Source organism: Catenulispora pinistramenti (assembly GCF_018274385.1).
GTDB classification, from domain to species: domain Bacteria; phylum Actinomycetota; class Actinomycetes; order Streptomycetales; family Catenulisporaceae; genus Catenulispora; species Catenulispora pinistramenti.
In genome coordinates this window covers 1-55,193 of the sequence record NZ_JAAFYZ010000050.1, presented here as the reverse complement: position 1 = coordinate 55,193, position 55,193 = coordinate 1, and the positions used below count along the sequence as shown (strand labels likewise).

General features: G+C 69.4%; 45 protein-coding genes and 1 pseudogene. 22 read left to right on the top strand and 24 right to left on the bottom strand.

The features are described from left to right. The 13 genes from KGQ19_RS16830 to KGQ19_RS16770 form a co-directional block, all read right to left on the bottom strand. Window positions 1–1,661 (bottom strand): beta-ketoacyl synthase N-terminal-like domain-containing protein (locus tag KGQ19_RS16830; protein ID WP_212010111.1); only part of this gene is annotated, 1,661 nt, incomplete at its 3' end. Window positions 1,662–1,730: 69 nt separating this feature from the next. Then, the gene (locus KGQ19_RS16825) at window positions 1,731–2,324 is read right to left on the bottom strand and encodes a TetR/AcrR family transcriptional regulator (protein WP_212010110.1); all 594 of its coding nucleotides are present in this window, start codon (window positions 2,322–2,324) and stop codon (window positions 1,731–1,733) included. A 179-nt stretch (window positions 2,325–2,503) separates the two neighbouring features. Further along, entirely contained in the window at window positions 2,504–3,607 is a 1,104-nt protein-coding gene (locus tag KGQ19_RS16820; RefSeq protein ID WP_212010109.1) for a Rieske 2Fe-2S domain-containing protein, read from the bottom strand. A gap of 106 nt (window positions 3,608–3,713) precedes the next feature. After that, the gene (gene redH, locus KGQ19_RS16815) at window positions 3,714–6,383 is read right to left on the bottom strand and encodes an undecylprodigiosin ligase RedH (protein ID WP_212010108.1); all 2,670 of its coding nucleotides are present in this window, start codon (window positions 6,381–6,383) and stop codon (window positions 3,714–3,716) included. A 32-nt stretch (window positions 6,384–6,415) separates the two neighbouring features. Then, complete coding sequence (locus KGQ19_RS16810) at window positions 6,416–7,447, bottom strand: SAM-dependent methyltransferase (protein ID WP_212010107.1); 1,032 nt, start codon at window positions 7,445–7,447, stop codon at window positions 6,416–6,418. Continuing rightward, window positions 7,435–8,253 (bottom strand): thioesterase II family protein, encoded by an 819-nt coding sequence (locus KGQ19_RS16805; protein ID WP_212010106.1) that lies wholly within the window; start codon window positions 8,251–8,253, stop codon window positions 7,435–7,437. The genes KGQ19_RS16810 and KGQ19_RS16805 overlap by 13 nt, the downstream gene beginning before the upstream one ends. Beyond that, window positions 8,253–15,980 carry a type I polyketide synthase gene (locus tag KGQ19_RS16800; protein ID WP_212010105.1) on the bottom strand — a complete coding sequence of 2,576 codons (7,728 nt, stop codon included), beginning with the start codon at window positions 15,978–15,980 and terminating at the stop codon, window positions 8,253–8,255. The genes KGQ19_RS16805 and KGQ19_RS16800 overlap by 1 nt, the downstream gene beginning before the upstream one ends. Further along, a complete protein-coding gene (locus KGQ19_RS16795; RefSeq protein ID WP_212010104.1) occupies window positions 15,977–17,641 on the bottom strand; it encodes an amino acid adenylation domain-containing protein in 1,665 nt (554 codons plus the stop codon). The genes KGQ19_RS16800 and KGQ19_RS16795 overlap by 4 nt, the downstream gene beginning before the upstream one ends. Before the next feature lie 3 nt (window positions 17,642–17,644). Then, window positions 17,645–19,702 (bottom strand): aminotransferase class I/II-fold pyridoxal phosphate-dependent enzyme, encoded by a 2,058-nt coding sequence (locus tag KGQ19_RS16790; protein WP_212010103.1) that lies wholly within the window; start codon window positions 19,700–19,702, stop codon window positions 17,645–17,647. Then, window positions 19,702–19,968, bottom strand: a complete 267-nt coding sequence (locus tag KGQ19_RS16785) for an acyl carrier protein (RefSeq protein ID WP_212010102.1) — start codon at window positions 19,966–19,968, stop codon at window positions 19,702–19,704. The genes KGQ19_RS16790 and KGQ19_RS16785 overlap by 1 nt, the downstream gene beginning before the upstream one ends. Before the next feature lie 60 nt (window positions 19,969–20,028). Beyond that, window positions 20,029–21,237, bottom strand: coding sequence for a beta-ketoacyl-[acyl-carrier-protein] synthase family protein (locus KGQ19_RS16780; protein WP_368862111.1), 1,209 nt, complete (start codon window positions 21,235–21,237; stop codon window positions 20,029–20,031). 23 nt (window positions 21,238–21,260) lie between these two features. Beyond that, a complete protein-coding gene (locus KGQ19_RS16775) occupies window positions 21,261–21,512 on the bottom strand; it encodes a phosphopantetheine-binding protein (RefSeq protein ID WP_212010100.1) in 252 nt (83 codons plus the stop codon). A 59-nt stretch (window positions 21,513–21,571) separates the two neighbouring features. Further along, window positions 21,572–22,573, bottom strand: coding sequence for a beta-ketoacyl-ACP synthase III (locus KGQ19_RS16770; RefSeq protein WP_212010099.1), 1,002 nt, complete (start codon window positions 22,571–22,573; stop codon window positions 21,572–21,574). Window positions 22,574–22,874: 301 nt separating this feature from the next. Here KGQ19_RS16770 and KGQ19_RS16765 point away from each other — a divergent pair, with 301 nt between their 5' ends. Genes KGQ19_RS16765 through KGQ19_RS16750 form a run of 4 tightly spaced genes read left to right on the top strand, consistent with a single transcriptional unit; the run spans window position 22,875 to window position 26,125 of the window. Next, window positions 22,875–23,165, top strand: a complete 291-nt coding sequence (locus tag KGQ19_RS16765; protein ID WP_212010098.1) for a hypothetical protein — start codon at window positions 22,875–22,877, stop codon at window positions 23,163–23,165. A gap of 12 nt (window positions 23,166–23,177) precedes the next feature. Next, window positions 23,178–24,068 carry a DUF6206 family protein gene (locus KGQ19_RS16760; protein WP_212010097.1) on the top strand — a complete coding sequence of 297 codons (891 nt, stop codon included), beginning with the start codon at window positions 23,178–23,180 and terminating at the stop codon, window positions 24,066–24,068. Next, window positions 24,065–24,850 carry a 4'-phosphopantetheinyl transferase family protein gene (locus KGQ19_RS16755; RefSeq protein WP_212010096.1) on the top strand — a complete coding sequence of 262 codons (786 nt, stop codon included), beginning with the start codon at window positions 24,065–24,067 and terminating at the stop codon, window positions 24,848–24,850. The genes KGQ19_RS16760 and KGQ19_RS16755 overlap by 4 nt, the downstream gene beginning before the upstream one ends. 12 nt (window positions 24,851–24,862) lie before the next feature. Then, a complete protein-coding gene (locus KGQ19_RS16750) occupies window positions 24,863–26,125 on the top strand; it encodes a nitroreductase family protein (protein ID WP_212010095.1) in 1,263 nt (420 codons plus the stop codon). A gap of 98 nt (window positions 26,126–26,223) precedes the next feature. Here the strand turns inward: KGQ19_RS16750 and KGQ19_RS16745 are convergent, their stop codons facing one another. After that, window positions 26,224–26,868, bottom strand: coding sequence for an MBL fold metallo-hydrolase (locus tag KGQ19_RS16745; protein ID WP_212010094.1), 645 nt, complete (start codon window positions 26,866–26,868; stop codon window positions 26,224–26,226). A 115-nt stretch (window positions 26,869–26,983) separates the two neighbouring features. On the opposite strand from KGQ19_RS16745, the gene KGQ19_RS16740 reads away from it, so the two are divergent. Continuing rightward, window positions 26,984–27,409 carry a MarR family winged helix-turn-helix transcriptional regulator gene (locus KGQ19_RS16740; protein ID WP_212010093.1) on the top strand — a complete coding sequence of 142 codons (426 nt, stop codon included), beginning with the start codon at window positions 26,984–26,986 and terminating at the stop codon, window positions 27,407–27,409. A gap of 46 nt (window positions 27,410–27,455) precedes the next feature. Here KGQ19_RS16740 and KGQ19_RS16735 read toward each other — a convergent pair whose 3' ends face one another. Then, a complete protein-coding gene (locus KGQ19_RS16735; protein ID WP_212010092.1) occupies window positions 27,456–28,070 on the bottom strand; it encodes a TetR/AcrR family transcriptional regulator in 615 nt (204 codons plus the stop codon). A 1,914-nt stretch (window positions 28,071–29,984) separates the two neighbouring features. Continuing rightward, complete coding sequence (locus KGQ19_RS16730) at window positions 29,985–30,146, bottom strand: hypothetical protein (RefSeq protein WP_212010091.1); 162 nt, start codon at window positions 30,144–30,146, stop codon at window positions 29,985–29,987. A 143-nt stretch (window positions 30,147–30,289) separates the two neighbouring features. On the opposite strand from KGQ19_RS16730, the gene KGQ19_RS16725 reads away from it, so the two are divergent. The 3 genes from KGQ19_RS16725 (at window position 30,290) to KGQ19_RS16715 (ending at window position 34,682) form a co-directional block, all read left to right on the top strand. Then, window positions 30,290–32,932 (top strand): cell wall-binding repeat-containing protein, encoded by a 2,643-nt coding sequence (locus KGQ19_RS16725; RefSeq protein ID WP_212010090.1) that lies wholly within the window; start codon window positions 30,290–30,292, stop codon window positions 32,930–32,932. A 274-nt stretch (window positions 32,933–33,206) separates the two neighbouring features. Beyond that, complete coding sequence (locus KGQ19_RS16720) at window positions 33,207–34,445, top strand: cytochrome P450 (RefSeq protein ID WP_230418753.1); 1,239 nt, start codon at window positions 33,207–33,209, stop codon at window positions 34,443–34,445. A 42-nt stretch (window positions 34,446–34,487) separates the two neighbouring features. Further along, window positions 34,488–34,682: a ferredoxin gene (locus KGQ19_RS16715; RefSeq protein ID WP_212010089.1), complete on the top strand. Its 195-nt coding sequence runs from the start codon at window positions 34,488–34,490 to the stop codon at window positions 34,680–34,682. A gap of 126 nt (window positions 34,683–34,808) precedes the next feature. Here the strand turns inward: KGQ19_RS16715 and KGQ19_RS16710 are convergent, their stop codons facing one another. Next, entirely contained in the window at window positions 34,809–35,291 is a 483-nt protein-coding gene (locus KGQ19_RS16710; RefSeq protein WP_307856434.1) for a MarR family winged helix-turn-helix transcriptional regulator, read from the bottom strand. Between the two features lie 233 nt (window positions 35,292–35,524). Between KGQ19_RS16710 and KGQ19_RS16705 the strand changes: the two genes are divergently transcribed. Continuing rightward, window positions 35,525–36,709: an NAD(P)/FAD-dependent oxidoreductase gene (locus KGQ19_RS16705; protein ID WP_212010088.1), complete on the top strand. Its 1,185-nt coding sequence runs from the start codon at window positions 35,525–35,527 to the stop codon at window positions 36,707–36,709. Between the two features lie 3 nt (window positions 36,710–36,712). On the opposite strand, the gene KGQ19_RS16700 is transcribed toward KGQ19_RS16705, so the two are convergent. Beyond that, window positions 36,713–36,955, bottom strand: a complete 243-nt coding sequence (locus KGQ19_RS16700) for a hypothetical protein (protein WP_212010087.1) — start codon at window positions 36,953–36,955, stop codon at window positions 36,713–36,715. 297 nt (window positions 36,956–37,252) lie between these two features. Here KGQ19_RS16700 and KGQ19_RS16695 point away from each other — a divergent pair, with 297 nt between their 5' ends. The 3 genes from KGQ19_RS16695 to KGQ19_RS51075 all read left to right on the top strand — a co-directional run bounded on the left by KGQ19_RS16695 (window position 37,253) and on the right by KGQ19_RS51075 (window position 38,749). Next, on the top strand, window positions 37,253–37,858 hold the full coding sequence (locus KGQ19_RS16695) for an RNA polymerase sigma factor (RefSeq protein WP_212010086.1): 606 nt from the start codon (window positions 37,253–37,255) through the stop codon (window positions 37,856–37,858). A 19-nt stretch (window positions 37,859–37,877) separates the two neighbouring features. Then, window positions 37,878–38,453, top strand: a complete 576-nt coding sequence (locus KGQ19_RS16690; protein ID WP_212010085.1) for a hypothetical protein — start codon at window positions 37,878–37,880, stop codon at window positions 38,451–38,453. 167 nt (window positions 38,454–38,620) lie between these two features. Then, window positions 38,621–38,749, top strand: a complete 129-nt coding sequence (locus KGQ19_RS51075) for a hypothetical protein (RefSeq protein WP_268907850.1) — start codon at window positions 38,621–38,623, stop codon at window positions 38,747–38,749. Here the strand turns inward: KGQ19_RS51075 and KGQ19_RS16685 are convergent. Continuing rightward, window positions 38,726–38,881 carry a hypothetical protein gene (locus KGQ19_RS16685; protein ID WP_212010084.1) on the bottom strand — a complete coding sequence of 52 codons (156 nt, stop codon included), beginning with the start codon at window positions 38,879–38,881 and terminating at the stop codon, window positions 38,726–38,728. The genes KGQ19_RS51075 and KGQ19_RS16685 overlap by 24 nt on opposite strands. A gap of 360 nt (window positions 38,882–39,241) precedes the next feature. Here KGQ19_RS16685 and KGQ19_RS16680 point away from each other — a divergent pair, with 360 nt between their 5' ends. After that, window positions 39,242–39,424, top strand: a complete 183-nt coding sequence (locus KGQ19_RS16680) for a hypothetical protein (protein WP_212010083.1) — start codon at window positions 39,242–39,244, stop codon at window positions 39,422–39,424. Window positions 39,425–39,437: 13 nt separating this feature from the next. Continuing rightward, window positions 39,438–40,190: an alpha/beta fold hydrolase gene (locus KGQ19_RS16675; protein ID WP_212010082.1), complete on the top strand. Its 753-nt coding sequence runs from the start codon at window positions 39,438–39,440 to the stop codon at window positions 40,188–40,190. A gap of 218 nt (window positions 40,191–40,408) precedes the next feature. Here KGQ19_RS16675 and KGQ19_RS16670 read toward each other — a convergent pair whose 3' ends face one another. Continuing rightward, window positions 40,409–42,076: a serine/threonine-protein kinase gene (locus KGQ19_RS16670; RefSeq protein WP_212010081.1), complete on the bottom strand. Its 1,668-nt coding sequence runs from the start codon at window positions 42,074–42,076 to the stop codon at window positions 40,409–40,411. Window positions 42,077–42,944: 868 nt separating this feature from the next. Here KGQ19_RS16670 and KGQ19_RS16665 point away from each other — a divergent pair. From KGQ19_RS16665 to KGQ19_RS53430, 4 genes and pseudogenes are all read left to right on the top strand, one after another. Beyond that, window positions 42,945–43,838: an AraC family transcriptional regulator gene (locus KGQ19_RS16665; protein ID WP_212010080.1), complete on the top strand. Its 894-nt coding sequence runs from the start codon at window positions 42,945–42,947 to the stop codon at window positions 43,836–43,838. Between the two features lie 134 nt (window positions 43,839–43,972). Then, the gene (locus KGQ19_RS16660) at window positions 43,973–44,428 is read left to right on the top strand and encodes a nitroreductase family deazaflavin-dependent oxidoreductase (protein WP_212010079.1); all 456 of its coding nucleotides are present in this window, start codon (window positions 43,973–43,975) and stop codon (window positions 44,426–44,428) included. Window positions 44,429–44,457: 29 nt separating this feature from the next. Then, window positions 44,458–45,477 (top strand): aldo/keto reductase, encoded by a 1,020-nt coding sequence (locus tag KGQ19_RS16655; RefSeq protein WP_212010078.1) that lies wholly within the window; start codon window positions 44,458–44,460, stop codon window positions 45,475–45,477. 189 nt (window positions 45,478–45,666) lie between these two features. After that, window positions 45,667–45,798: pseudogene (locus KGQ19_RS53430) on the top strand (DUF4240 domain-containing protein); the annotation flags it as partial. A gap of 62 nt (window positions 45,799–45,860) precedes the next feature. Here KGQ19_RS53430 and KGQ19_RS16650 read toward each other — a convergent pair. Further along, window positions 45,861–46,829, bottom strand: coding sequence for an NADP-dependent oxidoreductase (locus KGQ19_RS16650; protein WP_230418752.1), 969 nt, complete (start codon window positions 46,827–46,829; stop codon window positions 45,861–45,863). A 209-nt stretch (window positions 46,830–47,038) separates the two neighbouring features. On the opposite strand from KGQ19_RS16650, the gene KGQ19_RS16645 reads away from it, so the two are divergent. Beyond that, window positions 47,039–47,356, top strand: coding sequence for a winged helix-turn-helix transcriptional regulator (locus KGQ19_RS16645; RefSeq protein WP_368862110.1), 318 nt, complete (start codon window positions 47,039–47,041; stop codon window positions 47,354–47,356). 79 nt (window positions 47,357–47,435) lie between these two features. Here KGQ19_RS16645 and KGQ19_RS16640 read toward each other — a convergent pair whose 3' ends face one another. After that, entirely contained in the window at window positions 47,436–47,822 is a 387-nt protein-coding gene (locus KGQ19_RS16640) for a winged helix-turn-helix transcriptional regulator (RefSeq protein ID WP_212010076.1), read from the bottom strand. Between the two features lie 107 nt (window positions 47,823–47,929). Between KGQ19_RS16640 and KGQ19_RS16635 the strand changes: the two genes are divergently transcribed. Further along, the gene (locus tag KGQ19_RS16635; RefSeq protein WP_212010075.1) at window positions 47,930–48,811 is read left to right on the top strand and encodes an alpha/beta fold hydrolase; all 882 of its coding nucleotides are present in this window, start codon (window positions 47,930–47,932) and stop codon (window positions 48,809–48,811) included. A gap of 357 nt (window positions 48,812–49,168) precedes the next feature. Here KGQ19_RS16635 and KGQ19_RS16630 read toward each other — a convergent pair whose 3' ends face one another. Beyond that, window positions 49,169–52,426 carry a glycosyl hydrolase family 18 protein gene (locus tag KGQ19_RS16630; RefSeq protein ID WP_212010074.1) on the bottom strand — a complete coding sequence of 1,086 codons (3,258 nt, stop codon included), beginning with the start codon at window positions 52,424–52,426 and terminating at the stop codon, window positions 49,169–49,171. A gap of 398 nt (window positions 52,427–52,824) precedes the next feature. Between KGQ19_RS16630 and KGQ19_RS16625 the strand changes: the two genes are divergently transcribed. Next, window positions 52,825–54,183, top strand: a complete 1,359-nt coding sequence (locus KGQ19_RS16625) for a condensation domain-containing protein (protein ID WP_212010073.1) — start codon at window positions 52,825–52,827, stop codon at window positions 54,181–54,183. Next, window positions 54,180–54,989: a DUF8832 domain-containing protein gene (locus KGQ19_RS16620; RefSeq protein ID WP_212010072.1), complete on the top strand. Its 810-nt coding sequence runs from the start codon at window positions 54,180–54,182 to the stop codon at window positions 54,987–54,989. Before KGQ19_RS16625 ends, KGQ19_RS16620 begins: the two co-directional genes overlap by 4 nt. Here KGQ19_RS16620 and KGQ19_RS16615 read toward each other — a convergent pair. Further along, a partial coding sequence (locus tag KGQ19_RS16615; RefSeq protein ID WP_368862109.1) for an oligopeptide/dipeptide ABC transporter ATP-binding protein occupies window positions 54,950–55,193 on the bottom strand: 244 nt, incomplete at its 5' end. The two genes, KGQ19_RS16620 and KGQ19_RS16615, sit on opposite strands and share 40 nt — an antisense overlap.

Here is a 55,193-nt window from a genome sequence, read left to right as displayed (position 1 = left end):
GGGGCGGCCGGGACCGGGGCGGGCGAGCCCTGGTCGGTGTAGGTATGGGTGAGGCTGAGCGCAGAGGGGTCGAAGTAGATCTCCCGGTCCAGGATCCGGGTCGGCAGGGGGCCGATGCGGTCCCGTCCCGAGCGGAACACGTCCCACACGGCCGCGGGCCCGGTGGCACCGGCGAAGTGCGCGCCCCAGCTGATGACCGCCACCGGTTCGCCCTCCCGGACGCGCACCGGCCGACGTACCGGCCGACCCCCGGGTGGGACCGGGACGGCCTGGTGTTCCTCCAGGACGAAATGGGCCAGCATCCCGGTCAGCGACGCGCCGCTGACAGCGGCCCGGCGCGGCGACGCCGACTGTTCCCAGCGTTGTGCGCTGGCCAGGAACCGGAACCCGGAGCCGGGAGGCGGCGGGGCGCCGGCGGGCGACCACACAGGCGGCAGAGTGCCGTGGCTGAGCGCGAGAGCCACCTTGATCACACTGGCCAGGCCCGCGTTGGCGAACGTGTGGCCGAGGCGGTCGCGGATGCTCCCGAGGACCGCCTCGGTCGGCGAGCCCGTGTAGAGGCCTGACAGTGCCGTGAGTTCGGCCTGTGTCTCACTGCGGAAGCCGGATCCGAAGCACTCCACCAAGCCGATGGAGTCGGTGGGCACGTCCGCGTCCCGGTAGGCCAGTTCGGCGACCTCCCGGCGGTGTTCGGCCGAGACCGAGTATCGGAAGGTGCCCGGACGCGGGTCCTGTCCCAGAGCGCAGCCGCGGATCACCGCGTGGACCCGGTCTTCTTCGGCCACGTCGGACAGTCGTTTGAGGAGCACCGCGCTCACGCCCTCGGCCAAGGTGAACCCCTCGCCCGGCCCGGCGAAGGGGTGGCCGCAGGCCGAAGTCAGGCCTTTGGCGTCCAGGGCACCGGCCAGCAGGCCGCTCTCCCGCTGCTGGCCCGCGACCACCAGCACCGTGTCCGAGTCGCCGCGGCGCAGAGCGCCGACCGCGTGGGCGAGCGCGACGAGCGAGGTGCCGTCCGCGGCCTCCAGCGCCACGGTCCTGCCTCGGAGTTTGAAGACGCTCGCGATCCGCGCGGGGATGGTGCTGGCCATCTCGCCGACCCGGTCATGGGGCGACCCGGCCAGGCGGGGCCCGAGCAGTTCCAGCAGCTCCGATGCCGCGGCTTCGGCGGCCGGCCCGAGGTCCGAGCCGGGGTCCGGCCCGAGTTCCCAGCCGACGTCCGGGTCCGAACCGTCCTGTCCGGCGGAGCGCAGATCGTGGGCCAGGCGCTGCGCCTCGATCCTCAGTGCATTGAGATATTGCCGGTCCAGTCCGGCGCAGACGCCGACGATCACGTCGAAGCGGTCACCGCGGATCGGCCGGTCGGTCAGACCCGCGTCGCTCAGAGCCTGCCGGGAAGCCTCAAGCATGAGCTTCTGCATCCGGGTCATCGAAGCCGACTGCGCCGGCGGGATCTTGAAGGCGGCCACATCGACCTCGATGTCGAGCAGGCCGTGCGGCGGGGTCGGGCGGCCCGCGCTGTCCTGGCCGGCCGGAGGATCGGTGCAGGCGCAGCGCAACCGCGTGGTGGTCACCAGATCCCAGAACGCCTCGACACCGCGGGCGCGAGGGTACAGCGCCGAGATTCCGACGATCGCGACAGGCTCGCTAGGGGGAAGGTCCATGGCGGAGCAGCTCCTTCGCGGTCGGTTGAGTGGCTCAGACGGCCGGGGACGGGGAACCCCGGCCGTCGGTCAGGGGGTGGCCGGTCGGTTCGTCGCCTCGGGCAGGCCGACCAGCCGGCGCAGCGGGCCGTCGATCGGCACCGCGAGCTCCGGGTCGACCAGGCGGTGCAGGACCAGGCCGTCCAACAGGGCGCCGAGGACCAGCGCCGTCGGCTCCGGGTCCGCGGTCAGGCCGTGCTCGCCGAGCCACTGCGCCACCGCCTGGAGCCACGTGCCCTGCAAGGTGGCAAGCCCCGTGCGCAGGCGCTCGTTCCGGGTGGCGGCGAGCAGCATCTCGCTGGTCAGGACGGTCGAGGCGGGGTCGGCCGAGTACTGCGCCATCCCCGTCACCGCCATTTCGACGCCCTGCGGGCCGGCAGGGGCCTGGGCGAGCATGCCCATCACTATCCCGACCTCGCGCTCGACGGTCGCCAAGGAGGCCTCGACCAGGAGGTCGGTGACCGTGCCGAAGTGGTAGTGGACCAGGCCGGGACGCACGTCCGCCCGGGCTGCCAGTTTGCGCGTGGTCACCGCACCCCATCCCTCCTCGACGATGAGTTGGCCGGCGGCGGCGATCAGCCGTGCCCTGGTCTCCTGGCCCCGCTCCACTGAAGTCGGTGTCATCTGCTTCTGCTGCTCCGTAATCACCGGCCGGTGTGGGCCGCCGCTCGTCGGCGGCCCGCCGTCCGTTTCACGATCGAGTTGGGCGATCGCCTTAGGCGTTTGCCTTGGCCGATCGCCTTGGGCGTTTGCCCAATGACTCACAGCTTAGCGCCGGCGACGGTCTGTGTCACGCGGACGCCTCACTCCGAAGGGGCGAATAGGTCCGCTCCCAGATCGGCGTCATCGACGCGGTACGCCCCGTCGGTCTCGTCCGGCGTGACCCCGGCCTGCTTCTTCAGCTGGTCGCGCATCACCACGTACTTGGCGTTCAGCTCATCGACCGCCACGAAGCGGTTCACCTGCCGACCGGTGACGCGCGGCTGGATCTGCCGGACCACCCGCATGTCCTGCACCTCCTGGACCCGCTTCTGCGCGAACAGCGCCATCCGCGGGATCAGCCGCCGCAAAGCCGGCAACCGCAGCGCCTTCTTCAGATGCGCGTCCTCGTACCAGCGGAACAGAACCTGGGTGTGCTCCTCGTCGATCGGGGTCATCCAGATCGTGACGTCGAAGGGCTCGGTGTGGATGTGCACCATGCCCGGGAACGTGAAGGTGACGTTCATCGGCGCCCGGTTGGTCGGGTCGCCCTCCTGGCACAGGTCGAAGTCGTGGCGCAGCGTGGTGCCGTCGACCGACAGGCGGCTGTTCTCGACCTTGGTCATGGCGAAGTAGCGTCGCCTGCCGTCCAGCCCGAGGTGCTTGGCGGTGCCGCTCCATCCCACGTAGTCGAACCAGTTGAACCAGTGGTCCCGGTGCACGACCGGCACATGGTAGAAGTCGAGAAGGCTCTCGATGTACCGGGTGTAGTTGACCGGCTGGGACCAGCTGGACGTCGCGTACAGCTCGGGCTTGTCCCGCACCTCCGGCGGGATCTGCACCTCGGGCAGGGGCTCGGTCCGCCGTCCCCACCACAGCCAGATCAGCCCGGCCTCCTCCCGCACCACGTGGGTGTCCAGGCGCATCGACTTGGGGATCCTGGCCTCCGAGCCCAGGCAGGGCGCGAGGACGCACTGACCGTCCGCGTCGAAACGGAAGTCGTGGTAGGGGCAGCCGAGCGTGTCGCCGCGCAACCGGCCGTCGGCCATGTTCGCGCCTTTGTGGGGGCAGCGTGCGGACTGGCACACCAGCGTGCCGTCGGTCGAGCGCCACAGGACGAGGTCCATGCCGAGCCGTCGGACACCGACGGGCCGGTCATTGCGGATGTCCTGGGAGCGCGTGATCGCGTACCACTGATCGGGAATCATTGTGCTGTCTCCTTCTCGGACCCGGGCACCGACAGGCGGTGCCCGGGTCGGGATGCGGGAAGTAGGTGGGAAAGGACGGCGGGCGCCGACGAGAGGCGGGCCGGGCTCAGCCCTCGACGACCTCCACCACGCCGGCGTCGCCGTCGACCACGACCATGTCGCCGGTGGCGATGCGGCGGGTGGCCTGCTTGGTGTTGACCACCGAGGGCACGTTGAACTCACGGGCCACGATGGAGCTGTGCGAGAGCATCGACCCGATGTCGGTCACCACTGCGCCGGCGATGGCGAACAACGGCGTCCAGGACGCGTCGGTGAAGCGGGTCACCAGGATCTCGCCGGCCTGGAACTCGTCGGCCTGCCAGACCAGATCCTCGATGACCCGCGCCCGGCCCACCACGCGTCCCGGGCTCGCGGCCAGCCCCTCCAGGCGCGCGCCGTCCGGAGCCGGCACCACGGCCCGCGTGGGATCGTGCTCGCCGATCAGTGTGAGCGGGGGTTCGGGCAGCCGGCGCACGTACTGGAACTCGCGGCGTGCCTCCTCCAGGCGGACACGGGAGAAGACCTCCTGCGGCTCGTCGGAGCCTGACAGGTAGGTGAGCACGTCCGCGAAGTCGAGGTAGGCCACTTCGTCCGGCGAGCGCAGCACGCCGGCGGCGATCAGCCGGCGGCCCACCTCGTAGACCACGTTGCGGACCAGCCAGATCGAGGTGATCATCGACATCCGCGCGGTCTCCCGCAGTTCGCTGCACTGCACGTACATCGCGATGACCTTCTCGATCACCGTGCGCTTCGTGCGCGGCAGCCGGGTCAGCACCGCGGCGGCGTCGCCGTCCTGGTAGGCGCGGCTGCGGCCGAGGATCTCGTCGATGGAGAAGCCGTCCTCCGCGTAGCGGCGGATCATCTGGAACACGTATGAGGGGTCGTCGATCCACCGCGGGTGGGTCAGTTCCATCTCCTGGTGGCTACGGGTGCCGTTGGCGCGTAGGAACGGTTCGACCCGGTGCTTCCAGAACTCCCGTCCCGCATCGTCGGCGAGCAGGGCGGCGGGCAGTGTCTCGAAAGGGGTCTCGCGGATCAGGCGCATGACTGCCGGCCGGTCCTTGGCGGCCTGCGCCACGACCCAGATGTCCCGGGCCGACTCGACGGTACGCAGGCTCGACATGTCGGTCTTGACGCGGTTCTGCAGGTTGTGGCCGTCCTTGCCGAGCCACTTCGCGCACAGTTCGGCCAGAACCCCGTAGAAGCCGAACGCGTTGATGTAGTAGGGCATGTAGCCGACATGCATGTCGTGGAAGTAGCCGAGGTAGCGGCTCATCTCGGCGTCGAGCTCGCGGCGGCTCAGCCGGGTCAGATCCAGGGCGCGGGCCCGGTCGAACTCGTACTCGCGCGAGCGGACCATCCGCTTCGCGCGGCGCTTCATCTGCGCCATCTCCACCGCGGTGCACCGGAGCCAGTGCGTCAGCGCGGCTCGGCCCTCACTGCCGCCGGGGAAGGACCCGAAGGGGTTGTGATAGCTGCTCAGGTCCGCCTCCTCACTGGCGAACCGGGCGGTGAAGTGCCGCTGGTCGCGGGTCGGCGGACACTGCCCGAGCATGTAGGAGGTGAACGAGATGTTGAGGTAGATGTGACCCTGCAGGTAGCCCATGTGCAGGTCCGGGTCGCCGGGATCGAGCACCCCGACCGCCCGCGCACAGTCGGTGTGGACATTCGCCTGGTAGTAGCGGGCGAACGACTGGCCCAGCGGGGACATGATCCCCGTGAAGATCTCGCCGATGTCCATCCGGGACCACAGCGTGCCCTCGGCGATCGGCCGCGGCTGCTCGGTGACGTACAGCCGGTTGCGGTCGGTGCGCTGCGGGCGGGTGGTGATCGGACGGGCCTGCAGGAGGTGGAAGCGGCCGTCCTTCAGCACCCACTCCAGGTCCTGCTCAGCCTGGTAGTAGGTGCGGACCGAGACCGCCAGCCTGGCGAGTTCCTCCAGCTGATCGCGTGTCAGGCACGGGAGGTTGCGGTCGGCTTCATCGACCTTGGTGATGCCGATCCGGCCGGGCTCCAGCGGTGCGCACTTGGTGACCTTGTAACGGATCTCCTGCTCCACCGGCGACATGGTGCGCTCGTCAAGCAGGAACCAGTCCGACGGGACCTTGCCCGACACCAGGCCCTCGCCCAGGCCCCAGCACGCCTCGACCACCATCTGGTGCGGCCGCGGGCTGACCGGATCGGTCGTGAACAGCACTCCGCTGACATCAGCGTGGATCATCTCCTGGACGATCACGGCGATCGCACCGGCCTGCTCCGGACCGTCGCGGTAGACCTGCGCCCGGTCGGACCACAGGGAGGCCCAGCATTCCTTGACCGCCTCGATCAGCTCCTCGTCTCCGGCGACATCGAGGATCGTGTCGTGCTGGCCGGCGAACGACTGCCCCGCCGAGTCCTCACGGACCGCGGAGGATCGCACCGCGACACGGGGACTGCCCAGCTCGGCGTAGGCGGCCAGGATCGGCTCGGTGACCGCCGCGGGCAGGGTGCCGTCCAAGACGCGGCGGCGCAGTACGGGCCCGGGTTCGCTGCCGCCTGCCTCATCGATGCCGAGGTGCTCCAGTGCTTGCTGGAACACCGCGGTGCTGACGCAGAACGCCGGCGGGATCGGCAGTCCGGCCGCGGTGAGTTCGGCCAGGCGGGCGGCCTTGCCGCCCAGGACCTGGTCGTCGGGCTTGTCCACCCGGTCCAGGTGGATGACGGCGCTGCCACGCTCGTTCACTGTCGTCGTGTCCAACGGGGGAACCTCCTTGTCGGTACCAGGACCGGTCACGGCCGGCCGGCCGGGGCGTTGACGCCCACGACGGCGTGGAACTGGTCGCCGGGGATGAGACGACGGGTCGTCACCTGCGCGAACCCGGCGTCATCGAGTTGCCGGACCAGGTCCTCGACCGTGGGCAGCGGCCCGCCGAAGTCGGCGTGGGTGAACCACAGGTTGAGGACCTCCAGGCCCAGGTTGCCGCCGCGGCACGCGGTGGTGAGCAGCAGCCGGCCGCCGGGGGCCAGCAGCGAGCGCGCCTTGCGCAGAACGTCGACACGGTCCCCGGGCGGGAAGTAGTAGATGTTGTTGTGCAGCGTGACCAGGTCGAACTGCGGCTCGACGGTGAGGGTCCGGAGATCTCCCTGGCGGGTCTCGACACGGCCCGCCAGCCCCCACACGGCCATGTTCTCGGCCGCCTCGGCGGCCACCTCGTCCTGCAGGTCGATCGCCAGCGCGGTCAGCCGTGGATTGAGCTGGGCCGCGAGCCGCACGTAGGTGCCGGCGCCGCAGCCGACCTCCAGCAGCCGCAGCGGCCGGTCGCGATCCAGGGTGCGGCGCACGGCCTCCTCCACGAATGGCTCCACCACCCGCGTCGAGCGCGCGATGACCTGGCCGTCTTGGTCGCTCAGCGACAGCCTCCTGCCCTCACGCAGCATCTGCGGGGCCTCCATGAGCACCGGAAGATGGAAGCGGAGCACCTCCTCCAGCGCCGCGGCGACCGGTTCGCGTCCGGGCCGTGCCAACGCCTTGGCGGTCCGGCTCCGCAGCCGGTAGGTGTCGTCGAACCAGGCCAGGTCCCCCAGCCGCACGCCGATGTCGAGCCAGGTGCGCAGTTCCTCGGCGTGCTGGTCCACGTCCAGACTGTGGGCCAGCGTCTGCAGGTCGCAGGGCCGCACCGCGAGCCGGCCGAGCACCCCGGAACGAGCGGCCGCGGCCAGGAACGCGGCCCGGTACATCGGCGTGACCAGACGTCTGGTGGCCGACAAGAGCAGTGGCAGCTGGCGCTCCTTGACGATTCTGGTCAGGGTCAGCCGGTCCATCGCGAGTCCTCCGGTAGCTGGTGGGTGTGTCCTGCGCCGACCGTATGGAACAGCCGGTCCAAGTCCGCGCGCACGAAGCGCAACAGCGCGGCGCGGCCCGCGTCGTGGTTCAGGTAGAAGTGGCCGTCCGGCAGATGGCGGCGCAGCAGCGAGTTCGCGGTGTACTCCCGCCACGCCTCCATCTGCGCCGGGGTGGCGACCGGGTCGCCGTCGGCGGAGAAGGCGGTCATGGGGCAGTTCAGCGGCGTTCGCGGCGTCCACACATACTCGGCGCACAACCGCAGGTCGGCTCGTAGTACCGGAAGCCGGCGTTCGAGATAGGCCAGTCCCATCTCCTCGTCCGGGCCGAGCCCGCCGAGCTCACCGACCATCCGGCGCAGGTCCGTATCGTTGGTCGGCCAACCGGCCGCGGCCCCGTACAAATGCGGGGCCTTACTCGCGGACACGAACAGGTGCTCCGGCTCCGGCAGGCCGCGGTCGCGCAAGGCGCACGCGACCTCGTAGGCGAGCAGGGCGCCCATGCTGTGGCCGAACATCGCGAACCGATCCGTGTGGCCGGCCCGGACCAGGGCTTGGACCACCTCCTGCACCAAGGGCTGGAGGACGGAGACCGGCTGCTGGTGGGAGCGCAGTCCGCGCCCGGCCAACAGCACCGGCACCACCTGGATCGCCGGGTCCAGCAGGCGCGGCCAGTCGTGATACAGCGACGGCGTACCGCCGGCGTGAGGAAAGCAGATCAACCGCAGCGTGCGGTCCGGATCCGCGGCCGGAAGCCACGCGCCGGAGCGTTCCAAGACGCTGGTCATCAGTGCTTCACCAACCGGCGGCCGTCGTCGGAGTCGAGCCAGGCGATGGTGCGGCGCATGCCCTCGGCGAAGTCGACTTCGCTCTTGAAGCCGAAGTCGTCGCGGGCCCGGTCGATCGGGTAGGACTGGTCCCGCGCGAACAGGTTGACAGCGTGCCGGGTCAGCACCGGCCGGGACTTGATCCGCAACGTGCCCCAGATCCGCTCCGACACGGTGGCGACTCCGGTGGCCACACCGGCCGGCAGGCTCAACTTCGGCGCCGGTACACCCAGCCCCTGTGCCAGCGCCTCCATGTAGTCGTGCCAGGTCGTCAGTTCCGCGTCGCGCAGGTTGTAGGCGCGCCCCGCGGCCACGGGGGCGTCGCAGGCGGCGATCATCGCGTCGGCGAGGTTCTCCACGTACAGCAGGCCGGCCGGAACGTCGCCGTGTCGGATGTAGACCATCTGCTTCTGCAGCAGCAGGTTGGCGAGTTCGACGACGAAGTCTTTGCTGCGGGGCCCGTAGACGGACACCGGCCGGATGACGGTCAGCGGGACGCCGGTGTGCTGGGCGGACTCCCGGACCACGGTCTCGCCGAGCACCTTGCTGCGGTTGTACGGCAGCCCGATGTCGTTCAGCACGGTGCCCTCGTCGCACGGGCGCTTCGGGTACCCGTACACGTCGGTGGTGCTCAGGTGGACGAACCGCTCGACGGTGCCGGCGTGGTCCGCCGCCTCCATCAGGTTTCGGACACCTTCCACGTTGGTCTGCTGGAACTGCTGCCAGGGACCCCAGTCCGCGGACATTCCAGTGCAGTTGAAGACCTGCCGCACCCCGGCGGTGGCGCGTCGCAGGCTCTCGACGTTGGCCAGCGAGCCCACCTCGGCCTGAACGGGCAGGCCGTCGAACACGGACCGATCGCTGTCGGCACGGACCAGCACGCGGACCTGGCGGCCCTGTTCGACCAGACGCCGGGTCAGGTGGCCGCCGATGAAGCCGCTGGCCCCGGCGACCAGGACCTCCGCCGCACCGGGTGCCGACGGACGGGTCCGCGCCGGGCGCGCGGCGCTCCCGGGCCGGTATCGCTCGCCATCGGCCCGGCTCTGATCGCGCGGCTGCGGCTGCGTCTCCTCTTGCAGCAGGTCCAGGGCGTGCTCCAGGTCCTGCTCACGGTGATCGACGTTGACGAAGAACCGCAGCCGGGCCTGATCCTTCGCGACTGCCGGGTAGCCGATGGGCATCACGTTGACGCCCCGCTCCAGCAGCCGGTGGGAGACCGCCATCGCGCGGTCCCAGCTTCCGGTGATCACCGGGATCACCGCGGACGCCCGCGAGACCCCGATGTCGAAGCCTCTGTCCCGGGCCTGCTGCCGGAAGTACTCGGACAGTTCCCGCAGCCGGGCGACCCTTTCGGGCTCGTCCCGGATGACGCGGAACGCCTCCAGTGCGGCCGCGGCGTTCGCCGGAGAGATACCGGTGCTGAAGATGAACAACGGGGTGGTGAACTTCATCAGCTCGATAAGCGGTCCGCGGGCGGCGATGTACCCGCCCAGACTGCCCAGTGCCTTGCTGAGCGTACCCATCCACAGGTCCACGTCCCGCCGGTCGACATCGAAGTGCTCTCCGATACCACGACCGGTGGGGCCCAGGACTCCGATCGAGTGCGCCTCGTCGACCATGAGCATCGCCTCGTGCCGCTTCTTGACCTCGATGAACCGGGGCAGGTCGGGGATGTCGCCGTCCTGGCTGTAGGCGCCCTCGATGACCACCACCGCGCGCCGGAACTCACCGCGCATCGCCGCCAGCATCCGGTCCAGCGCGGCCCAATCGTTGTGCGGGAACGGACGCCGGCGGGCACCGGAGAGCATGGCTCCGCGCACAGTGCTGTCGTGAATCCACTCGTCGTGCAGGATCAGGTCCTCCGGGCCGAACAGGTGGCCCACCGTCGCCACGTTCGTGGCGTGGCCGCCGGCGAACACGATCGCCGCCTCGGTGCCGAGGAAGGACGCGATCTCGGCGTCGAGTTCGTGGTGCAGCGGCGTCTCACCGCACAGCAGCGGAGTGGCCGAGCTGGAGGTGCCGTACTTGTCCACGGCTGCCTTGGCGGCGGCCAACAGCCGCGGGTGGCTGGACAGAGCCAGGTAGTTGAAGGCGGAGAAGTTGATGACCGAGCGGCCGCCGAGTTCGATCCGCCCGGTGTTGAACCCCTCGTGGACGCGGCCGTAGGCGTTCGCACCGGCCGCCTCGATCCGCCGCAGCCGCTGCTGGATCTCGTGGTACTCAGCCCACTCCTCCACCACCCGCTCGCGTTTGACGGGTGTGTCGGGCGCGAGGCGGGCTGCCGGGGCCGGGACCGGGACCGCGGGGACGAAAGTCGGGACCGCGGGTTCGGGTCGCGGCACCGGGGAGCCGGAGACCCCCAGCAGCCGCACCAGATCCCGAACGGTCGGGTCTTCGGGCAGCGAACGGCGCAGTTCCGGCAGGCGGTGCGCGTACTTCTGCGCGATGCGCTGCTCCAGTTCCTGCTTCATCAGCGAGTCGAATCCGAGATCCGGCCCGAGGCGCGCGTCCAGGGGCACCTGGTGATCGGGGAACCCACTCACCCGGCCCACATAACGGATCACGTCGCTTGTCACGACCGCGTCGAGCGGCACGACGTCCTCAGTCCACGCCTGCGTGTGCACGGCGCTCTCCCTTCGCGGGGCATCGACGGCGGAGCCTTCCGGGGGTGTCGCCGGGACGGGATTCGGCCCCGGCCTGTTCGAAGGCGCGATCTGGCGCCAGTAGGACTGTCGGTGGAACACGGTGCGTGGAACCGGGACCCGGACCCGCCCGTGCGGCCGGTCCAGACCCGCCCAGTCGACCTCGCCGCCGGCGCAATGCAGCCGGGCCAAGGACTGCAGGAACGTGTCCCAGTCCGCACCGCCGCGGCGGATAGTCGGCAGACGCAGAGCCCTGTCCGCTTCGCCGTCCGTCTGGACCAGAGACAGCAGCGCGGGGTGCGGGCCGATCTCCACGAAGCCGGTGCAGCCCAGCTCATTCAGCGCGCCGAGGCCGTCACCGAAGCGGACCGTGCTCAGCATGTGGTCCACCCAGTACCGGTCACTGAGCTGGTCGACTCGTTGTCCGGTCAGGTCGGAGATCCAGGGCAGCCGCGGAGCGTGGTGGCGCACCGAGCCGGCGGCACGCCGCACAGCGTCCGCGGCGCCGTTCATCATCGAGGAATGAAAGGCGTGCGAGACCTGGAGCGGCCTGGCGGCGACGCCCGCACGCCCCAGGGAGACGGTCAGCGCCTCGATGTCGTCCGCCGGGCCTGACAACACCAACCGTGTTGGGGAGTTGACGGCCGCGACCGCGACCCGGGGATGAGACGCCGCCAGCGACCGGATCACCTCGGCGTCGCCCGAACAGGCGACCATCGCGCCCCGGCCGGGTTGCGCGTCCATCGCCGCGGCGCGCGCCGCGATCAGCGTCAGTGCGTCGGCTTGCGACAACACGCCGCCGGCGCAGGCCGCCGCGTAGGCGCCGACGCTGTGTCCGAGGACGGCGGCCGGTCGGACTCCGACCGAACTCCACAGATCGAACAGGGCCAATTCCACTGCCACCAGGGCCGGCTGACAGTAGCGGGTCTGCCGCAACCTGTCCGCGGCCGGGTCGGACAGCAGGTCGTGCAGGGACGTCCCGAGCAACGGCCGCAGAACCGCGTCGCTGCGCTCCAGGCTCTCGGCCACTGCCGGATGGCTTTCGGCCAGCGCCCGGGCCATCCCGGGGTACTGGGTTCCCTGACCGCTGAACAGGAAGGCCAGCTTCGGCGTCTCGGGCGGGACTTCACCGCGTAGGACGGCACGGGACGGTTCACCGGCGGCGAGGGCCGCCAGCTCACGGTCCAACGCCTCGGTGGTGGCGGCGGTGATGACGGCGCGGTGGACCAGGTGCGTGCGGCCGGTGTTGGCCGCGTGGCAGAGGTCTGCCAGCTGAACCCGCGGGTGGGTGACCAGGTGGGTCCGGTAGTTCCGGGCCACATCGGCCAGCGCCTGCTCGGTGCGGGCCGACAGGCACAAGGCGTCCAGCGGCCTCGGTATCGGATCGGTGCGCTGGAGCGGCTCGGGGGCGGCTTCGAGCACGATGTGGCTGTTCGTTCCTCCGAACCCGAAGGAGCTGACCGCCGCGCGCAAGGGCCGTCCGACCGGGAGCGCCTGGCGTCGGGAGGCGATCAGCAGGCCTGTTCCCGCCGCGGCCAAGTGCCGGTTGGGAACGGTGAAGTTCACCTGGGCGGGCACCTGTCCCTCGCGCACGACCAGGGCGGCCTTGATCAGTCCGGCCAGGCCGGCCGCGGCTTCCAGATGGCCGATGCTGCTCTTGACCGACCCGACCAGGCACGGCTCACCGGCCTTGGAGTCCCGTCCGTAGACGGCGGCCAGCGCGGCCCACTCGATCGGGTCGCCGAGCGGCGTGCCGGTGCCGTGGGATTCCACATAGTCCACGTCGTGCCCGCGCAGCCCGGCCTCGGCCAGGGCCCGATCGATCACGTCGCGCTGCGCCGAACCGCGCGGGGCGGTCAGACCGTTGGCACGACCGCCGTGTCCGACCGCGGAGCCCTTGATGACGGCGTGGATACGGTCCCCGTCGGCGAGAGCGGCCGACAGCGGCTTCAGGCACACCACGGCGACGCCCTCGCCGCGGACGTATCCGTCGGCGGCGTCGTCGAACGTGCGGCAGACGCCTTCCCCGGAGAGCATTCCGGCCTGGGTGAAGGCCGCCGTGAGCTGCGGGGTGAGCATCAGGTTGACCCCTCCCACCAGCGCCAATGAGCACTCTGTTTCGCGCAGGCTGCGGCAGGCCGCGTGCACCGCGACCAGGGAGGAGGAGCAGGCGGTGTCCACCGCGATGCTGGGTCCGTGCAGGTCGAGCACGTAGGAGATCCGGTTCGCGGCAACCGATTGGGCGTTGCCGATCGCGGCGTGCATGTCGGCCGCGCTGGTGTCCCCCATCTGCAGTTGGTAGTAGTCGTGGCTGCTGATGCCGACGAACACGCCGGTCCGGGTTCCGGCCAGGCTGCCGGGCGCCATACCCGCATCCTCGACGGCGGTCCAAGCGGTCTCCAGCAGAAGGCGCTGTTGCGGGTCCATGCGTGAGGCTTCGCGGGCTGAGATGCCGAAGAAGCGGGCGTCGAACTCGTCGATCCGGTCCAGGAATCCGCCGACCCCCGACGTCCCGGGCACGGTTTCCGGGTCCCACCGTTCCCGCGGTACCTCGCCGATCGCGCAGCGTCCGTCCAGCAGCAGCTTCCAGTAGCTCTCCACATCCGGGGCGCCCGGCAGACGGCAGGCGATGCCGACGACGGCGACGGGCTCGGCCTGCGGGCCCGCCCACGCGGCGGCCTGGGTCTCCGAGTTCGGGCGGCGGTGGTCGCCGGTCTGTCGAGGTTCGGGATCCGTGCCGAGCGCGTCGGCGACGGCGCGGATCGTGGGGTGGTCGAACACCAGGCTCGCGGTGATCTCCCGGCCCAGGTGGGTTCCCAGCTCCTGGCTCACCGCGACGCTCTGCTTGGAGTCCAGTCCGAGCGCGGTGAACGGCGCGTGCGCGTCCACCGTGTCGGGAGCCAGGCCGAGCCGGGCGGCGATCCGCTCGATGAGCCAACGCTCGATGTCGAGTGCGGCCAGAGGCCTGGGTGCTTGCGCACTGTCTGCGTCTGTGGACGCTGTCGAACGAAGCGTGAGCCGCTTCGTCGGCGGCTCCCCGCCGAGCAGAAGCGCCACGAGGGTGTCGACGTCCGGGCAGGTCAGCAGCTCTCCGATCGGCACCGGGACGCCTAGCCGCTCCTGCAGAAGCGCCACCGCTCGCAGCAGGCCTGGATAGTCCAGGCCGAGGTCCGCCAGGCGGCGCCCGGCGATCTGGGCCGTCCCCGTCAGGGAGCCCAGGACGGACCCGACTGCGACCTCGACCTCGCGGCGGTCCATCGGCCGGCGGCGGTCTCCAGAGCCGGTCGGGGCTGTGCGCGCGGAGCTGAGCACGCTCGCCGCGAGAGCTTGCAGCCGCAGCTGCACGTAATCGTCCCGGCAAGCACCACGCTGGATCTTCCCGCTGGTGGTGCGGTGCACCGTCGAGCGCTTCAACAGCACCACCGCGTGCGGGCTCACCTCGTGCTCGGCGGCGAGCGCGGCGCGGACCGCGGCCAGCAAAGCCGCGCCGCCGTCATCGGGGCGGTGCTCCACCTCGCAGACCACCACCAGTTCTTCGGCGCCGTCGAGCTCCACGCCGAACGCGGCGCTGGCGTTGGTCCGGATACCCTCCCCGACGCGTTCGACGGTCTGCTCCAGATCCGGCGGGTAGTAGTTGCGGCCCTGAAGAACCACCACGTCCTTGCTGCGTCCGGAAACGTAGAGGCCGTGCGGTCCGAGGAATCCGAGGTCGCCGGTGCGCAGGTAGGTCCGACCCGGCTCGCCGTCGATGACCGCCCGGAACGTCTCCACGGTGGCCTCGGGGCGACGCCAGTAGCCGCGCGCGACGCCCGGGCCGCCGACCCAGATCTCACCGATCCCGCCCTCGGGCCGGCGCCGGCCGGTAGCGGGGTCGACGACGGCGACGGACACCTCTTCCGCGCTGCCGCCGCAGCCCACGAGTTCGGTGGTGCGGGCGGTGCCGGGGAACGCCGGTCGGGCCGAGCCCTGTTCCAGAGCGGCGGAGTCGAAGGCGGAGGCGTCAGCACCCTGACCGGGGAGTGTGGCACTGACCAGCAAGGTGGCCTCGGCCAGACCGTAGCAGGGCATGAACGCGCGCCGGTCGAAGCCGCACGGTGCGAAGAACTCTGCGAAACGCTCCAACGTGCGCGCCCGAACGGGTTCGGCACCGTTCAGGGCCAGCCGCCAACGGCTCAGATCCAGCCTGTCCCGCTGCTCCGGCCGGATCATCCGCAAGCAGTGTTCGAACCCGAAGTTGGGCGAGATCCCGGTGTCCGCGCCGGTCGCGGCGATCGTCTCCAGCCACAGCAGCGGCCGCCGCACGAACGTCATCGGCGCCATGGAGTGCAACGGGATACCGCCGTACAAGGCGGTGAGGATCCCGCCGATCAGGCCCATGTCGTGGTACGGCGGCAGCCACAAGGCCAGCGCCGAGTCCCGGTCGTGCCCGAGCCGGCGGTTGATCGCGCGCAGGTTGTGCAGCAGGTTGGCGTGGCTGACCATCACGCCCTTGGGCTGGGAGGTCGAACCGGAGGTGTACTGCAGCAGCGCCAGTGAGTCCGTTGTGGTCCGGGGTTCCTTCCAGTCGGTCCCGGTCAGGCCGGCGGTGTCGTCCGTGGACATCCATCGCAGGTCGCCGAGCCCCAGTTCGGCCAGTTCGGCGTGCCGGTCGTGGGCCAGGCTGCTCAGCGGGCCGGACGTGAGGGCGTGGGTGGCCTTCGCGTCCCGGCCGATCGCGGCGAGCCGGGGCAGGGTCTGCCCGAACCTCGCGGCGTCCGGCGGATATGCGGGCACTGCGATAGCACCCGCGTACATGCAGGCCAGAAAGCCCGTGATGTAGTCCAGGCCAGGCGGGTGGAGCAGCAGCACCGGCTTGCCCCGCAGCTGCTCGGCCTGCAGACGGGCCGCTGTGGCCCGTACCCGCGCTTGGAGCTGACGGTAGGTCACTTCCTCGCTGGTGCCGTCCACCCCGGTGATGAAGCGGTAGGCCAGCGCGTCAGGACGCTGATGGGCATGGTGCTGCAACAGCGCGGCGACGGTGGCGGCCTCGCGGCGCGGGTCGGTCACGGCAACCTCCGTGGATCGAGGGGCGGGGTCGCGGGCGGATCGTCGCCCCCGGCAGCCAGCCGCTGGTAGTCGACCTTTCCGTTCGCGTTGTAGGGCAGTGCCGCCACGCATTGGGCCGCGCGCGGCACCATGTAGGCGGGCAGGTAGCGCGCGCAGTGGCGCTTGAGGTCGAGCAGGCCGAGCGGCGCCGCCCCGGAATGGACCGTGTAGCGCAGCACGATGTGCGCGCCGCCTCCGGGTCCGGTGGCCACCACCGCGGCGGCGGTGGCGATGCCCGGGTGGCGAAGGGCGGCGGCCTCCACCTCGCCGAGTTCGACGCGGTAGCCGGAGAGCTTGACCATCCGGTCCTTGCGTCCCCGGTAGACCAGCCGGCCGTGGTCGTCGAGGCAGACCAGGTCCCCGGTCGCGTGGCTCGCCGGGTGGCCGGCCGCGGCCGATTCCCGGGGCCGGCGCCAGTATCCGGGCGTCACGCAGGGGCCGGAGACGATCAGTTCGCCCAGCTCACCGGACGAGGTGACCTCGCCGCCGTCCTGCGCCCGGACCGACACGCGGGCACCGGGAAGCGGGACCCCGATCGGGATCGGCTCGTCATCGCGCAGGTCCTCGGGGCCGACCCGATGGTAGGTGCACACGTTGGTCTCGGTCGGCCCGTACAGGTTGTAGAGCGTTGCGCCCGAGGGCAGTACCGCCGCCAGCGCGCGCAGTTGCGGGGTGGCGAAGGCCTCGCCGGCGAACAGGACGTGGCGCAGCGAGGCGGCGACGTCCGGGGTCAGCGCACCGGATCGGATGAGCAGGTGCAGGACCGAGGGCACCGAATACCAGACGGTGACCCGGTGCCGGACGATGCCCGCCGCGAGCGCGGCCATGTCCTTGGTCTGCGCGTCCGGGACGATCCACAGCGAGGCCCCGACGGACAGCGCGGTGAACAGGTCGAAAGTGCTCAGATCGAAGGTGAACGAGGCGTGGCCCGCGAACACGTCGTCCGGCCCGACGTCGAGTTCCTGACGGGCCCATCCGATGAACACGCCCAGGTTGCGGTGCGTGATCTGGACGCCCTTGGGCACCCCGGTGGAGCCGGAGGTGTACAGGACGGCCGCGACCGAGCCCGGATCAGGCTCCGCGACGCTGCTGTGGTGGCCCACAGCGGGCGCGAAGTCCTCCCAACCCAGCACCTCGGCCCGACCGAGCGCCGGTCCCGAGACGCCGTCCGCGACCGCGACCACCCGCACGGAGGCCGGTAGCCGCGACGTCATCACGAAGGGCAGGTGGCCGCGGTCGACACACAGCACCGTGGGTTCGGCGTCGGCGAGTACCGCCTGCACCCGCTCGGCGGGCTGCGCCGCGTCGAGCGGAAGATAAGCGCAGCCCGCCCGCAGTGCTCCCAGGATGGCCACCGCGTACCGCGGCTGCTTGTCCATCCAGATGGCGATCCGGTCGCCCGGGCCGGCTCCGTTCCGCAGCAGTCCGGCCGCTACCCGATCTACCTCGGCGTCCAGCTCCGCGTAGCTGAGCGGGTGGTCGCCGAGCAGGGCGGCGCGCGCCGCCTGCTCGGGAGTGAACCGGGAGGGCAGCGTGATGCGGCAGAAGAAGTCGACGCTGTCGACGTTGTCGGCGGACGTCGGTCCGGCCTCGGTCGCGAGGGTGGTGGCGATCTCGTCCACGGGTCACCACCTGGCCTGATCGGCGCCGGTCGCCCAGCGGTCCGACGGATCGGTGGCGACCGAACGATCGGTGACGGCGGGTCGATGGGCTTGGCCGCGCGAGGGCAGTACACCGGTCTCACGGCCGGCCTCGACGAAGATGTTCGCGGCCTCGTCGAGGTCCTCGGGGGTGTGCTCGGACGTGACACTGATCCGCAGCCGGGCATCGCCCACGGGGACACCCGGGTAGACCACCGTCTGGCAGAAGAGGCCTCGCGCCCGGACCGCACGCCCCATCTCCATCGTCTTGCGCTCGTCGCCGATGACGACCGGCAGGATGGCGCTGTCGGAGTTCTCCAGGTCGAACCCCGCCTCGACAAGGTTGCGGCGCAGGGTGCGGATGTTGGACCAAAGGCGGGCCAGGCGCTCCGGCTCGTTCTCGATCACGTCGATCGCGGCGATCAGGCCCGCCGCGACGCCCGCGGGGATGGTCGCGGCGAACACGTAGGAGTTGGCGTAGAAGCGCAGGTACTCGATGACGTCCTCGTCGCCCACGACGAAGCCGCCCATGCCGGCCAGCGTCTTGCTCATCGTGCCCAGTTCCAGGTCGACGCGGCCCTTGAGGCCGAAGTGCTCCGCCGTGCCGGAGCCGGTCGCGCCGAGCACGCCGGTCGCGTGCGCGTCGTCCACCAGGACGCGGGCACCGTACTGCTCCGCGAGTCGGACGATCCCGGGCAGGTCGCACACGTCGCCGTGCATGCTGAACACGCCGTCGGTGACGATGAGCCGGCCCTGCGCCTGATCACCGCAGCGCTTGAGCACCCGTTCGAGGTCGTCCATGTCGTTGTGCCGGTATATGCGGCGCTGACCGCCGGACAGCCGGCACCCGTCGACGATGCTCATGTGGTTCAACTTGTCGACCACCGCGGCGTCGTAGCTCTTGACCAGCGCGGAGATGACCCCCAGGTTCGCCGAATAGCCGCCGGGGAACACGATCGCGGCCGGGCGCTGTTTGAACGCCGCCAGGCGCCGCTCGAGCTCCTTGTGCAGCACGTTGGTGCCGCCGATGAGGCGACAGCCGGTGTTGGTGGCCCCGTACACCCTGGTGGCGTCGCTGATCGCGTCGATGACCTTGGGGTGGTTGGCCAGCCCCAGATAGTTGTTGGACGCGAACATCAGGAACTCGCGGGTCCGGCCGGTGAGTTCGTCGTGGATCACGGCGCGGTTCTCGCAGCGCGACTGGAGCGGCATGCCGTACCAGTGGAGCTGCTCGGCCTGCCGGCCCCGGTGGTAGGAGGCGAAGCTACGCGCCTTGGCGAACAGGTCCGGGTCACGCTCCTCGGCGAAGTCCTTCATCGATCTCGTGTCCCAGGGTGCTGTTTCGTCCGAGACGAGGCGCCGGATCTGGGAAGTCCGTGCGGGGGCGGGTGCCGGCCGCCGCTCCGGCACCGTCGGCGTCGATGTCGGCGTCGCCGAGTCCGGGTCCGGGTCCAACCGGTCGCACAACTCACGCAAGGTCGTGGCATCCAGCGCGGACGGAGCCTCGCCCACGAAGGGCAGCCTCTGGCGGACCTCCGCGGTGATCGAAGCCAGCACCACCGAGTCGACACCGAGATCGCTCTCGAGGTCCGCGTCCGGATCCAGATCTTCGCGCTGGTAGTGGGTGTGCGACATGGTGACGGCGATGACCGCCTCGCGGATCTGCGAGCGTGGATCCGACGGCCGGTGCGCCACGGATGCGGGTGCCGCGGCGGTGTGTGCCACGGAGTCGACCGGCCGGGCCGGTGCCGGTACAAGTGCGGGCGCCGTGTCCGAGAAACCGACGACCGCGTCGACCAGGTCCTGCACGGTGACCATGTCCGAGCGCAGCGTCTGCTCGTCCAGTCCGAAGCGCGTGCGCAACGCCACCGCGATCGACTCCAGCACTACGGAATCGATGCCCAGCTCGCCTTCGAGGTGTGCTTCCAGGGGCAGCTGTTCCCGCTGGTACAGCGTGCGCGCGGCGACGACGTCAAGGACCTGATCCTGCACCGTCCCGGTGGTGTGGGAGGGCCTGAGGGCGGAGTTCAGCTGCTGGGTCATCACGCGAGTTCCCGTTCGAGCTGGATTCCGCGCAGCTGGTCCACCAAAGCGGCGATCGCCGTGACGGTGCGGAAATTGTCGGGGGTGACCTCGTGGAGCGGGACCTTGATCTGGTAGGCGACCTGCAGGTGGTGGACGAGGTCGAAGATCGCCGCCGAGTCGATGACGTTGAGCTCGACCAGGTTGGAATCCGCCTCCAGGCCGGTCGAGTCCCCGTCCATCCAGGTGTCCGCGATGTAACGCATCAGTGACTGCTGGGTGGTCATGACATCCTCAATGGTTGTTGCCCAGCCGGGACGTGGTGCCCGGCACTGTCTAGGCGCGGTCTAGGCGCGGGTGAGAACCAGCACCGCGTTCTGGCCGCCGAACCCGAACGAGTTGCTCACGGCCACCTCGATGGGCCGGCGGCGGGGCTCCTTGGCGACGACGTCCAGGTCGATCCCCGGGTCGAGGGCTTCCAAGTTGGCCGTCGGCGGGATGGTCCCGGTCTGCAGCGCCAGCGCCGTGAAGGCCGCCTCGATCGCGCCGGCGGCGCCGAGGGCGTGGCCGACCACACCCTTGGTGGACGTCACCGCGGCCCGGTCGCCGAGCACCGCGCGCAGCATGCGGCCCTCGGCCGCGTCGTTCAACGGGGTCGACGTGCCGTGCGCGTTGACGTGCTCGACCTCGTCCGGTGCCACGCCGGCCCGGGCCAGCGCGGTCAGCAGCGCCTGCCGGGCGCCCTTGCCGTCCGGATCCGGCGTGGTCATGTGGTGGGCGTCGGCCGAAGCGCCGAAGCCGGCGATGGTGGCACGGATCCCGGCCCGGCGCGCGCGGGCATCGGATGCCCGCTCCAGGACCAGGATGCCGCTGCCTTCGGCGATCACGAAGCCGTCACGGGCGGCGTCGAAGGGACGGGACGCGGCCGCCGGGTCGTCCGTTTTCGTGGACAGCGCGCCCATCTGCGCGAACCCGGTGGTGATCAGCGGAGTGACCGCCGCCTCGGAACCGCCCGCGACCACGACATCGCAACTCCGGTCGCCGAGCAGCTGCATCGCGGTCCCGATCGCCGTCGCGCCCGAGGCGCAGGCCGTGGCGGTGACCAGGTTGGGGCCGGTGGCACGCAGCTCGATACCGAGGTGGCCGGCCACCATGTTCGGCACCATCATCGGGATGAGCAACGCCGACACCGCCCGCGGGCCGCTCTCCAGGCTGGTGCGCAGTTGGGCCTCACCGGTCGCGACGCCACCGACCCCGCAGCCGATGACGATGCCGACCCGTGCCCCGTCCCAGGTGTGTGGGTCGAGCCCGGCGTCGGCCACCGCTTCCCGGGCCGCGGTGACGGCCAGCTGGACGAACCGGTCGTGGATCAGGCTGCTGCGGCGACCGACGTGCCTGCCCGGGTCGAATCCCGGGACGGTGCACGAGATGTCGACGGGAAGGCCGGCCAGATTCGGATCGCGCCGCGCGGTGGAGATGCCCGCACACACCCCCTGCCAGCTCGCCTGCACACCGATCCCGGCCGAGGTGACCAGTCCGATCCCGGTCACGGCGATCTCCGGCTGCGAACCCGGGGCTGTCACCTCGTACCCGCTGTGGCCACGTGCTCGCGGACGATGTCCACGGCGCGCTCCAACGTGTCCTGCGCGTTGATCGCGTCATCGGGGATGGCGGCCTGCACTTCGCGCTCGACCACGAGCAGCAGTTCCACCAGGAACAGCGAGTCGACCTCGAGGTCCGCGAAGGTGACACCGGGTCGGATCAGCTCGGGAAGGACCTCGAACTTCTCCACGAGGAGTGCGACGAGGGTTTCGTACGTCAAGTCAGACATAGCCTGCTCCTAGTCGTGCGGTCGGATGCCCGGTCGTGGACGAAGCCGGGCGGACATGGTCACGGATGGGTGAGGTCGGGCCAGGTGAGCACGGTGGAGCCCCAGGTGAGTCCGCCGCCGAAGGCGGACAGCAGGAGTCGGTCGCCGGCCTTGAACCGCCCGGCCTGGTAGGCCTGGTCGATGGCCAGCGGGATGGAGGCCGCCGAGGTGTTGCCGACCTCTGCGATGTTGGCGAGTACTCGGGCCTCGGGGATGCCCAGGACGTCGGCGAGCCTGACCAGGATCCGCAGGTTCGCCTGGTGACAGGCCAGCCAATCGACGTCCCCGGCCTGCCAGCCCACGTGGCCGAGTACCGCCCGGGCGGACTGGGCCATGTGCTCGACCGCCTGCCGGAACACCTCGCGGCCGGCCATGGAGAAGTACTCGTCGCCGGGAGCGGGTGCCAGGCCGCTGCGACGTTGCTCGGCGCCACCGGCGCGCACGGTGATCAGGTCCCGGCCGGTGCCGTCGCTGCCCAAGTCGAACGGGCCGACCGCACCGTTGCCGGCGGTATGGCCGGAACGCAGCACCATCGCCCCGGCGCCGTCGCCGAAGATGACGGAGGTCGCGCGGTCCGCGGGGTTGAGGATCGTCGAGAACGTCTCGGCGCCGATCACCAGGACCGTGTCGACGCAGCCCATGGCGAGCAGCCCACAGGCGGTGGCGAGCGCGTACACGAAACCGGTGCACACCGCCTGCACGTCGAACGCCGGACAGCCGGCCAGGCCCAGCTTGGCCGCGACCACCGGTGCCGTGGCGGGGCACGGCCGGTCCGGGGTGGTGGTCGCCAGCACCACGGCGCCCACCTCGGCCAGACCCGCCGACTTCATCGCCCGCGCTCCGGCCTCGGCGGCCAGGTCCGACGTGGTCGTGCCCGGTTCGGCGAAGTACCGCTGCCGGATCCCGGTACGGGTCCTGATCCACTCGTCCGAGGTGTCCATCCGAGCTGCCAGTTGTGCGTTGGGCACCCGGCACGACGGCAGGAAGCTACCGATACCGGCGAGATGTGCCGACCTTGTCATCGGTTACCTCCGAGTGGACATCAGCGGAGCCCTACCGTCGTGGTCTGGTGCCACGAGGGGGATGCGTTCCTTACGAGCCGCGTCGGCCCGACAGCCATGGCAATCACTGTCGCAGCCGAGGCTGACCGAACGCTTTCAAGTTCTTGACCGCCCGCGAACAGCGCCGACCAACGTCCGGCGGTGAAAGGAAGCGGTAAGCGCTCTGTCAAAGCCGCGTGCGACGGTGGACCCGTCTCGGTGGCACGCGATCGGCAACGACGTGCGCGTCCACCACACGACCGCCCACGAACGGAGCCAGGCCATGACATCCCAGACCAGCCTGCGGCGCCTGCTCGCCGCCTCCTGCGCCGGAGCCGCCACCGCAGTCGTACTGCCCCGGGCCATCCCCATGCTGGCCGATACCGGCCTGCTCCGCCCGGCCACGCACGACGACGACCCGGAGAACGCATCCGCCGCGCAGGCGGCTGACTCGCCCGCCCGCCGATCGGGCCGGAAGACCGCCGTCCTCGCCGTCGGCCTGGCCTACCCCTCGTACCGGGCCTGGCGATTCACGCGCGCGCTGCGGGCACGGTTCAGTACCGAAGAGAACTGACGGCAGGCACGAATGAGCCTCGTGGTACCCGCCCGCGAACTAGCCGCCCTCGAAGCGGATGTGCAGGCCGCCCTGGCCGCCGGCGATCAGGGATCTCTCGACGTCCTCGGCTACGGCGAGGTCACCCTCGTGCTCCGCCGGGAGACCGAACACGGCTCGTTCGCCTGCAAACGTCTGCCCGTCTTCCCGGACGGCAAGCGGCTTGAGCGCTTCCGCTCCTCACTGGACACCTACCTGCGACTCCTGCACGAGCGCGGTCTGCACGTCGCCGAGACGGCCATGTGGCACATGACGCTGCCCGACGGTCGAGTCGTCGCCTACTGCCTCCAACAAGCACTGCCTTCCAAGCGCCTGTGCTCCACCCTCCTGCACAGCGAAGGTGAGCAATGGGCCGATGACTTCTTCTCGCGCTTCCTCGACCACATCGAGCAGACGGTCACCCCCAGCCTGGGGCTCGACGCACAGGCCTCGAACTGGATCGACCTCGACGGCCGGCTGCACTACCTGGATGTGACTACGCCACTTCTGCGAGACGCGCGAGGAGGCGAGCTTCTGGACGTGCGGCTCTTCTTCACCTCGCTGCCCTGGCTGCTCCGCAACCCGGTCCGCATGGCAGTCGGTAGCTCCATCTTCGACAAGTTCTACACACTCCGCGGCGTGGTCCTGGACTTCCTCGGCAACCTGATCAAAGAACGACTCGACGAACTGATCCCCCGCTTCGTCGAGCAGGCCAACGCCCGACTCGAACAGCCCCTTACCGCTGACGAAGTCGCCGCCTACTATCGCGGCGACGCCCGGATGTGGGAGCTGATCCAGCGGCTCCGCAAAGCGGACCGGTTCTGGCAACGCCGAGTACGCCGCCGGGTCTATCCCTTCCTGCTGCCACCAGTGGACAAACGGTGACCGCCGCCGTCGCGCAGGGTGCGACGCGCCTGAACGACGGACCGGACCTGCGACACCAGCTAGTCCTGGACCCGGCCCACCCGCTGCACCTGGCCTGCGTCCCGGACCTGCCCACGCTCGCCGTGGTGTCCATCGCATCGCTGCGCGCCCGCGGGGAATCGGTCCGAGCCGAACTGAGCCACCGTCACCTCACGCCTCGGGAACGGGAGCGAGCTGGCGCCTTCACCCGGGAGGGCCGCAGAATCGAATGGCTGGCCGGGCGACTCGCGGTCAAGCACGCCGTCACCACCCATCTGAACCGCGAGTACGGCCAGGCCGCCGAGACCTCGGCGATCGAGGTCCGCGCGGTGGAATCCGGGCCGCGCGCGGGCAAGCCGTTCGTCAATGCGCCTGTGGAGATCAGCCTGTCCCACTCGGGTGACTTCGCAATCGCCGCGTGTGGTTCCGGCACCCTCGGCATCGACCTGGAGTGCGGCCGAGACGTCAGCCCGCTGCTGACGCAGGTGCTGGACGAGTCCCGACCTACAGGCGACCCCGGCGGGCGACTCAGCTCGATCCCGGCCACCTTGCACTGGGCCTGCAAGGAGGCAGTACTCAAACATTTCGGATTCGGCCTGCGCATCGACAGCCGCGAGGTGGTGCTCACCGAGTGGCTCCCCAACGATCACTTCTCCTGGCGGCCCGGGCCGACACTGCGCAGCCGCACTGCTTCAAGCGCCTACCCGTCGCATGGCATCGCGCACCAGATCTCCGGCTATTCCCTGGCACTCGTCTGGCGATAAGGGAGACCCACAGTGAACCGCACCGGGCCACAACCACCACGCGTCCCTGTCCCCCTCCGCCCCGACGGCTTCCTCCTGTCGGCAGAACCCTCCTTCCAGCAAGCCCTTGACGAGGCCGCGGCCATCGCGAACCTCAGCCCCTCGTCGCACAACTGTCAGCCCTGGGGCCACGCCTGGCTGAAGAGCGACAGGGCGAAGGCCTTGGCGTACGAACTACTCCGCGGCCGCGACGACACCAGCGCGGGCAAGGACAGCGCCGGGGGCACAGACAGGAGCACCGGCACAGACAGCATCTACCTCGCCCTCGCCCAGGACACCGACCGCAGCCTCAGCGCGCTCCCCGCACACTCCGCCGAAATGCACCTCAGCTGCGGTAGCTACTGGCATCTCCTGCTGCGTGCACTGGCCGCCCAGGGCTGGCTGCCGACAGCGGTCCACCACCTCGGTCCTGAAGCCGCGCACCGAGCCGCGGCCGACGCCGGCTGGCCGCGCAACTGGCACCTGCTCAGCCTGGCCGTCCTGAACCGGACCGGTGTCCCGCCGTCCACCGATCTCGCCGAGCTCCGCGCCACGGCAGCCGCCAGGCGCACCAACCGCGCCCCCTACCGTGACCTGGCCGTCGCACCGGAGGCCCTGCACGAACTGGCCAACCTGTCCCCCACAGCCCGGGACACGAGCGCCCGACCGGGGGTGACGGTCCGGCACCTGCGATCGCCGGTGGAGCTGCGGCGCTTCGCGACCCTCATCGCCGACCACGCGGGCAGGGACTTCAGTGACGACGCAGCCTGGCGCGAGACCCACTCGTACTTCCGCTGGACCGCCAAGGACGCCGCAGCACGCCCAGACGGCTTCACCCCCAGCCAGATCTTCGGCGCCGTGTCTCCGCCCCGCCGACTGCTGGCGCGCGTCGCGCTGAATCCCGCCGTGCTCCCGCGCCTGTGCCGACTGGGCTTCGACCGCTACCTGGGCAGTCAGCTCGCGCGGACCGTACGGACCACCCCCGTGATCACGGCCGCCGGCCTGCCGATGGACGTTCCGACCGCCTCCGACCTCCTCAGCGCCGGGATGTGGCTCGCCGACTACTGGCTCACCGCCACCCGAGCAGGCCTGGCCCTCCATCCGCTCAGCATCCTGACGCAACATGAAGACCTCTGTATCGAGCTCCAACAGCGCTTCGGCCTACCTGGCAGGACATTCTTCGTGGCCCGCCTCGGCTATCCGGCCGCCACCGCGGCTGCGACGCTGCGACGTCGCGCTTCAGCCTTCACTCTCTGACCCGCGCTCGGCGCGCCAGCGTGGCCGATGTGAACACCGCCGTCGCCGCTGCCGCCATCGCCGCTGTCGCCATCGATGTGATCGCCGATGTCGGGCGGTTACAGCTGGACGTCGATACCGGGCTCGACGAGCTCGATCGGGATCCCGGTCAAGCCCTTCTCGCCGAGGAGGTTGGCGGTGGAGTGCCGGCCGAGGTCGCTGAGCATGAGCTCGTGGATCTGGATGACGCGTTCGGGCTTGACCGCGCGGACGTAGTCGGCGGCTTCGCCGAGCTTGGTCCATGGGCCGCTGGTCGGCAGCAGGAGAGTGCGCACGGGGGCGTCGGGCACGAAGTAGGCGTCGCCAGGGTGGTACAACGCTCCGCCTTCGAGGAGGTAGCCGACGTTGTCGGGGCACGGGATGTCGGGGTGGATCAGCGCGTGGCGGTCGCCGTGGACGGCCGCGGTGATGGCGCCGACGGTGAAGGTGTCCCCCGCGGCGACGGCTTGGACGCGACCGCCGTGGCTGCCGAGGGTGGCCGCGACCGAGGCGGTGCCGAAGACCCGCAAGTCGGGCTGAGCTTGGAGAGCGGCCGCGACGGCCCTTTCATCGAAGTGGTCGAAGTGCTCATGGGTGATCAGGACAGCGTGGGCCTGGGCGAGGGCGTCCGCCGCGTCCGGGGTGAACGTGCCGGGGTCGATGACCAGGCGGGTGCCGTTCTTCTCAACGGTCACGCAGGCATGAGTGTGCTTGGTCAGCTTCACAGTGTGGGTCCTCTCCGTACTGACGCATTTTCTACAACCAAACTGTACAGTCTAATTGTATAAATGTGCACCCAAGTTGTACAGCCTGGCTGGCAACTACCCGTAGGCTGGCCCGATGGACGACTATCAGCTGGCCGAAGACCTCCGCCTGGCGATCGGAGAGCTTGTACGAACTGTCCGCACCGCCGACACGATGCCCCCCGGCGAGGCCGCCGTCCTGGGCTACCTGGACCGCGACGGCCCGCTGACCACCGCCGACGTCGCGCAACAGCGAGGAGTCAGCCACCAGTCAACCGCCAAGGCGGTCAAAGAACTCCTGGCTCAGGACCTGGTGCACGCCGAAGCCCACCCCAGCGACGGACGCAAGCTGCTACTCCACCTCACCCCGGCGGGAAGAGACCGCTTGGCCGAGGAGCGCCTACGGCGAGCAGCCTCGCTAGGCGCCGCGATCAGCGACGCCCTCAGCTCCGATGAGCGCCAGACCCTAGAGGCGGCACTGCCGCTTCTGTCACGCCTGACCACGCACTTGAAGGCAAAGTAAGCCGGAACGATCGGGAGTCAGGCAAGACCAGTTCGACACACCCTCATCACCGGTCGCGCCGCCCCGGTGGCATCGGGCGGACCAGGCGCGGGATGCTGAGGCGCAACGTCTCGATCGCCTCCGTCGAGGTCATGCGGCCGGCACGCACTTCCTCTCCGGCGGCATGCCCGAGGGCCAGCACCGCGGTCAGGACCCAGCCGATCGGCAGGTCCGGGGCGACGTCCCCCTCGCGCCTCCCCCGTTCGATCACCGCTCGCAGGCGTTCCAGGATCGGGGCATGCCGCTCGCGGTCCTGCTCGGGGCTCACCGGCGGCGTGGCCAGGTGCAGCAGGAACGGATCGGCGTCCATGCCCGCCCAGCCGGCCTCCATCAGCCGCACCAACGCCGCGTCCGCGGGGCCGCTTTCCAAATCCGCCGCGTCCAAAGCCGCCACCACGCGTGCCGCGGCCCGCTCGATCAGGGCATTGATGAGCAGTTCGCGAGAGGGGAAGTGCGCGTACAACGTCTTGCGGCTGATCCCCGCGACCTCGGCGACCACGGCCAGGCTCGCGTCCGGCCGCTCACTGAGCACGGCACTGGCCGCGTCGAGGATCGCCTGGGTGTTGTGGACAGCGTCGGCGCGGCGTCGCCGGGGTCCAGGCCCGGGGGCTAAAGGTGACACGGTTGCTTAGTTTACTCCACGGGTTTAACGTGACAGCGCTGTCACCTTTACAGCTCGGCCGCGGGCCGCCGCCGCACCTCGCGAGGGGATCGTCGTTCATGAATCCACCATCCGACCCGGCCGTTCACACCGCCGGACTGACCAAACGCTTCGGGGACGCCCGCGCCGTGGACAACTGCCGTGTCGGGCATGCTTTGCCCGGTTGTTCGTGACGAAGTTCGTGACGGAGTTCGTGACGCGCTGGTCGCCGGGCGGGATCTGTTGGTGGCTGGTGTTGTGAGCCTGGTTGCGGTTGGGGTGTAGGTTAGAAGCTTTTTACGGCCTTCGGTCATAGTTGTACCGGTTCGGGGTTCGTGGCGGCGGGTATGCAACTCGGCTGACAGTTTCCGCGTTCACAACCCCGCCCCACCTCAGGCCTCTTCAACTCCAGCAAGTCGGAGCAAGGGCAAAGGGCCAGAGCAAGATCAAAGTCAAAGGCGATGGTGAAGGGCCGGGCCTCCGGCGGGCCTCGGCAACCTCAGGGAAACTAGCGCGGTTCCCTCGGGTGGCTGGGTCAGTCTCAGCGGCGGCGGTTCCTGAGGTGGTGCGGTCCGTTCCCCTCGGTCGCGTCGTCAGCCCGGGGGGTACAGCACCGGTGTCCGGGGGTAAAGTCCGCGCGCTTGCGGTCATGCGTGTGAGCTGCGGTTTTGTTCAGCGCGAACTTGACCCCCGGCCACCGGCACTGTAGGCGAAGCCCTGCCGACGCGACCGAGGGGAACGAACCGAAAACCAGCCGGAAGAATAGCAATCGCAAGGAACGAAGACGCATGTTAGCGATGCGGCTGCCGGTGAGGCCTTGGTGGCGGGTCGGTGGTCAGTTGGTCGAGAACACGCCCGGGTGCAGTGCAGCGCGATATGGGGCATGTGCCACAACAGCCAACCACCAGCTGCTGATATCCCTGGTAGACCTCAATGTCCGCAGCATCGGCCTTGGCTGCGAGGTCAATCCGCTGTCGGCCGGTGTCCATCTCGACAGTCGGGCCGGTCCGCACCCGCCAGCCCAGAATGAGCACCCTGCGACTGTCGCGCTGCCAGCACCCCGACCGGCGGCCGAATCCGCCGAGTCGCCGGTACCGAACCACCGGGCTTTGCCATTCTTCCGGTCGGTTTTCGGTTCGTTCCCCTCGGTCGCGTCGGCAGGGCTTCGCCTACAGTGCCGGTGGCCGGGGGTCAAGTTCGCGCTGAACAAAACCGCAGCTCGGGCACCCAACCGCCGCGCGCGGACTTTACCCCCGGACACCGGTGCTGTACCCCCCGGGCTGACGACGCGACCGAGGGGAACGGACCGCACCACCCCACAAACCGCCGCCGCTGAGACTCACCCAGCCACCCTAGGGAACCGCGCAAGTTTCCCTGAGGTTGCCGAGGCCCGCCGGAGGCCCGGCCCTTCACCACAGCCCTTGACCTTGACCTTGCTTGCGGCTGTTGATCTTGCCCTTGCTCTCACTTGCCGGAGTTGAAGAGGCCTGAGGTGCGGCGGGGTTGTGAACGCGCGAACTGGCAGCCGATATACGTACTTGCCACCCCGAACCCCGAACCGGCACAACCATGACCGAAGGCCGTAAAAAGCTTCTAAAACCTACACCCAAACCGCAACCCGGCCTACAAACCCTAACCCCCGCAAAAAGATCCGAACCCCGAACCACCCCAGTCAAGACTTCCCGCGCCCCACGCCCCCGAGGCCGCACCGGCCATCGCAGCCACAAGCAGCAGGGCAAACGCTGCCTGCCACGGCACTAGGGAGCAGCCAGTCCACAGGGACCTTCATCGTTCCGTACGTGGCTCTACCGGATCGGCACCGACAGGCGAGCCGACCAAAGAGCTGTGGATCACCCACGCAGTCGCCGCGCGCACCATGCGCCAGCGGCGACGGGGTCAACAGATACGCGGTAGCGGATCTCCGATCAGCAGGTCGACGATGCGGGTGCCGCCGAACTCGGTCTTGGGCAGCACCAAGGCCGGCGGGTCGGCCTCGTTTTCAGGCAGGCCACCGGTGGCTTGTCGGCTCTGGCGGGTTTTCGCAGTATCCGTACTCACCGCTGGTCCGTCGAGGCGGGAGACAGAGGTTGAGTGCCCTGTCCCGAATCGGGGCGCGCGCGTTGACTTCCACCACCGGCGTGGAAAGAATCTTGCTGCTTCGAGTGAAGCCGCTTTCGGCTGCCGCGATACGGGAGATCCACATGGTGCACGCACGACGTGTCGTAGCCGCTGCCATCTGCGGTGGCGTGGGCCTGGCGATGGCCCAACCTGTGGTCGCGCGAGCCGGGGAAGCCAACGACGTCTTCGTGAACAGCGACAAGGCGGTCTGCTCGGACGCCACCGGAGCGGGGAGCCAGGCCGCCCCCTTCTGCACGGTCTCGGCCGCATTGGCATCGCCCTCCGTCGTCGCCGGGACGTCGCTGTGGCTGACCGGGTCGTTCGCCGGTGGCATCGACATCACCAAGTCGGGCGTCGCGCTCCAGGCCTCGAGCGCCGGTGCGTTCATCGCCGGTGGCGCCTACGGCATCTCGGTCGCGGGCCAACACGACGTCACAGTTCGAGGCCTTCGGTTCCTCAACACGTCCGGGGAAGCGCTCAAGGTGTCGTCCTCGTCCTCGATCGCGGTTTCCGGTATCGACGTGCAAGGGGCCCAGAAGCAGGCGCCCGCCGCCGGGACCGCGGGAGCCGCCGTGCGGTTCGACGACGTCGCCGGGGCGACGATCACGGACAGCACCATCCATGCGAGCCTCGGCACCGGCGTGCTGATCGACGCCGGGTCCACCGGCGTCGTCGTGTCGAACGACATCATCGACTCGATCTCAGGGAACTCCGCCGCGGGTGGCGGAGTGTCCGTCGCCGACTCCTCAGACGTCGACGTGGTGGCCGACACCGTCGACGGGGTGTGCGGCACGGCGATCGCGGTCGCCGGGACCGCGGACGACGTCCGGATCGAGAACGACATCGCCGACGCGAACCAGGGCATATGCGGCTACGACGAGGCCGGTGTGGCGGTCGCGGCATCGGCGGTCTCCGGCACCGTCGTCAGCCACACCATTGCGAACACCGGCAAGAACGGCTGGTGGAACAACGGCGGCCCGGCGTTCCGCTGGGGAACCACCGACTACACCGACGCCGCCGCGTTCGACGCCGCCGGGCACGGCACGGCCGACCTCGTCGGCGACCCGAAGTTCGCCGGCCAGTTCGAGTACGGCGGCGATCGTGGGGACTACAGCCTCACCACCGACTCCCCGGCCATCGACTCGGCCGACGGATCGGCGCGCAACGAACCCGCGACCGACATGGCCGGCGGCGTCCGCAAACCCGACCCGATCGCGGCCGAGGCCGGCCTGGGCACCGGGACGCCCGCGTATGCCGATCGCGGCGCCCTGGAGTTCCAACCGACCCCGCCGCCGACGCACCTGAGCCTGGGCGTCGATCAGCATGCCGCCACCTACCGCCACGTGATCGCGGAGATGCCGTACGACACGCGCTGGCCGGTCACAGGATGCGTGTTCGTATTCGATGACGGATACAAGTCCAGCGGGCCGACGTGCAAGGCCGATCACACCTACCCGACGGATGGTCCGCACACGGTGGCGATGACAGCGACCGACGCCTACGGGAACACCTGGACCGATACATCCTCGATCTCGCTCGCCCCGGACACCGTGAAGCCCGAGTTCGCGGCCAGCCAGTTCAACGGACTGGTCACCGTGACCATTGTGACGAAGGGCCTCGCGACGGCGACCGTCGATTACGGAGACGGCCGGCCTCCGGTGACAGTCAACTGCGACGGCGCTGAACCTTGCGCCGCACCGGCCTATCAATACTCCTCATCCGGCTCGTACACGATCACCGTGAACGGCACGGACACTCTTGGCTTCACCGGCTCAGCCACCCACACCCTCGATGTCCTGACCTACGGCCACCCGACGGTCCACCGGGTCGCCGGACCGGACCGCTACGCGACGGCCGTCGCCGCCTCTGAGGCACAGTGGGCCGCCGGGTCGGCCGGAGCCGTCGTCCTCGCCTCCGGCGCCGACTTCCCGGACGCACTCACCGGCGTCCCGCTCGCTGCCCACGTCCACGGCCCGCTGCTGCTCAGCGATCGGGCCTCGATCGCGTCAGTCACGGTCGCCGAGATCACTCGCGTCCTGGGGACCGGATCGGGCAAGACCGTATACCTGCTCGGCGGCACGAATGCTTTGTCGGACGCGGTCGCCTCGGCCCTACCCGCCGACTACAAGATCGTGCGACTCGCCGGCTCGGACCGCTTCGACACGGCGCGCCGAGTCGCCCAGACCATCGGCCCGTCGGCACACGTCGTGGTCGCCAGCGGCCGTACCTTCGCCGACGCGCTGACCGCCGGGCCACTGGCAGCCCGGCAAGGTGCCCCGATCCTGCTGGCCGACGGACCTACGCTCGACCCCGCGACCGCGGCGGCGGTCGCGGCGCACGCGTCGATCACGGCCGTCGGCGGCCCGGCAGTCGCCGCGGTACGCACAGCGCTCCCCGGCCGGGCCTTCACCGCCCTCTACGGCCAAGACCGCTACCAGACAGCGACCGCCGTCATCAACGCGATGACGGCAGGGGCGATCCCGCACTCGGTGTCGGTGGCCTCGGGTGTGAACTTCCCGGACGCGCTGGCCGGCGGTGCCTTCGCCGCCAACGCCGGCCAGCCGCTGGCGCTCACCGATCCGCACCATGTGTCCAGCGACCTGCCGCTGGAACAGTGGCACCTGTACGAGTGGGACGGAACCGTCTCGGTCTTCGGCGGATCCGCGGCCATCGGCGACGAGGTGGTCGCGGAGATCGTCCGGGACACCGGCGGCCACCCGATGTGAGGCCGCGAAGGTCACAGGGCACTGTCACAGGGCACTGTCACAGGGCACTGTTGCAGGGCACTGTCACAGCACTCGATCCCTGATCCCCGATCCCCCGAGAACCGCCCTCCATGAGCGATGGGCGGTCCGGTGGTATGGGCCACCAATCACATCCGTCCGACCGAACAAGGGTTCTGCGACGCAGAGTATAGACATTCTATATAGATAGTTGATACTGTGCGTAGTGATCAGGTCGCCCCTCGACACGAGAGACCTTCGGAAAGGGCGAGGCACCATGAACTCCGTCTCAGCACCCACCCATGACGCGCTGACGACCGAAATCCCCGACTACCCCATGTCCCGCAGCGCCGGCTGCCCCTTCGATCCGCCGCCCGAGCTCAGCGAGCTGCGCGCGCACGCCCCGGTCAGCCGGATCCGGCTCTGGGACGGCAGCACCCCGTGGCTGGTCACCGACTACGCCGACCAGCGGGCGTTGCTCGGCGATCCGCGGGTCAGCGCGGACGTCACACGCTCGGGCTATCCGCATCAGTCCGCCGGGCTCAAGGCCCGGCGGGCCGAGGCCTCCACCTTCATCAACCAGGACGATCCCGAGCACGCCAGGCAGCGGCGGATGGTCACCGCGGCCTTCTCGATCAAGCGGGTGGAGGCGCTGCGGCCGGCGATCCAGCGGATCGTCGACCAGCTGATCGATGAGCTGCTCGCCGGCCCCAAGCCGGTCGATCTGGTCCAGGCCTTCGCGCTGCCGGTCCCCTCGCTGGTGATCTGCGAGCTGCTCGGCGTCCCCTATCAGGACCATGAGTTCTTCCAGGACCGCAGCAAGGCTCTGATCAAGAGCACCGCCACGCCGGAGGAGTCGGTCGCGGCCGTCAGGGAGCTGATCGCCTATCTCGACGGCCTGATCGGCGAGAAGCTCGCGCACCCGGCCGAGGACCTGCTCTCCCTGGTCGCCGAGCAGGTCCGCGCGGGGGAACTGACCCGGCGTGAGGCCGCGAGCATGGCTCAGCTCCTGCTGGTGGCCGGGCATGAGACCACCGCCAACATGATCGCGCTCGGCACGCTGGCCCTGATCGAGCACCCGGACCAACTCGCCCGGGTCCGGGAGAGTCAGGACCCGAAGCTGATCGCCTCGGCGGTCGAGGAACTGCTGCGCTACCTCAACATCGTGCACAGCGGACGGCGCCGGGTGGCGCTGGAGGACATCGAGATCGGCGGGGTGACGGTGCGCGCCGGCGAGGGCCTGGTGCTGGCTAACGACGCCGGCAACCGCGACCCCGAGGTCTTCGCCGAGCCCGACCGGCTCGACGTGGGCCGCAACCCGCGCCGGCACATCGCGTTCGGCTTCGGCGTGCACCAGTGCCTCGGCCAGCCGCTGGCCCGCGTCGAACTACAGGTCGTCTACAGCACGCTCTACCGCCGCATACCTGAGCTGCGGCTCGCCGCGGACATCGAGGAGATCCCGTTCAAGCACGACGGACTCGTATACGGCGTCTACGAGCTCCCGGTTACCTGGTGAGCGACAAGCCGCCGATCACCTGGTGAGCGGACAGGAGGAACCATGAAAGTGATCATCGACCAAGACAAGTGTGTCGCCTCCGGCCAGTGCGTACTGGCCGCGCCCGAGGTCTTCGACCAACGGGAGGAGGACGGCATCGTCGTCCTGCTCGCCGAGAACCCGCCGCAGGACGCTGCCGAAGCGATTCGCGAGGCCGCCGCCCTGTGCCCGGCGCTGGCGATCGCGCTGGAGGAATAGCAGCCCCCTGAAGTAGACCCCTGACACCCCTGACACCCCTGACACACCGACACGTCCTCGCCCTCCGGGGCGAACCGGCGGGCGAGGACGTGCCCGAACTGGCCGGCGGGGTCGAAGGGCTGGCGCCTACTTCTGGTCCTGGGCAGCCCCCCGCTGCCGCTCGACCAGGTCCCGCAAACGTTCGATGACGGGGACCGCGGCGGCCAACGTCGCCGCCTCTTCGGCCGACAGCTGGTCGACGGCGTCGGCGAAGATCCCCGCGGTGACGGCACGGCGCGCGCCCAGGTAGGCCGAGCCCGCTTCGGTGATGGCGACCACGACCGCGCGCTTGTCGGTCGGGTCGCCGCGGCGCTCGACATAGCCGACGCGGACCAGCGCGGCGACCAGCGAGGTGACCGACGGCTGGGTGACGCCCTCCGAGGCGGCCAGCTCGGTGATGCGGCGCGGCCCTGTGCGTTCGAGTGTTGACAGGGCCGCTATCGAGGTCAGGCTCATGTCCCGGGGGCTGAGCCGGACGAACGAGGCCAGCAGGTCGTAGACCGCGGCGGCAGCATCTCCGCCGGCGCGCACCACGGGCGTCGTATCTCGGGGACCGACGGTTGTGCTCACGGTGCGAGCATAGCCGGGCTCCGCGCTCGAACAGAGATATATAGACACTCTATATAGTTCCCCTCCACACTTCCCGGCGGCCGCCACCGCTACCGCCCCGCGCAGGAGTTACCAGTGACCATGCACATCATCGTGACCATGCACATCATCGAGGACTGCAAGCAGGCCGATGCCCTCCGTCCGGCGGCGGCGATCGCCACCGCCACCGCCACCGACGAGGCGTGAACATGAACATGCCGAACAACGTTGTCATCGTGGGCGCATCAGCCGCGGGCCTGACCGCCGCCGAAGCCCTGCGTGCCCACGGCTACTCCGGAACGCTCACCCTGGTCGGCGAGGAGTCGCACGCCCCCTACGACCGGCCGCCGCTGTCCAAGCAAATCCTCGCCGGCGCCTGGCAGCCGCAGCGCGTCGCCCTGCGTTCGGCCGAAGCCTTCGCGAAACTCGACGCCGCACTGCTGCTCGGCCGATCCGCCACCGGTCTGGACCCGCGCGCCCGCGAGGTCCGGCTGGACGACGGCCGGCTGCTCGGCTACGACGGCCTGGTCATCGCCACCGGCGTCACCCCGCGCCGGATCCCCGGCTGCGACCTGCCCGGCGTCCACTTGCTGCGCAAGCTCGACGACGCCCTCGCACTGCGCGCCGAACTGCTCACCGGGCCGCGGCTCGTGGTCGTCGGCGCGGGATTCCTCGGCGCCGAGGTGGCCGCGGTGGCGCGGACGATGGGCCTGGAGGTGACGCTGGTCGATCCCTCGCCGCTCCCGCTCAGCCGCCTGTTCGGAGCGCGCGTCGGGCAGCGCCTGGCCCGCCTGCACACCGAGCACGGCACGAAAGTACTCAGCGGCAGCAGAGTGCGCCGCCTGCTGCCCGCCACGGAAGGGGAACCGCGGATCGCCGGGGCCGAACTGGCCGACGGCAGCGTGCTGAAGGCCGACGCCGTCGTGGTCGCGGTCGGCTCCACCCCCGCGATCAGCTGGCTGACCGACTCCGGCCTGCCGCTGGCCGACGGCGTCACCTGCGACGCCACCTGCCGCGCCGCACCCGGCGTCTACGCGGCCGGCGACGTCGCCTCCTGGCCCAACCCGCACTTCGGCATCCGCATGCGGCTGGAACACCGGATGAACGCCACCGAGCAGGCCAGGGCCGCGGCCGGGAACCTGCTCGGCGACGACCGCCCGTTCGCCCCGGTCCCCTACCTGTGGACCGACCAGTACGACGTGCGCATCCAGGCACACGGCATCTTCCCGGCCGATGCCGAGATGACCGTCCTGAGCGGCGACCCGGACGAGGGCCCGTTCACCGCGGCATACGGCCACCGGGACCGCGTCGTGGGCGTCCTGGCCTGGAACAGCCCACGCGAGATCCGTCGGCTGCGGAGCCTGGTGGCCGAGCACACCCCATGGCCGATACCTGACTGACCATCAGCGGGTGAGCCCATCCGGTTCGAGGTCGACGATCGCGGCTGCCGATGCGCGCACAGCGTCGCGGAACCAAGCGTGCGGATCGATGTGTGGCAGGTTCGTACTGAGGCCGCCGCGGGGCAGAACCGCCCCGTCGATCAAGCTGAGCACCGTGTGGCTGACCACGCTCGTGGCGTCCTCGTCGCGGCGTTCGTGCCGTCGGAAGCGGAGCCGGGGCACGCGGGGCGCGTTCGGCGAAGACACCGGCGAGATGCGGACCGAGGACGCCGAGCGTGTAGTCCGACATCACGATGTGGAACTCGCGCTCGGTCGTGGCCGGATCGAACGAGGTCCTGGTGGCGGCCATCACCCGGGCGTCCTCAGAATTCTGCCTCGTGGGAGTTCACACACGGTCACCGGCACGCTGGACTCCACAGCTGACACGCGACAGCTGAACAGCTGTCCCGTTTCCCACGATATAGTCCACGGCTGTGCCCCTGACCTGCGACGACCAGATAGGTTGAGACTTCGGGGTGCAGGCCTTCCATCGCGAGGCCTGATATGAGACCGGACGACGACTCCGGCTGGATGCGTGACCGCGGCGCGACCCGTCTGGCCGACGTTTCGCACGCCGTTCGCGAGGACTTCCGCAAGCTGGTCGAGGAGAACTACGACGCCGTGGTCAAGTACGTCCAGGGACTCGGTGCGACCATCACCGACGCTCAAGACGTCACGCAGGAGGCCTTCACGGATGCCTGGCAGCAGATCAGCGAGGGCGGGACGGCGTCGATCTATGCCCCGCGCGGCCGGCTCCGGTTTGTGGCCCGCCGGAAGTATCAGCAGCCCAGTGCCCGAAGAAGGGAAGTCCTGGCGATGCCCGTTCCGTACTTGCCGGAGACCGTTCGCGGGAACGATGACCCCAGTGCTCTGTCAGCGCTCGCGGTCTCGGTACGGCGCGGGCTTGAACAGATGGGCGATCCCCTCCGCGCGATCTTGGAACTGTCGATGGACAGTCTGACCGCTCGCGAGATCGTCGCCGCGCTCGGCCGAGGTGATCAGCCGACCCAGGCAGAGCTGCAATGGATTCAGGACCAGCTGAAGAAGGCCCGGAAGATCATGTGGACGTACCTCACCGACGAGGAAGGGGGCGCCGATGAACTCCGGTGACGTTCCGGACGACGACCTCATGCCGGAATCCGAACCGTTCGACGGGATGCTCGCCGCAGCCAACCGCGACATGCTCGACCACGTCCGCGCTCGAATCCACCCAGGGATCCCGCAAGAGGTGGACAGCAGGGCCGCTCTTCGGGCGCCGAGCGAGCCGGCCGCAGGCGACACAGCCTGTTCGGCGAAGCCGAAGACGGTCGTCGACGACCTCTGGGCGCTGTCCGGCGAGGAAGAAGTCTGTCTCGCCCTGGAACTGACCCGGGAGTTGACCGACGCGATCGACCAGTCGCTCGACATGGCCCTGGCGGTCTCCCGCGACAGCGGTTCAGCCCGAACGCGCGCCCTGCTTCACGCGCTGTGCGTCGACCTGGCCGCTGCCCGCGACTTCGAACCCGAGCAGGCCCGCGCCTCCACGCTGGCCTTCGCCTGCGACGCGCCCCTGACGCCCGACCTTCGCCGGGACACGCTCGACGTGCCAGTCGGCACTGCGTGGTCGGAGGAGACCAAGTGGCCGACGGGTGTCGGCGCGCGCCTCCGGACCGTCTCGCGGAAGTACCGGTCGGGCCGGTACCTGGTGGAAATTCCAGAAGCCTAGTGGTTCCCGCCGTCGCGACCGCGCGGCCGCGCTGGAAGGACGCCGCGACCGGGACTCGGACTCCCCTAGCGACGCCGGCACTCGGCCATGGCGCGACCCAGGGCTCATCAGCCGCGTCGGCCGGTCCGGCACCACGCCGCGGATGGCCGGCCCGCGCGCAGAAACTGATGCCGATCACGGCCGTGCAGAAACGCTTCAACCTGCTCGACCGCAGCGGCGTCCAGCTCCTGGCCGACTGCGAGGCCCAGGGCATCGAGTCGAAGGCCGCGAGGCTAGCCGTGCTCCCGGCCCGGTAAGGGCGCGCCTTCCAGGAAGGCGAAATAGGTCTCGACTGCTTCCGGCTCGATTTCGGGGTCGGCGGGGCCGTAGCGGGTGTCTGTACGGTCCCGCTTCGGCCCCGAGATCCAGAACTCCTCCTCGGTCTGCACGTCGTAGAAGTTCGCATCGAAGGACCCGCGGCGAACAGCCTCGGAAGACTTCCGGTGTGTGCCAGAGCCACTGCCATGACCGCCTTCGTGACGGCTGTGTCCACCTGGGCGGTCAGGTCGTGACGGTTGCCGAGGTTCGCCGGCGGGGTGCGCAGGTCGAGATCGTTGATGGTGCGACAGTCGCCTTAGACACACCCCCACGAGGGGTGCTAGGGCCACTGCGCGCCACAGGGCACGAGCAAGAGACTGAACATCAGCCGGACGGCGTTGCGGCGCCGGTCCGGCCGACAGCCACCACCGCCTCCTCACCCGTCAGCTCTCACCCGTCAGCTCTACACATCAATGATCTGGTTCGGAGTAATGACCCATGCCCGCACGACCGCAGTCCCCTCGCCACAGCCGCAAGGCCACATCCCTGATGGCCGCCGCCGCACTGCTCGCAACGGCGACAGCATGCGCGTCCACCACATCCTCCGCACCCTCCGCATCGGCATCGGCATCGGCATCGGCATCGGCATCGGCATCGGCACCACAGAACCCTGATACCACGCTGCACATGATCTCCACCAACGGCCACCGCCTGGCCTTCCACGTCACGCCCGGCCATCTGCCCACGATCGTCCTGGACGCCGGCGGCGGTCTGGACTCGTCCTACTGGAAGAACCTGGTGCCGGTCCTGGCCGGGGACACCGGGTCGGAGATCATCACCTACGACCGGGCCGGGATGGGAGCCAGCGACGAGGTACCCGGCCCCTGGAAGGTCCAGGACGCCGTATCGGACCTGGCGGCCGGACTCCGGCAGCTGGGCGTCACCCACGACGTGGTCCTGGTCTCCCATTCCGAGGCCGGGGAGATCGCCACCTCCTTCGTCAACGACCACCCCGGCGCGGTGGCCGGCGCGGTCCTGGTCGACGCGAGCCTGCCGGACTTCTACACCCCCGGCGAACTGTCCAGAGTCATCGCTGCCAACCAGGCCCAGATCGCCACCTTGGCGAAGCAGCCGTCCACCAAGCAGACCCGACAGCTACTGGCGGTCGCCCAGGACTACGGGCCGGCACACCAGGCCTACCACCAGATGACCTGGCCCCAGGACGTACCGGCAATCGCCATCGAATCAGCGAAGACCCCCTTCGACACCTCACCCGCCGACGCCCGACTCTGGCGGGACGCCCAAGCCGCGTTCGTCAGCCACGCCGCCAACCGGCGTCTGGTCGTGGCGGCCAACAGCTCGCACGACGTACCGATCGACCGCCCGGACGTGGTCGTCAAAGCGATCCAGGACATGATCGCCGAAGTCGGCCGGACCTGACCGGGAACCACCGCCGACGATCGGGCCGGCCGAAGTCCGGGCCACGGCCCCCGGGCAGTCAGTCTCCAGACTCCCGTGGAATGCGGTGCTCGCCGTGGAGCTCCTCGCATCGAGGTCTACGACGGTCGTTCGATCGGCCTGGGCCGACAGCCCCGGAACTCGGCCGCGGCGCAGCCGCATCATGTCCGCCCCCGCGGCTCGTCCCGGCCGCGTCGCGATCACCCGAGGTTGGGGCACAGGTCGTGCTGGATGGATGCCGGAGCCTGCGAGATGATCGGATCGCCGCACAGGTCGGTGCCCATGAAGGCGGTAGCCCAGGTGCCGTCTGATTGCTGCCGATACAGGAGGCTGATTCCGCCGCCGTCGCTGTCTGAGTAGAGGCGCGCGCCGCCCCAGCCGGAGTCACATTGCAGGGTTTGCGGCTCGACGAAGGTGTCGCTGGGCAACGAGTCCCGGTTCGTGGTCCTGGCCAGGTCAAGAGCCTGCGAATCGGTCAGGCATCGCGGTGCTGTGGGCATGGGAGTCGACGTCGGCGTCGGCGTGTCGGTGGTGGATGTGGTGGGATCCGGCGTGTCGGTGGTTGATGTAGTGGATGTAGTGGGATCCGACGTGAGCGGTTGCGTCGTGTCCGGTGGAACGTATGGCTGCGTCGCGGACGGGGTGGATGCGAGCGTGTTGGGCGGTGCGGCCTGGTTGGCGGTGTGCTGCTGGTGGTACCAGGCGATCCCGCCGACCAGCAGGGCGATCCCGAGTACGACGCCGATGCCGGCGAGGATCGCCTCGTTTGATGCGCGCTGCCTGGCCGGGTGTGCAGAACCTGCCGGCTGTGGCTGGTCCCACACCGGCGGGCGCGCAATCCCGGCGGAACTGGTCAGCGTGATCGACTCCCACGGCAACCGGCCCTTGCCTGCGCCCGCCGCGCCTGCCTGATTTCGGGCCTGCGCGGGCAGCGATTCGGTGCCTGCCTCGTCCGGGGACGGCAGTCTCCAGGTGTCGGGGTTTCGCCCGGCGAGCAGTGCTCGCGCCTGCGCATTATCAGGCCTCTGATGTGGTTGCTTCAGGGTCAGGGCCTGGATGAGCGGGGCCAGTCGGCCGGCGCGGCTCATCGGCGGGAGTGGCTTGGTGAGGATCGCTGTCAGGGTGCCGGTCTTGCTGTTCTTCTTCTCGAACGGCGAGAACCCCTCCACGGCCTCGAACAAGGTCACCCCGAGGGAGAAGAAGTCGGAGGCGGAAGTACCGGTCTCGCCCTCGGCCCGCTCCGGCGCGATGTAGGCCATGGTGCCCATCACCGATCCCGACACGGTCACCGTCACGTCGCTGTCGGACTTGGCGATGCCGAAGTCGGTGAGCAGTATCCGGCCGTCATCGGCCATCAGGATGTTGTGCGGCTTGATGTCGCGATGCACGATGCCGGCCTCGTGCATGGCCAGCAAGGCGTCCAGCATCGCCTCGGCGACCGCGGCGACCCGCTCGACGCCCAGCGGCGTCAGCGCCACGTCCGCGTCATCGGCGACCCCGACGCCCGCGGGGTCACGAAGCAGGCTCCGCAACGAGCAGCCCCTGACCAACTGCATGATGATCCACGGCACCCCGTCCTCGACCACCACGTCGTAGACCGTGACGATGTTCGGATGGTCGGCCAGCGCCGCGGCGTTCTTGCCTTCCCGCCTGGCCTGCCGCAGCCGCGTCTGCTGCTGGACCGGCGGCAGCGCCGGCAGCAGCACCTCCTTCACCGCGACCGTCCGGCCCAGGTCGGTGTCCCTGGCCTCCCAGACCCGGCCCATCCCCCCGTGGCCGATCTGGGCGACGAGCTCATAACGGCCGCCGACCAGATGCCCGGGCCTTGTCCCATCGACGTTCAAGGTGAGCCCCGTCCCCCCACTCATCAACGGACACTGTCGTGAACAGAGAGACAGACTACTGACGCACGCGTACGTCGCCCACCCGCTTCGAAGACTGGCGACTCGGTCACTCGGGCTATACCGCGGCCAGGAACTCCCCGGCGCCACGAAGCCGCGTCCGAAGCCTCGCCTGCGTGCGCGCACAATCCAGACGCAGGTTGATCGGCCCCGGCGTATCCAGGTCTGCGCGAGACGCGGTTTTCAGCGCCGCCGGGTCCAGTCCTTCGCGCTTGGCGATCAGGCAGCCCATCTCATAAGGTGCCGGGGCCACCCGGGCCCGCCAGCACTACGACGAACACCATGCCTCCCCCAACCAGCGAACAGAAGTCAAACTAGTCGATGCTTGACAGATTACGAATATATGAGGTCTCCTACTTTGGCGAAGGAGCTACGAAGCGATCGTGTTCTGCGCATTCGGAGTCGCCCCATCCTGGTGTCGCGGTGGGAGCCGTCAGGGCCCGCGACCATGGCTGGTTCTTTTCGCATCAGATGGCATCGGTGCCGCTGGAGAGGCAAGCCCGAACGCTGTATCCCGGATCGGGATTCCGGTAGCGCGGTCAACGGGCGCGCATCTCGGTGAGCGCGTCGTGGCCTTGACCGAGCGGATGGCCGCCCCCGGGTCCAGGAACTCGTTCCAGGACCCGGGGGCGGCCTCGGCGTCGCCGCGGCGGAGCTGAAGCGGAACGTGACCGGTACGACGCCGTCGCGACTCCGGATTTCCCGCGGTGACCGGCATTCCCGAGTTCGAACGGCATTCCCGAGTTCGAACGGCGACTAGCACGTCAGTGCCTGGTTCTTGCACGATCCTGCTGCTGGCAGGCGAGAGCCCCGGAGATCGTGTTGGAATCGTGTCATGCCTTTGGATGAGCTTCGTACGCTGCTGGAGCGGCATGCCCGACCTGGCCTGACCACAGTTGTCGAGGGCGTGCGGATCTGTCACATCGCCCCGGACGCCCAGCCGGGATCTTCGATGTCGGGCACGGTACTCGCGGTCGTGGCCGCGGGCCGCAAGCGGCTCGCCCTGGGCGATCGCGTATACGAGTACGGCGTCGGCCAGTACCTCGTGGCCTCCGCCGACCTGCCGGTGACCGGAACAGTCGTCCCGGGCCGGCCCGCGCTGGGCTTCGGGATGACGCTGGAGCCTGACGTCATCGCCGAGCTGATGGTGCGGGCCAGGCCGGGCGACCTGCCGCGGTCCACCGGCGCGGTCGGTTCGGGGATAGCGGTGAGCGATGCCCCCGATGAACTCATCGACGCGGTCGTCCGGCTGCTTCGCCTGCTGGACCAGCCGCGCGATCGCGAAGTACTGGCCCCGCTGATCAAGCGGGAGATCCTCTGGCGCCTGATGACCGGTGAGCAAGGCGAGCCGGTACGGCAGCTGGGGCTGGCGGACAGCGGCTTGAGCCACATCACCCGGGCGGTGCGGTGGATCCGGGACAACTACACGCAGGCATTCCGTGTGGAGGAGCTCGCGAGCCTGTCCGGGATGAGCGTCTCGGCGTTCCATCGGAACTTCCTCGCGGTCACGACGATGAGCCCCATCCAGTTCCAGAAGCAGATGCGGCTGCAGGCCGCCCGTCTGCTGCTGGCCACCAGCCCGCACGACGTCACCGGCGTCGGGTCACGCGTCGGGTATGACAGCCCTTCGCAGTTCAGCCGGGAGTACCGGCGCCAGTTCGGTCTGCCGCCCAGCCTCGACGCGGTCCGCATGCGCGAGGAGACGGAGCTCGTTCCCGCGCTGCCGTGAGGGCGCATCGAGGCCGGAAGAGGATCGGGCAAGAAGCCGAGACGATCTTGCTGTCGTCCGCAAGCAGATCTTGATGTGCTGGACGTATCGGGATCGGGCCGAGCCGTATGAGGCCCGCAAGCAGGAGGACAGTCATGGACGATGCCACCGTGAACGCGGTCACCCGCGCCCTGGCGATCGGGCCGCGGTCCAGCCGTGCCGAACGCACCATCGACATCACCACCATCGGCCGCAGGAGCGGTCAGCCACGCCGAGTCGAGGTGTGGTTCCACCGCGTCGCCGGGCACTGGTATCTGACCGGCATGCCCCGCCCACCGCGCAGCTGGTATGCGAACGTGCGCGCGAATCCGCGGTTCACCGTGCACCTGAAGCACGGCGTCCACGCCGACCTGCCCGCGACCGCGGTGCCGGTGGACGAGCGGACCCGGCGCCGCGTCATCACCGCGGTGCTCGACCCGCAAGCCGGCGCGGACGTGCCCGCCGGGGTCGTCCGCGGCCAGGACTTCGACGACTGGTTCGCCAACAGCCCGCTGGTCGAGATCGTGTTCGACGACGAGCGCCTGCGTGCGGCTTCCCCGGCCCAGAACTGAACACTCATCAAGGACATCAAGGAGTTCCCATGAAGTACCGCGCGCTGGGATTGACCGGCATACAGGTCAGCCCGTTCGCCCTGGGCACGATGATGTTCGGGGCGCTCGGGAACCCCGACCACGACGACTCGATCCGGATCATCCACCGCGCGTTGGACGCCGGGATCAACTTCGTCGACACCGCCGACGTCTACTCGAACGGCGAGTCCGAACAGATCGTCGGCAAGGCCCTCAAAGGCCGCCGGGACGACGTCGTCCTGACCAGCAAGTTCCACTATCCGATGGGCGAGGGGCCGAACCGCTCGGGCAACTCGCGGCGCTGGATCATGATCGCGGTGGAAGACTCGCTGCGCCGCCTGCAGACCGACCACCTCGACCTGTACCTGGCCCATCGCCCCGACCCGGCGGTCGACATCGAGGAGACCCTGTCCGCGCTGTCCGACCTGGTCCACAGCGGCAAGGTGCGCGCGATCGGCACCTCGACGTTCCCAGCCGCGGACCTCGTCCAGGCGCAGTGGACCGCCGAGCGGCACGGCTTGGAGCGGTTCCGCGTCGAGCAGCCTCCGTACTCGATCGTCAACCGCAGCATCGAACGCGAGCTGTTGCCGGTCGCCCAGCGCTACGGCATGGGCACGATGGTCTGGAGCCCGCTGGCCCAGGGCCTGCTGACAGGCCGCTTCCGCAAGGGGCGGGAAGCCGTCGCGACCGGGCGGCACGGCACGCAGTTCCCCGAGCAGAAGCTCGACGTCGTGGAGAAGCTCATCCCCCTGGCCGACGAGGCCGGATTGTCGCTGAGCCACCTCGCGACGGCTTTCACCATCGCACACCCGGGCGTCACCTCGGCGATCATCGGGCCGCGCACGATGGAACACCTCGAAGACACGCTTCGCGGCTTGGAAATCGTCCTGGACGACGACCTCCTGGACCGCATCGACCAGATTGCCCCGCCCGGCACCGACGCGGGCCCGAACCTCGTCTCCTACACGCCGCCCGCCATCGCCGAGTCGGGGCAACGCCGACGTCCGGCCGCTGAGCGCTCGGCCGCGTAGGCCAGAGGGCCGCGATCGGATCCCGTGCGGACGGCGAAGCCAGCCGCTCCGCCGGTCGACGACGACGAGTCCGCACGGGCGTCCATGACGAGGGCCCCAGACGCCACCAAGTGTGATCCAGCGCGGCAAGTGGCCGTGGTCCGTGGAAGGTGAGGATTCCGTCAGAGCGGGCTTCTATGATCCCAGGTCATGGACATCGACACGTGGTGGGGCAGCATCGAGCAGGCTCGCGCCGCGGTCGGCGATCGGGCCGACGACCGGGACCCGCCCGATGACCCGTTGCCCGGCGCACTGATCGACGTGCTCGCCACGCTGGAGCCGAACGGCTCGAAGCTCCTGCTTCTCATCCGATGTCCGCGGCCATGGATGTCAGGGTTGCGAGATCACTCGGCGACCCGGAGCACGAGCTTGCCGCGGGTCCGGCCGCCCTCGCCCTGGATGTGCGCCTGGGCGGCCTGCTCCAGTGGGAACACCGCCGCGACCTCGACCACGACCTGTCCGGCGTCGATGAGCTCTGCGATCCTCGCCAGTGCGGGGCCGTCCGGCTCCACCAGGAACGGGGTGACGCGGACCCCGCGCTCGGCTGCGGCCTCGGCCAGTTCCGGCGAGACGCCCGCCGGTATCGCGACCAGCAGGCCGCCGGGGCGCAGCACTTCCAGCGAGCGCAGTGACGTCTTGTCGTGGGCGTCGCCGACCAGGTCGATCACGACGTCGATGTCGCGCAGGACGTCCTCGAAACGGACCTCCCGATAGTCCACGGCCTCGTCCGCGCCGAGTTCGCGCAGCCACTCGTGCCGCGCGCTGCTCGCAGTGGCGATGACGTGCGCGCCCAGGTGCTTGGCGAGCTGCACCGCGAAGTGGCCGACTCCACCGGCGGCGGCGTGGACCAGTACGCGCTGTCCGGCGCGCACGTCGGCGGTGTCCACCAGCGCCTGCCACGCGGTCAGTGCCGCGAGCGGTACCGCGGCGGCCTGCTCGTGGCTCGCGGCGGCCGGCTTGCGGGCGAACTGGCGGGCCGGTGCGGTGACGTACTCGCCGTAGCCGCCGGCCGCGCGCGGGAACCAAGGCATCCCGTAGACCTCGTCGCCGACCCGCAGCGTAGTCACGCCGAAGCCGACGGCCTCCACCACCCCCGAGACGTCCCAGCCCAGCACGAACGGCGGCGCGCCCAGCACCCCGGCCATGCCGGTGCCCCCACGCGTCTTCCAGTCGACCGGGTTGATCCCGGCCGCGTGCACGCGCACCAGGACCTCCGTCGGCAGCGGCTCGGGACGCGGCACGCTTTCGACACGCAGCACTTCCGGCCCGCCGAAGGAGTCCTGGACCACTGCTCGCATCATGTTGGCAGACATGTTTCATCCCCTTGGGAAAAGTGGCGAAAAGCCGTAGATCGGCCTCTTGTCGAAGTGAGATGAAGCTATCCCCGAGAATGTGGTTACCATCAAGGGCCACTACTTCCCGTTGGAAAGCATGCAGATGAGAGGGCCCCACGGCGACCCAATGCCCGACCGGCCAGCACCCACACCACGACGTCTACACCGCGCAGTGCCCCTGCCGCGCGCTGCTCGACCTGTTGGCCAACAAGTGGTCCGCCCTGGCGATCGGCGCGCTGGAGGAGGGGCCGCAGCGGTTCGGCGCGTTGCAGCGACGGCTTCAGGGCGTCAGTCCCAAGGTCCTGACGCAGACCCTGCGGCGGCTGGAGGATCACGGCCTCCTCGACCGGACCGTCTACCCGGCCGTCCCGCTCCACGTCGAATACGCCCTCACGGTGCTCGGCGAGAGCGCCGCCGTCCCTCTCAACCGGCTCCGCGCCTGGGTCGAGGACAACGTCGACGAGGCCGTCGCGGCGCCCGCGCAACCCGCGCTGCCGCCGTCCTGACCTGCATATAAGGGTTCTGTGATGAACGTCATCCTAGCGGTGATCTGTTGACGCTGGCCTGGTTTCACGAAGGGTGCCTTCAGGACATGGAATCGAACCGGAGCCGGGCAGCCTCGATGTGGTCGAGGTAGGTGCGGGTCCAAGCACACATGCGGTTGACCGTGCTGCGCAGCGCCTGGCCCGCCTCGGTGAGCTGGTACTCGACGCGGGGCGGGACGACGGCGTAGACGGTCCTGTCCACCAGTCCGTCTCGTTCGAGGTGACGCAGCGTCTGGGTGAGCATCTTGTGGCTGATCCCGTCGACCTCCGTGCGGAGTTCCGTGAAGCGCAGGGTGCGCTGTTCGAGGACGTTGATGACGAGCAAGGTCCACTTGTTGGCCACACCGGCGAAGATCTCGCGGGCGAGGGAATCGGCGCGAGTGACGTCCGCGTCAGCCGGATCGCGGACGGTTTCCTTGGTCACCATGAGGTGCCTCTCTCACGAAAAAGTGCGTTCTTCCAGGTCGGAGTCTACTCACCTACGGTGAGTCGGTAACCAAAAGTGCCGAGCGCACCGAAAGAGTGAGTGGAGTCATGATTTCCGACCACCAGGGAGAGCCCGCCCGTACCGGCCGCGTCGCCGTCAACGGGACGAGGCTGCACTACCGGACAGCCGGGTCCGGTCCGGCAGTGGTGCTGCTGCACGGCGTGCCCAAGACCGGCTACCACTGGCGACACCTCGTCCCGAGGATGACCGCACAGCACACCGTCGTGGTGCCGGACCTTCGCGGCCTCGGTGATTCCGACCATCCGGCGGGAGGATTCGACTCCGCGACGATGAGCGATGACATCGCCGCGCTGATGGCCGACCTCGGGCACGAGTCCTACAGCGTGATGGGCGAGGACTGGGGAGCGGCGATCGGCTACCAGTTGGCCGCCAGGCACCGTGAACGCGTCAACGCGCTGGTGTTCGCCGAGGCGCTGCTGCCGGGGTTCGGCTTCGAGGAGCACACCGCCCTCACCCACGAGAACGTCTCCGGCGGCATGCACCTGTGGCATCTGGGCTTCTACTTCCAGCCGGACGTCCCCGAGATGCTGATCACCGGGCACGAACGCGAGCTGATCACCTACATGGTGAAATACGAACGCAGCCACCCTGACACCGCGACCGCGGACGCCGTCGACGAATACGTGCGCTGCTACAGCCTGCCGGGCGGCATCCGCTCGATGTTGTCGATCTATCGCGCGATGCTGGTCGACGCCGAACAGAACCGGCAGGCGGCGCAGACGATGCTGGACATCCCGGTGCTGGCCCTCGGCGGCTCGGCGTTCATCGGCGACCGGAACGAGGCCCAGATGCGGCTGCTCGCACACGACGTCACCGGTCACGTCTTCAACGCCGGGCACGACCTCGCCGAGGAAGTGCCGGACGAGGTGGCCGACGTGGTGCTGCCTTTCCTGGCCGGCAGGCTCTAGCCCTGGCGGTGGAACTCGGCCGCGGTGACGTCGGCGGGGACGCCGAGTTCGGCGGCCACCGCGGTGATCGCGGTGATTGCGGTGACGCCGACGGCATGGAGTGGCCCTGTAGTTGTCGTGGATCGCTGGTCTCGGCGGGCGAGAGCCGCGGACCTACGGGATCTCGCATCCGACCCGGCCCGCAGACCGCGCCGTTCGGTGCCTCGCCGACGACGTTCAGCACCGGCGCCTGCACAGCCCACGCCTTCCGCAGGAAGCGACTCCTTACCGGGGGCGACGGCAATCAGATCCGCCGTTGGGATCACAGTCCTGGCGCGCGGCTCCCGGGGGGCGGCGCGCCAGGGTCGGCGGATTAGGTCAGTTCATGCCGGTGGCGGCGTCGGTGAGGGTGGTGGTGGGGTCGTCGGCTTCGAGGGAGTACATCATGATCCCGCCGAGGTTCATCTGTTGGATGTACTGGCGTTTGAGGGCCAGGGTGAGGGGGGTTTCGATGCTCCAGAAGTTGGTGCCGTCGTAGACCCAGGTGCTTTCGGAGGCGCTGTCGTAGAACAGGTTGCTGCTGGTGAGCTTCCCTGCCGACTCCAGTTCCTTGTAGTCGGCGACCCCTGGTGTCACGGAGAGCGGGAACGACGCGGTGGGCCCGGTGACCGACTGGTAGAGGCCGTTCTGGCCGCCGGCCGGCACCCCGGTCCAGCCGCGTCCGTAGAACGGCACGCCCAGGGTGAGTTTGGTCGAGGGGAACCCGCCGCTGATGTAGGCGCTGACCGAGTCGTCGGCGGTGAACTTGGTGCCGAAGGCGGGGCTTTCGGGTGCGTCGTAGAGCGGGGATTGGAAGTTGGTCGGTCCGGTGGTTTCGAAGGCGCCGTGGAAGTCGTAGGCCATCACGTCGCCCAGGTCCAGCGCTCCGGCAAGGCTGGGGATGTTCAGGTTGGCGATCTCGGTGGGGCCTGCGGGCAGGGCCGCGTCGAGCAGGTAGTGCTGGCCGCCGAGCGCGTTGAGCTCGGTGCGGAACTCGTTGAGCAGCGCGGTGTAGTTCGCGCCGTCCTGCGCCGAGACGTGGTTGCCGACGTGGCCGTTGTCGCTGCCGGGGAACTCCCAGTCGATGTCGAACCCGCTGAAGATCCCGGCCGCGTCGCCGACCCCGCCTGCCGGGTCGTTGCTGATCCCGGTGGGCAGGTTGCCCTTGATGTACATGTTGATGCAGGAGGCGACGAACTTCTTGCGGGAGGCGTCGGTCGCGGCCACGTCGGAGAAGTACTTCGAGTAGGTCCAGCCCCCGATCGTCAGCAGGATCTTCAGGTTCGGGTACTTGGCCTTCAGTTCCTTGAGCTGGTTGAAGTTGCCGCGCAGCGGCTGGGAGAAGGTGTCGGCGGTGCCGTCGACGCTGGTGGCGGCGGTGTACTCCTTCTGGTAGTCCGCGAAGGCGTCCGAGGAGCCGTCGTTGCCGGTCGGGTCGGTCTCGACGCTGGACGACGCCTTGTTCGCCTCCAGGCAGGTCAGGTTGACCGGGTCGATGTTCTCGAACGCGTAGTTCAGGACCGTGAGCTTGCCGGCGATGCCCTCGGTGTCCAGGTTCTTCGGGTAGAAGGCGTTGGCGTAGGTCGACCAGCTGGTGTAATAGCCCACCCGCTGTGCCGGCACCGCGGCGTTGGGCACGGTGATCAGTTCCTGGGAACTGGTGAAGTCCGGGTCAGTCGGCCGCGTGGGAGTGCCGGTGGGGTCATACGGGGTCAGGGTGAAAGTCTGCCTGCCGGCGTTGTTGCAGGTGTTGACCGACTCGTTGCCGGAGCGCGGGTTGCCGCTGGTGGCGTTCGCGGTGACAAGGCACGCGCCGCTGACCGCGGGCAGCGTGCTGGCGCTCTGGAACTCCCATTGTCCGTCGCTCAGCGCTATGGGGAAGAACTGCTGGCTTGCCTGACCCGAGCAGTCGAAGATGACCAGTTCGCTGCCCAGGGTGGCGGCGGTGCTGTTGTGGATGTCCACGCACCGTCCGCTGGAAACGCTCTTGAGGCTCACAGTCCCGTTGGTGCTGTTCGGGATCGCCGTCCAGGCCTGGTTGGCCAGTCCGTTGCGCGAGTAGGAGTCGACCAGGGTGTTGTTGGCGGTGGCGTTGCCCTGCACGTCCATCACCCCGCCGTTGAACAGGTTCTCCATGGTGAACTGGCCGACGCTTTGCAGATAGGACACCGGGTCCACGTTCGGATCGGTCGCGGTGGCCGGGGTGGCCGGGCCGAAGAAGAACCGCTCGTTGGGGACGTTCGCACAGGCGAAGAGGATGAGCCCGCTGGCGGTGGTGGGGACGCTCTGGCCTCCGGAGACGTTCATGCACAGCGAGGGCACCAGCACGCTCTGGAATTGGAACTCGCCGTTGCCCTGGTAGACCGGCAGCCAGCGCTGGCTGAACTGGCTCGTGCAGTCGAAGAGCGACAGCGCCCTTCCAGAGCCCGGGCTGGAGGTGCTGTTGGTGATGTCGATGCACCGGCTGCTGCCGACGCCCTGGAACTGCAGTGACCCGTCCGGGTAGCCCAGCACGGTCCAGGCCTGGTTGCTCTGCCCGTTACGCGCGAAGCTGTCGATCAGGGTGCCGTTCGCGGTGCCCTGGTTGAAGGCGTCGACCACGCCGCCGGCCTGCACGTTCTCGATGACGCGTGCGGTGGGGTACAACGGGACCGCCGAGGGGCTCTGCGTGGGCGTCGAGGTCAGCTGGATCCGCACGGGCTGGTGATCGGAGGCCTGGGTGGCGATCGGGAGGGTGGCGGCGAGGCCGGCCGGGAAAATGTGGTCCGGATCGACGATGACCCCGTAGTCGAGCACGCTGCCCTGGCGTTGCGTGGGCATGTTGGGCGCGATGATCTGCTGGGTGGCCACCGCCGGAAGGGTTCCGGGCTCACGGTTGAAGTCGCCGAGGACCAGGCCCTCTTCCCCGTTGGGATTGCTGGCGTTGCGGGCGGCGACGAACGCGTTGATGTTCGCCAGCAGGCCCGGCGCGTTGGCTCCACCCCCCGACTGGGCGTGGACGCTGAAGTACCAGGTGTTCCCGATGAGGACGCCCAGAGCCGGGCGCAACGCGCCGCCGCTGTTGATCCCTCCGGGCGTCGGGATGATCACCACCCCGTTGGCCGCCCCCGGCGTGACGATCGCCAGGTTGACCCGGCCACCCGTCCACGCGCCGTTGTTCGCGTCGGTCTGCAGGTAGTAGACGTCATGGTTGACCCCGCCGGACCTCCACTGGCTGTGAACCACCGTCCGGGCGGCCGGATTGTTCGGCACGTCGTAGAAGATGCCCGCGGGCAGGGGGGTCAGCTGGTTCCCCGATATCTGAACATTGACGGTGCCCGGCGCGGCCGTCGGCGGCCCGGAACCCACTTCCTGCAGAGCCACGACCGGCGGCTGACCACCGCCCTGGTTCGGGTTGAGGATGGGGCCCACCACCGTGGTCCACTTGTTCTGGCCGTCGGCCGTGGCGCCCTGCATGTTCCAGGTCCAGGCCGGTCGATCTTGAACCAGGGCGTGCGCCGGCGCGGCGCCCACCGCCGTGAGCACACTCGCCACCATCGCCCCCACCAGGAGCAGGATGCCGGGGCGTCCCCGCCGCCGTCTCATCGAGACGAACACGAGAATCTCCTATCTGCAATAGCGTGTAATGACCTTTACACTGATATGCCATGCGCACCAGGCGCGCATGGCATATCAGCATGCGTACGAAGCGGACCGCTATCTCCGACACGGAGCCCGGCAGGCATCGGTTCGGCGGATCGCGTGAGCGGATCGTGTTATTTCTGTTCACGGCCCAGCCGCGTCGGATCGGCGCAGCAGGAGACGCCGTACCCACGGTGCTCCAATAGGCGCCCGGCTCTGGCGTCCACAGTCCGCGGAATCCGAACCGCCCACCGAGCCCACGAGAACACTGGGATGAGTTCGGCAACAGCCCGAACGCCCTGACCATCGCCACGCCAGCGCCCCGAATAGCACCTTCTTTAAGATGGCACGGGCTCGATGAAGGGTGATGACCAGTGCCTTACGAGGTGCATCAGGTGTCGGTTCGATTCGCTGGCGCAGGTGCGGGAGAAGGTGAGTTCACGTGGGGGCAGCGGGAGTGGTGGAAGGAGATGCTGCAGGACGAAAGCTGGTGGCCGCTCGGCGGGGTGGTGAGCGTGCCGCCCGGTCGGAGTCTGGGCGACCTGGTGGAGGAGACGCGGTGGCGGTTGTGTCGTTTTCCAGCGTTGCGCACTCGGGTGAAGATGGGTGCCGATGGCCGCCCGCGGCAGAGGGTGTCTCCTTCCGGGGTCTTCGAGATCGACGTTGTCGAGGTCGGCGAGGAAGATCCTGTCGTGGCGGCCACACGTCTGGCGGCGCAGTACACGGACACGGCGTTCGACCACGAGCACGACTGGCCCATGCGGATGGCCGTGGTGTGCCGGAACGGTCAGCCCGCCCACGTTGTGGTGCTGGTCAGCCACTTGGTGATCGACGCCGCGGGCGTCAGGGCACTGGTATCGGAGACAGAAGCGCGCCCTGAGGTGCCACCGAGGGGCCAGACCTCGCTGGAACAGGCGGCCTGGCAAGCTTCGGCAGCCGGTCGGCGACAGAACGCTGCGGCGCTGCGCTACTGGGGCGAGGTACTGAACGCGGTTCCGCCATCCCGGTTTCAGAATCCCCACGGACCGCTCAGCGCCGGGATCTGGCACGGGGCCTACGACTCCTATGCCCTGCTCCCGGCCGTGCAGGTCATCAGCGAACGCAGCGGATTCGATCTGCCGACGGTCTTCCTCGCTTTGTTCGCGGTCGCCATGCACAGGGTGCGTGGCGTCGACCCTGTGGTAGTGCGTCCGGTGGTGGACAACCGGTTCCGCCCAGGGCTCGCGGATGCGGTGTGTACGGCCGCGCAGCATGGCGTGTGCTTGATCGAGGTCTCCGGCATCGCGTTCGAAGAGGTGCTCCAGCGCGCCGCCCGGTCAGCGCGTACCGCCTTCAAGTACGCCTACGTCGACCCGTGGGACGTGGAGGTGCTCATCCAGCGTGTCGAGATCGAGCGAGACGCCGCACTCGACACCCATTGCCGGTTGAACTACCGGTTTCGTGCAGGCACGGCGCCCGAGTTCGCCCCGGGGCCGGTGCCGCCTGGCACCTTCCGTTGGTTGGACGGGAACGATGGTTCACCGTTGAAGCATCTCACCCTGCAGATCGACAACATTCCCGGCGGTGTGAGGCTGGGCCTGCACATCAATACGGCGGCGTTCGCTCCTGACGATGCTGAGACTTTGGCGCGAGTGATGGAGTCTGTCGCCGTGTTCGAAGCCAGTGGCGGTGTGGATGGGCAGCGTCCCGACGACCGCTCAGGCTCGATGATCATGGATCTTGATCGGGGGTGAGCTCCTTTCCGGCCCGGCGGGATATACCCCGTGAGGGTATAGTCAGGGCCAGCACCCCCGGCGACCACTCAGCACATGAGGCCGGAGCAGTCCCCGGCGGGTTACAGATCTCGCAGGACGGCAACACACTCGACCTCGCGGACACCATCCTGGAACCCGGAACCTCGCTGCTCCGATTCCGGATCCTGGGGCCCGACGGCGACCCCGTCACCGACTACGCCCCGATCCGCGACCACGACGACACCTGGTCGGTGCGGCTCGATCTCCCCGAAGCCGGGGCCTACCGCGTCTTCACCGTCGTCTCTCCCCGGGGGCTCGGCCACACGATCACCCTCGGTGCCGACCTGGCTGTCAGCGGACTGTACGAACCGCGCCCCACACCGCAGCCCGCCGGCCTGTTCACCGTCGACGGCTACCAGATCGAGCTGACCGGAGACCTCGTCGCCGGAGAAGGCCGCAACCTCACCATGACCGTGACCCGCGACGGGCAGCCGGTCACCGGCCTCCAGCCCTACCTCGCCGCCTACGGTCACGTGGTGGTGCTGCGCGCCGGCGACCTGGCCCACGTCCACGTGCACCCCGACGGAGCACCCGGCGACAGCGTGACCGAACCCGGCCCGGACATCTCCTTCCACGCCGTGGTTCCCGGCCGCGTTCACCCTCGTCGCGTGCCCGCGGGCAGCGCACGCTCACTGATCCGCCCCGGGCGCTTCGTCGTGACAGGTGTACGTCGCCTCAAGCCTCGCTTAGTCCGCGGCTTCGGGGTTCAAGTCCCTGACCGCGCCGATCCGCCCAGCGGCCGGTGACACGCGACCGCCCGGCCCTCACCGATCGGGGTGAGCGGCGGCTCCTGGCGTGCGCACTGCTCGTCGGCCAGCGGGCACCTGGTGCGGAAGCGGCAGCCGGAGGGCGGGGCGAGCGGTGAGGGTTGTTCGGCGGCGACGAGGCCGGCGGCGGGGAGTGGGCGGCCCGGTTCCGGGACGGAGGCCAGTAGGGCGGCGGTGTAGGGG

Excerpts from the sequence above, each read along its gene's own strand:
- KGQ19_RS16825 (WP_212010110.1), bottom strand. The coding sequence starts at position 2,324 with ATGACACCGACTTCAGTGGAGCGGGGCCAGGAGACCAGGGCACGGCTG.
- KGQ19_RS16820 (WP_212010109.1), bottom strand. The coding sequence starts at position 3,607 with ATGATTCCCGATCAGTGGTACGCGATCACGCGCTCCCAGGACATCCGC.
- KGQ19_RS16810 (WP_212010107.1), bottom strand. The coding sequence starts at position 7,447 with ATGGACCGGCTGACCCTGACCAGAATCGTCAAGGAGCGCCAGCTGCCA.
- KGQ19_RS16805 (WP_212010106.1), bottom strand. The coding sequence starts at position 8,253 with ATGACCAGCGTCTTGGAACGCTCCGGCGCGTGGCTTCCGGCCGCGGAT.
- KGQ19_RS16790 (WP_212010103.1), bottom strand. The coding sequence starts at position 19,702 with ATGACCCAGCAGCTGAACTCCGCCCTCAGGCCCTCCCACACCACCGGG.
- KGQ19_RS16785 (WP_212010102.1), bottom strand. The coding sequence starts at position 19,968 with ATGACCACCCAGCAGTCACTGATGCGTTACATCGCGGACACCTGGATG.
- KGQ19_RS16775 (WP_212010100.1), bottom strand. The coding sequence starts at position 21,512 with ATGTCTGACTTGACGTACGAAACCCTCGTCGCACTCCTCGTGGAGAAG.
- KGQ19_RS16770 (WP_212010099.1), bottom strand. The coding sequence starts at position 22,573 with ATGACAAGGTCGGCACATCTCGCCGGTATCGGTAGCTTCCTGCCGTCG.
- KGQ19_RS16765 (WP_212010098.1), top strand. The coding sequence starts at position 22,875 with ATGACATCCCAGACCAGCCTGCGGCGCCTGCTCGCCGCCTCCTGCGCC.
- KGQ19_RS16760 (WP_212010097.1), top strand. The coding sequence starts at position 23,178 with ATGAGCCTCGTGGTACCCGCCCGCGAACTAGCCGCCCTCGAAGCGGAT.
- KGQ19_RS16740 (WP_212010093.1), top strand. The coding sequence starts at position 26,984 with ATGGACGACTATCAGCTGGCCGAAGACCTCCGCCTGGCGATCGGAGAG.
- KGQ19_RS16725 (WP_212010090.1), top strand. The coding sequence starts at position 30,290 with ATGGTGCACGCACGACGTGTCGTAGCCGCTGCCATCTGCGGTGGCGTG.
- KGQ19_RS16720 (WP_230418753.1), top strand. The coding sequence starts at position 33,207 with ATGAACTCCGTCTCAGCACCCACCCATGACGCGCTGACGACCGAAATC.
- KGQ19_RS16715 (WP_212010089.1), top strand. The coding sequence starts at position 34,488 with ATGAAAGTGATCATCGACCAAGACAAGTGTGTCGCCTCCGGCCAGTGC.
- KGQ19_RS16705 (WP_212010088.1), top strand. The coding sequence starts at position 35,525 with ATGCCGAACAACGTTGTCATCGTGGGCGCATCAGCCGCGGGCCTGACC.
- KGQ19_RS16695 (WP_212010086.1), top strand. The coding sequence starts at position 37,253 with ATGAGACCGGACGACGACTCCGGCTGGATGCGTGACCGCGGCGCGACC.
- KGQ19_RS16690 (WP_212010085.1), top strand. The coding sequence starts at position 37,878 with ATGCCGGAATCCGAACCGTTCGACGGGATGCTCGCCGCAGCCAACCGC.
- KGQ19_RS51075 (WP_268907850.1), top strand. The coding sequence starts at position 38,621 with ATGCCGATCACGGCCGTGCAGAAACGCTTCAACCTGCTCGACCGCAGC.
- KGQ19_RS16680 (WP_212010083.1), top strand. The coding sequence starts at position 39,242 with ATGACCCATGCCCGCACGACCGCAGTCCCCTCGCCACAGCCGCAAGGC.
- KGQ19_RS16675 (WP_212010082.1), top strand. The coding sequence starts at position 39,438 with ATGATCTCCACCAACGGCCACCGCCTGGCCTTCCACGTCACGCCCGGC.
- KGQ19_RS16670 (WP_212010081.1), bottom strand. The coding sequence starts at position 42,076 with ATGAGTGGGGGGACGGGGCTCACCTTGAACGTCGATGGGACAAGGCCC.
- KGQ19_RS16665 (WP_212010080.1), top strand. The coding sequence starts at position 42,945 with ATGCCTTTGGATGAGCTTCGTACGCTGCTGGAGCGGCATGCCCGACCT.
- KGQ19_RS16660 (WP_212010079.1), top strand. The coding sequence starts at position 43,973 with ATGGACGATGCCACCGTGAACGCGGTCACCCGCGCCCTGGCGATCGGG.
- KGQ19_RS16655 (WP_212010078.1), top strand. The coding sequence starts at position 44,458 with ATGAAGTACCGCGCGCTGGGATTGACCGGCATACAGGTCAGCCCGTTC.
- KGQ19_RS16650 (WP_230418752.1), bottom strand. The coding sequence starts at position 46,829 with ATGTCTGCCAACATGATGCGAGCAGTGGTCCAGGACTCCTTCGGCGGG.
- KGQ19_RS16640 (WP_212010076.1), bottom strand. The coding sequence starts at position 47,822 with ATGGTGACCAAGGAAACCGTCCGCGATCCGGCTGACGCGGACGTCACT.
- KGQ19_RS16635 (WP_212010075.1), top strand. The coding sequence starts at position 47,930 with ATGATTTCCGACCACCAGGGAGAGCCCGCCCGTACCGGCCGCGTCGCC.